We start from the raw sequence: 54804 nt of genomic DNA on the forward strand, positions 1-54804 counted from the left end.
GCCGCAGCGTCCCGAAGCCCGGGAGGCCCTGCGGGGCCGAGCGGTGCGAGGGGCGCGTCGAGGACGGAGTCCCGGTGGTCACGGCCCTGACGGGCGTGAGCGCCCGCCGTTGACGGCGGCGCGGGGGGAGGGCCTCGGCCCCGCTCGGCGGTCGGAGGCCGCCGCAGCGTCCCGAAGCCCGGGAGGCCCTGCGGGGCCGAGCGGTGCGAGGGGCGCGTCGAGGACGGAGTCCCGGTGGTCACGGCCCTGACGGGCGTTGTGAAGGTGGTCCTCCGGCTGGGTTCCTCCAGCGGGCGGGGGTGCGGGGGCGCGCCTACATTGGTGGCATGCCGGTCACCGCGCCCCCCGATGAGGAACTCGACGTCCTGCGCCGGCAGGACCCCGAGGTCGCCGATGTGCTGCTCGGTGAGGCGCGGCGGCAGGCCGACAGTCTGCAGCTGATCGCGGCCGAGAACTTCACGTCGCCCGCCGTCCTCGCCGCCCTCGGATCGCCGCTCGCCAACAAGTACGCGGAGGGGTATCCGGGCGCCCGGCACCACGGCGGCTGCGAGTACGCCGACGCCGTCGAGCGGATCGCCGTCGAGCGGGCCACCGCGCTCTTCGGAGCCGACCACGCGAACGTCCAGGCCCACTCCGGCTCCTCGGCCGTCCTGGCGGCGTACGCGGCCCTTCTCAGGCCCGGTGACACGGTTCTGGCCATGGGGCTCGGGCACGGCGGGCACCTCACGCACGGTTCGCCCGCCAATTTCTCCGGCCGCTGGTTCGACTTCGTCCCGTACGGCGTCGACGCCGAGACCGGGCTCGTCGACTACGAGCAGGTCGCCGCCCTCGCCCGCCATCACCGTCCCAAGGCGATCGTCTGCGGGTCGATCTCGTATCCCCGCCACCTCGACTACGCGATCTTCCGTGAGATCGCCGACGAGGTGGGCGCGTATCTGATCGCGGACGCGGCCCATCCCATCGGCCTCGTCGCCGGGGGAGCGGCCCCCAGCCCCGTCCCGTACGCCGACGTGGTCTGCGCGACGACGCACAAGGTGCTGCGCGGGCCGCGCGGCGGAATGATCCTGTGCGGCGAGGAGCTCGCGGGGCGGATCGACCGGGCGGTGTTCCCGTTCACCCAGGGCGGCGCCCAGATGCACACCATCGCGGCGAAGGCGGTGGCCTTCGGCGAGGCGTCCACCCCGGCGTTCACCACGTACGCCCATCAGGTGGTCGAACACGCCAGGGTCCTCGCCGCCGCGCTCGCCGCCGAGGGCTTCGCGCTGACCACGGGCGGCACGGACACGCATCTCATCACCGCCGATCCCACCCCGCTCGGTGTCGACGGCCGCACCGCCCGCGCCCGGCTGGCCGCCGCCGGCATGGTGCTCGACACCTGTGCCCTGCCCTACGGGGAGGTGCGCGGGATCCGGCTCGGCACCGCCGCCGTCACCACGCAGGGCATGGGCGCCCCGGAGATGGCGAGAATTGCCGCACTGTTCACCGTCGCGTTGCGGGACGACGCCGCGGAAACGGCTCGGGTACGTGCGGAAGTACGGGAGCTGACCTCCCGATTTCCCCCGTATGGGCCCTGACGGGAGACCGAGCGCAACCGTTCGGGAGGCACGTGTGTCTCCAAGCACATGGACGGCACGGCTAGGGTGTGGGGCTGAGATGGCCAGCGATTCCTGTGGGGCAGCCCGTGCGTGATTACCTGCTGACGCTCTGTGTCACGGCCGCGGTGACCTATCTGCTCACCGGTCCGGTGCGGAAGTTCGCCATCGCGACCGGCGCGATGCCGGAGATCCGCGCCCGCGACGTGCACCGAGAACCGACTCCGCGGCTCGGTGGCATCGCCATGTTCTTCGGGCTGTGCGCGGGACTCCTCGTCGCCGACCACCTGCAGAACCTGAGCAGTGTCTTCGAGCTGTCCAACGAGCCCCGCGCACTGCTCTCCGGCGCCGCGCTGATCTGGCTGATCGGTGTCCTCGACGACAAGTTCGAGCTGGACGCGCTCATCAAGCTGGGTGCGCAGATGATCTCGGCGGGCGTGATGGTCGCGCAGGGTCTGACGATCCTGTGGCTGCCGATCCCCGGTGTCGGCACGGTCGCGCTCACCCCCTGGCAGGGCACGCTCCTCACGGTCGCCCTGGTGGTCCTCACCATCAACGCCGTGAACTTCGTCGACGGCCTCGACGGTCTCGCCGCCGGCATGGTCTGCATCGCCGCCGCCGCCTTCTTCCTGTACGCGTACCGCCTCTGGTACGGCTACACGATCGAGGCTGCCGCCCCCGCGACGCTCTTCGCCGCCATCCTCATGGGCATGTGCCTGGGCTTCCTGCCGCACAACATGCACCCGGCGCGGATCTTCATGGGCGACTCGGGCTCGATGCTGATCGGCCTGGTCCTGGCGGCCTCCGCCATCTCGATCACCGGCCAGGTCGACCCGGACGTGCTGAAGCTCTTCGAGGGCTCCACCCGGCAGGCCACGCACGCCGCCCTGCCCGTCTTCATCCCGCTCGTGCTGCCGCTCACGATCATCGCGATCCCGATGGCGGACCTGATCCTCGCGATCGTGCGCCGCACCTGGAAGGGCCAGTCGCCCTTCGCGGCCGACCGCGGCCATCTGCACCACCGGCTCCTGGAGATCGGGCACTCGCACAGCCGCGCGGTGCTGATCATGTACTTCTGGTCGGCGCTCATCGCCTTCGGCACGCTGGCCTACTCGGTCCACTCGACGTCGATGTGGATCGTCCTCGGGGTCGTCGCGCTGAGCGCGATCGGCCTGGTGCTGCTCCTGCTGCCGCGCTTCACGCCGCGCGCCCCCCGCTGGGCCCAGTCCGTCGTGCCGCCCCGCTACCGCCGCCGCAAGCCGGCCGTCGTGCCGGCCGGGGCGCACGGGGCCGCGGAGGCCGCCGGGGCCGTCGAGACGGTCGAGGAGGAGCGGGAGCCGGTGCCCGCCGGGGTCAACGGGGCGACCGCCATCGGTCACCGTTCGCGCTTCTCCGACAGAAGTAAGGCCGGGGCGCGCGGTTGACGAAAGCCCCATTCGGGGCCAATAGCAGACAAGGTGCCCCCCTGTCGCGCACACACGCGCAGGGTCACTCTCATGTGTGACCGTTGGCACACCTTATGGGTAAAGACCTATTCAAATAGTTTGTGATACGGTTCACGAGACCCGGCGACAGTGCCGAAAGACCGTAGTGCGACGGTCTGTTGGCCCCGAGACCCACCTCGGACCGGGCTTACGCTCGTCCATGACGACACCATCGCCCCCTCCAAGAGCAAGCGGAGACACCGCCATGCCGTCGAACGACGCACGCATCCTTCTGCACACCGCCGTACCCACCGCAGCCGTCGGCGCCGTCGCCACGGTCATCAGCGGGGTGGTCGCCGGTGGCAAGGGTGCGCTCGGTGCCGTCGTCGGCACCCTGGTGGTCCTCCTCTTCATGGGGATCGGGCAGCTGGTTCTCCAGCGGACGGCGAAGTCGCTTCCGCACCTCTTCCAGGCCATGGGGCTGATGCTCTACACGGCCCAGCTGCTGGTGCTCTTCATCTTCCTGGCCTTGCTGAAGAACACGACGCTGTTCGACTTCAAGGCCTTCGCCTTCACGCTGCTCGCGACGACCGTGGTGTGGGTCGCCGCACAGGCCCGGGCCTACATGAAGGCCAAGATCACGTACATCGACCCCGGAAACACGGGGTCCAAGTCGTGAAGGGTAGGGCCGGGATAAAGCCGCGTTCGGCTTCCTGCTATCGTCCGGTGCCAACTGCGGCACTGCGGACGCGGGCATCCGAAACGGCGCCTGTCCCAGCGAGAGGCTCGATGCCGAACCGCCGCCCCCTTATTCGTAAGACCAGTCCAGTGCCGACCCGCGGCTGCGCGCCGCGCCGACACAACGAGGTTGCCGTACCTATGCGCCACGCTGAAGGAGCCCGCGGTGAGTGCTGACCAGACGCTTGCCTTCGACCCGGATTGCCACATCTTCTCTGGATGTGGCTTCCCGGCGCCGGGCCTGCACACGTTCATGTACGAGCCCATCGCCACGGTGGCCGGCATCGAGATCACCAAGCCGATGCTGCTCGCCGTTCTCGGCTCCATCGTGGTCGTCGGGTTCTTCTGGGCCGCCTTCAACAAGCCCAAGCTGATCCCCGGCAAGATGCAGATGGTCGGCGAGGCCGGTTACGACTTCGTGCGCCGCGGCATCGTCTACGAGATCATCGGCAAGAAGGACGGCGAGAAGTACGTCCCCTTCATGGTGTCGCTGTTCTTCTTCGTCTGGATCATGAACCTCTGGTCGATCATTCCGCTCGCCCAGTTCCCGGTCACCTCGCTGATCGCCTTCCCGGCCGGTCTCGCGCTGATCGTGTACTTCATGTGGATCTCGCTCACCTTCAAGAAGCACGGCTTCGTGGGCGGCTGGAAGAACATCGTCGGCTACGACAAGTCCCTCGGTGCCATCCTCCCGATGGTCGTCGTCCTCGAGTTCTTCTCGAACCTCCTCATCCGGCCCTTCACGCACGCGGTGCGACTGTTCGCGAACATGTTCGCCGGTCACCTGCTGATCGTGATGTTCTCGCTGGCCACCTGGTACCTCATGAACGGCCTGGGCTTCGTCTACGCCGGCGCCTCGTTCGTGATGGTCCTCGTGATGACCGCCTTCGAGCTCTTCATCCAGGCCGTCCAGGCGTACGTCTTCGTCCTCCTGGCCTGCAGCTACGTCCAGGGCGCGCTCTCCGAGCACCACTGAGCCTCCCGGCCCCGTAGCTCCACCCCCGAAACCATCAGTCGTCCGGTGGCCAACCCCCATCGGGTCATTGAACAGAGAAGGAAGTAACGGCATGTCCGCTGCTCTCGACATGATCAACCTTGCCGCCGAAGGTGGCAGCGCCAAGACCAACGTCGTCGGCAACGTCGCGTCGATCGGTTACGGCCTCGCCGCGATCGGCCCCGGCGTCGGCGTCGGCATCATCTTCGGTAACGGTACGCAGGCGCTCGCCCGCCAGCCCGAGGCCGCCGGTCTCATCCGTACCAACCAGATCATGGGCTTCGCCTTCTGTGAGGCGCTCGCCCTCATCGGCATCGTCATGGGCTTCGTCTACCAGTAAGCCGGACCGACTGCCCGATTCTTTTTACGGAAGGCACTGATGTGAACGCTCTGCTTCTTGCGGCAGCGGAGGAGCCTCAGCCTCCTCTGATCCCGCATCTCGACGAGCTCGTCATCGGCCTGATCGCCTTCGTCATCGTCTTCGGCTTCCTCGCCAAGAAGCTCCTCCCGAACATCAACAAGGTTCTGGACGAGCGCCGTGAGGCCATCGAGGGTGGCATCGAGAAGGCCGAGTCGGCCCAGATCGAGGCTCAGAGTGTGCTGGAGCAGTACAAGGCCCAGCTCGCCGAGGCCCGCCACGAGGCCGCGCGTCTTCGCCAGGAGGCGACGGAGCAGGGCACCGCGATCATCCAGGAGATGAAGGCGGAAGGCCAGCGCCAGCGCGAGGAGATCATCGCGGCCGGCCACACGCAGATCGAGGCCGACCGCAAGGCCGCCTCTGCGTCGCTGCGTCAGGACGTGGGCAAGCTCGCCACCGACCTGGCCGGCAAGCTGGTCGGCGAGTCCCTCGAGGACGCCGCCCGCCAGAGCCGCACCATCGACCGCTTCCTCGACGAGCTCGAGGAGAAGGCCGAGGCTGTCCGATGAACGGAGCGAGCCGCGAGGCACTGTCCGCCGCCCGTGAGTCCCTCGACGCGCTGACCGACAACACGCCGGTCGACGCGACGAAGCTCGCGGACGAGCTGGCCGCAGTCACCGTGCTGCTCGACCGCGAGGTGTCGCTGCGCCGGGTCCTGACCGACCCCGCGCAGTCGGGTGAGGCCAAGGCCGAGCTCGCGCAGCGACTCCTGCGCGGACAGGTGGGCGGCGAGACCGTCGACCTGGTCTCGGGCATGGTCCGCTCCCGCTGGTCGCGCTCGCGTGACCTGGTCGACGCGACCGAGGAACTGGCGAACACCGCCGACCTCACCGCGGCGCAGAAGGCGGGCGCCCTGGACAACGTCGAGGACGAGCTGTTCCGGTTCGGCCGGATCGTGTCCTCCAGCACCGAGCTCCGCTCGGCGCTGACGGACAAGGCCGCCACGGCCACCGCGAAGGGCGCGCTGCTGCGTGACCTGCTCGGCGGCAAGGCCCACGCGACCACCGAGCGTCTGGTCGTCCGTCTGGTGACCCAGCCCCGGGGACGTAGCCTGGAAGCGGGACTCGAGTCCCTGTCCAAGCTCGCCGCGGCGCGTCGGGACCGGATGGTCGCCGTCGTCACCTCGGCGGTGCCGCTGTCGGACCGGCAGAAGCAGCGCCTCGGTGCCGTACTGGCGAAGCTGTACGGCCGCGAGATGCACCTGAACCTGGACGTGGACCCCGCGGTCCTCGGCGGGATCACGGTGCGGGTCGGCGACGAGGTCATCGACGGTTCCATCGCGGAGCGCCTCGGCGAGGCGACCCGTCGACTGGCCGGCTGACGGCAGCGACCACAGCAGCACCAGCAGTACAGCAACACAGCATCACCAGCGGCCCGGTTGGGCCGTGCAGAGATTGCAGAAGATTCCTGGGGGTCGGCCCCCAGACCCCTTAAGAAACTTCGGGCCCAACAAGGAGAGCAGGGAACCCAGATGGCGGAGCTCACGATCCGGCCGGAGGAGATCCGGGACGCACTGGAGAACTTCGTCCAGTCGTACCAGCCGGACGCGGCCTCGCGCGAGGAGGTCGGCACGGTCAGCCTGGCCGGTGACGGCATCGCGAAGGTCGAGGGTCTTCCCTCGGCCATGGCGAACGAGCTGCTGAAGTTCGAGGACGGGACCCTCGGTCTCGCGCTGAACCTCGAAGAGCGCGAGATCGGTGCGATCGTCCTCGGCGAGTTCAGCGGCATCGAGGAGGGTCAGTCGGTGCAGCGCACCGGCGAGGTCCTCTCCGTAGGTGTCGGTGAGGGCTACCTGGGTCGCGTCGTCGACCCGCTCGGTAACCCGATCGACGGTCTCGGCGAGATCGCGACCGAGGGCCGCCGCGCCCTCGAGCTGCAGGCCCCGGGCGTTATGGCCCGTAAGTCGGTGCACGAGCCGATGGAGACCGGCTACAAGGCCGTCGACGCCATGACGCCGGTCGGCCGTGGTCAGCGTCAGCTGATCATCGGTGACCGTCAGACCGGCAAGACCGCGCTGTGCGTCGACACGATCATCAACCAGCGCGACAACTGGCGCTCGGGCGACGTGAACAAGCAGGTTCGCTGCATCTACGTCGCCGTCGGCCAGAAGGGCTCGACCATCGCGTCCGTTCGCGGCGCCCTGGAAGAGGCCGGCGCGCTCGAGTACACGACGATCGTCGCCGCCCCGGCGTCCGACCCGGCCGGCTTCAAGTACCTGGCGCCGTACACCGGTTCCGCCATCGGTCAGCACTGGATGTACCAGGGCAAGCACGTCCTGATCGTCTTCGACGACCTGTCGAAGCAGGCCGACGCCTACCGCGCCGTGTCCCTGCTGCTGCGCCGCCCGCCGGGCCGTGAGGCCTACCCGGGTGACGTCTTCTACCTGCACTCCCGTCTCCTCGAGCGCTGCGCGAAGCTCTCGGACGAGCTGGGTGCCGGTTCGATGACCGGTCTGCCGATCGTCGAGACGAAGGCCAACGACGTCTCCGCGTTCATCCCGACCAACGTCATCTCCATCACCGACGGCCAGTGCTTCCTGGAGTCCGACCTGTTCAACGCCGGCCAGCGTCCGGCCCTGAACGTCGGTATCTCGGTCTCCCGAGTCGGTGGCTCCGCCCAGCACCCGGCCATGAAGCAGATCGCCGGCCGCCTCCGCGTGGACCTGGCCCAGTTCCGTGAGCTGGAGGCCTTCGCGGCCTTCGGTTCCGACCTGGACTCGGCCTCGAAGGCGCAGCTGGAGCGTGGTCAGCGCATGGTCGAGCTGCTCAAGCAGGCTCAGTACCAGCCGATGCCCACGGAGAACCAGGTCGTCTCGGTCTGGGCCGGCACCACCGGCAAGATGGACGACGTCCCGGTCGCCGACATCCGTCGCTTCGAGGCCGAGCTCCTGGCGTACCTGCGCCAGAACCACTCCGGTCTCATGACCTCCATCCGTGAGGGCAAGAAGATGTCGAACGACACGCTGACCGCCGTCGCCGACGCCATCGCGGAGTTCAAGCAGCAGTTCGAGACCTCTGACGGCAAGCTGCTCGGCGCGGACGCTCCCGCCGTCAACGTCTCGAAGTGACGACGGAAGGGACCTGACTCATGGGAGCGCAGCTCCGGGTCTACAAGCGTCGCATCAAATCCGTCACCGCGACGAAGAAGATCACCAAGGCGATGGAGATGATCGCCGCCTCGCGTGTCGTCAAGGCGCAGCGCAAGGTGCAGGCGTCGACTCCGTACGCGACCGAGCTCACGCGCGCGGTCACGGCGGTGGCCACGGGTGCGAACGACAAGCACCCGCTGACCACCGAGGCGGAGAACCCGAGCCGTGCCGCGGTCCTGCTCCTCGCGAGCGACCGCGGTCTGGCCGGCGCCTTCAACTCCAACGCCATCAAGGCGGCGGAACTGCTCATCAAGAAGCTGGAGGGTGAGGGCCGCGCTGTCGACATCTACGTCGTCGGTCGCCGCGGTGTCTCGCACTTCAACTTCCGTGAGCGGGCGATGGCCGACACGTGGGTGGGCTTCACGGACGAGCCCAGCTACGCGGACGCCAAGAAGATCGCGGCCCCGCTGATCGAGGCGATCGAGAAGGACACGGCCGAGGGTGGTGTGGACGAGCTCCACATCGTCTACACCGAGTTCGTCTCGATGATGACCCAGACGGCGGTCGAGGCCCGGCTGCTGCCTCTCAGCCTCGACGAGGTGGCGAAGGAGGCCGGCGAGCCGGACACCCTCCGCCCGCTGTACGACTTCGAGCCGTCGGCGGAGGACGTCCTCGACGCCCTCCTGCCGCGCTACGTCGAGAGCCGGATCTACAACGCGCTGCTCCAGTCGGCTGCCTCCAAGCACGCCGCCACGCGCCGCGCGATGAAGTCGGCCACCGACAACGCGGGAGACTTGATCAACAACCTCTCCCGACTTGCCAACGCGGCCCGACAGGCCGAAATCACCCAGGAAATCAGCGAGATCGTCGGTGGCACCGCAGCCCTGGCCGACGCGACCGCGGGGAGTGACAAGTAATGACGACCTCTGTTGAGACGGCCGCCGCCACGGGCCGCGTCGCCCGGGTCATCGGCCCGGTCGTCGACGTGGAGTTCCCCGTCGACGCGATGCCGGAGATCTACAACGCCCTCCACGTCCAGGTCGCCGACCCGGCCGAGGACGGCGCGCTGAAGACGCTGACCCTCGAGGTCGCGCAGCACCTCGGTGACGGCATCGTCCGCACCATCTCGATGCAGCCCACCGACGGTCTGGTCCGCCAGGCCCCCGTGGTCGACACCGGCGACGGCATCACGGTGCCCGTCGGTGACGTCACCAAGGGTCGCGTGTTCAACACGCTGGGCCAGATCCTGAACGAGCCCGAGGCCGAGTCGGAGGTCAGCGAGCGCTGGTCCATCCACCGCAAGGCCCCGGCGTTCGCGGACCTCGAGTCGAAGACCGAGATGTTCGAGACCGGCCTGAAGGTCGTCGACCTTCTCACCCCGTACGTCAAGGGTGGAAAGATCGGTCTGTTCGGTGGTGCCGGTGTCGGCAAGACCGTTCTGATCCAGGAAATGATCATGCGTGTGGCCAAGCTGCACGAGGGCGTTTCCGTCTTCGCCGGCGTCGGCGAGCGCACCCGTGAGGGCAACGACCTCATCGCGGAAATGGAAGAGTCCGGTGTTCTGGACAAGACCGCGCTGGTCTTCGGCCAGATGGACGAGCCCCCGGGCACCCGTCTCCGTGTGGCCCTCGCCGGTCTGACCATGGCGGAGTACTTCCGCGATGTGCAGAAGCAGGACGTGCTGTTCTTCATCGACAACATCTTCCGCTTCACGCAGGCCGGTTCCGAGGTCTCGACCCTGCTCGGCCGTATGCCCTCCGCGGTGGGTTACCAGCCGAACCTGGCCGACGAGATGGGTCTCCTCCAGGAGCGCATCACCTCGACCCGTGGTCACTCGATCACCTCGATGCAGGCGATCTACGTCCCCGCCGACGACCTCACGGACCCGGCGCCGGCGACCACCTTCGCCCACCTCGACGCGACGACGGTTCTCTCCCGTCCGATCTCCGAGAAGGGCATCTACCCGGCCGTGGACCCGCTGGACTCCACGTCCCGGATCCTGGACCCGCGCTACATCGCGCAGGACCACTACGACGCCGCCACGCGCGTCAAGGGAATCCTGCAGAAGTACAAGGACCTCCAGGACATCATCGCGATCCTCGGTATCGACGAGCTGAGCGAGGAGGACAAGCTCGTTGTCCACCGCGCCCGCCGTGTCGAGCGCTTCCTGTCCCAGAACACCCACGCGGCGAAGCAGTTCACCGGTGTGGACGGTTCGGACGTTCCGCTCGACGAGTCGATCGCCGCGTTCAACGCGATCTGCGACGGTGAGTTCGACCACTTCCCGGAGCAGGCGTTCTTCATGTGCGGTGGCCTTGAGGACCTCAAGAACAACGCCAAGGAGCTCGGCGTCTCCTGAGCCCCGTGCTCGCCCGAGGGGGACGGGATCCGTCTCGTCCCCCTCTCCACGCCCCCTAGAATTGACCCCAACACCCGGCACGACCGCCGGGTGGTGACCCGAGGAGCCACCCTTGGCTGCTGAGCTGCACGTCGAGCTGGTCGCCGCGGACCGGAGTGTCTGGTCCGGCGAGGCCACCCTGGTCATCGCGCGTACCACCTCCGGCGACATCGGCGTCATGCCCGGCCACCAGCCGCTGCTCGGTGTGCTGGAGTCGGGCCCGGTGACCATCCGTACGAGCGAGGGCGCGACCGTCGTCGCCGCCGTCCACGGCGGATTCATCTCGTTCGCCGACGACAAGCTGTCTCTGCTCGCGGAGATCTGCGAGCTGGCGGACGAGATCGACGCCCAGCGCGCCGAGCGCGCGCTGGAGCGTGCGAAGACGGAGTCGGACGCCGCCGCCGAGCGGCGCGCCGAGGTCCGGCTGCGCGCGGTATCGGTCCGCTAGCGGACCGCGCCGAGCAGGAGTGCCCTCAGCCGCGGCACGATCCGGAATTTTCCGGACCGTGTCGCGGCTGAGGCGATGCAGATGCAGGTTGTATTCGGTTCTGCCGGCGGTGCCGGCTACGGGACGCAGCGAGGAGGTCGGTGAAGATGTTCCTCGCTCTGCTCGTGTGCGGCCTGGTCGTCGCACTGGTGGTGATCGGGCTCTTCGTCTTCGGCTTGCGCCGGAGACTGATCCAGCGCGCCGGCGGCACCTTCGACTGTTCGCTGCGCTGGAACATCCCCGACGAGCCGGATCCGACCGGCAAGGGCTGGGTGTACGGCGTCGCCCGCTACAGCGGTGACGAGATCGCCTGGTTCCGTGTCTTCTCGTACGCGCCCCGCCCGCGCCGGGTGCTGGAGCGCTCGTCCATCGTGGCCCTGGAGCGCCGGATGCCGGAGGGCGAGGAGGAGCTCGCGCTGCTCTCCGACGCCGTGATCCAGCCCTGTATGTACGAGGGCGTCCGCCTGGAGCTCGCGATGAGCGAGGACGCCCGGACGGGTTTCATGGCCTGGCTGGAGGCGGCGCCTCCGGGGCAGAGGGTCAATGTCGCGTAGGGCATGAGGAAGCGGGGACGGCGTGCTGCGCCGTCCCCGCTTCTTCGTTGTGCGCTAGTTCAGGCCGGTGTTGATGGCGCCGACCAGCTCGCCGTTGCTGGTGTCACCGCTGAACTCCCAGAAGAACGCTCCGCCGAGGCCCTGGTTCTTGGCCCAGCTCATCTTCGAGTTGACGGTGGCGGGGGTGTCGTAGCTCCACCAGTTGGTGCCGCAGTGGGCGTACGCGGTGCCCGCGACGGTGCCGTTGGCCGGGCAGGAGTTCTTGAGGACCTTGTAGTCCTCGATGCCCTGCTCGTACGTGCCCTGCGCGGGGCCCGTCGCCGTGCCGCCGGGGGCCGACTGGGTGACGCCGGTCCAGCCGCGTCCGTAGAAGCCGATGCCGAGCAGCAGCTTGTTGGCGGGGACGCCCTTCGCCTTGAACTTGGCGATCGCCTCGGCGGAGTTGAAGCCCTGCTGCGGGATGCCGGCGTACGAGGTGAGCGGGGAGTGCGGGGCCGTCGGGCCCTGCGCCGCCCAGGCGCCGAAGAAGTCGTACGTCATGACGTTGAACCAGTTCATGTACTGCGCGGCGCCCGCGTAGTCGGCGGCGTCGATCTTGCCGCCGGTGGAGGCGTCGGCCGTGACGGCCGCGGTGACCAGGGCGTTCGCACCGAACTTGGCGCGCATGGCCTGCATCATGTTCTTGAAGGAGGCCGCGCCGCTGGTGTCGCAGGACAGACCGCAGGCGTTGGGGTACTCCCAGTCCAGGTCGATGCCGTCGAAGACGTCGGCCCAGCGCGGGTCCTCGACCAGGTCGTAGCAGGACTGGGCGAAGGCGGCCGGGTTCTGCACGGCCTGGCCGAAGCCGCCGGACCAGGTCCAGCCGCCGAAGGACCAGAGGATCTTGATGTTCGGGTAGGCCTTCTTCAGCTTGCGGAGCTGGTTGAAGTTGCCGCGCAGCGGCTGGTCCCAGGTGTCGGCGACACCGTCCACGGACTGGTCGGCGGTGTAGGCCTTGTCGTAGTCGGCGTAGGAGTCGCCGATGGTGCACTTGCCGCCGGTGACGTTGCCGAAGGCGTAGTTGATGTGGGTGATCTTGGACGCGGAGCCCGAGGTCACGATGTTCTTCACGTGGTAGTTGCGGCCGTAGACGCCCCAGTTGGTGAAGTAGCCCATCTTCACGGCGTTCGGGAGGGGCTGGCCGCCGCCTCCGCCGGTGGTGTGGACGGCGACCGGGCCGGCGGCGGGGCCGGTCTGGTCGATCGTGTCGCGGGCGACGACGGTGTACGCGTAGTCGGTGCCGGCGGTGAGACCGCTGTCGGTGAAGGTGAGGCCGGTGGTGGTGGTCACCTTGGTGCCGTCGCGCAGGACGTCGTAGTTCTTGACGCCCTTGTCGTCGGTGGCCGCGGTCCAGGTGAGCTTCGCCGAGGTGTCGGTGATGTTCGAGGCGACCGGGGTGCCGGGGGCGGAGGGCGGGTTGTCGCCCGGCTGGGTGGTGCCGTCGCAGGGAGCGCCGTTGATCTTACAGCCGCTGGGCGCGCCCGGGCCCGCGCCGTTGTAGCCGAAGGAGACGGAGGCGCCGGGGGCGAGGGTGCCGTTCCAGCCGACGTTCTTGGCGGTCCAGTGGGTGCCGGAGCTGGTGACGGTGGCGTCCCAGGCGGAGGTGACCGAGGTGCCGGAGGGGTAGTCCCACTCGACGGTCCAGGAGTTGATGGTGGTGGTGCCGGTGTTCTTGATGGTCCAGTTGGCGCCGAAGCCGGTGCCCCAGTCCTGGGTCTTGGTGTAGGTCGCGGTGGCCGAGGTGGCGGCTTCGGCGGGGGAGGCGAGGCCGACCATGGCGGCCAGCGGCAGGATCAGGGCGGTCAGTCCGGCGGCGGTCCGGTGTCTGAACCCTGCTCTGCGCGTCGGTGCTTGAGTGCTCAACGGTGCTCCTCAAGTTGCGGACGGACAAGGTGGGGGTGGTCCGTGGAGATGCGCGCGCCCCGCGAGCGTAGGAAGGTCTGGACCAATCGTCAAGAGGTCCAGACCAGCGTCGGCAAAGTTCTTCTAAACCCCCAACTCCTGTGCCAGCACGGCCGCTTGGACCCGGCTGCGCAGCTCCAGCTTGCCGAGCACCTTGCTGACGTGTGTCTTCGCCGTCGCCTCCGCCATGTCCAGACGGACCGCGATCTCGGCGTTCGACAGACCCCGGCCGAGCGCCGAGAGCACCTCCCGCTCCCGGGGTGTCAGTACGTCCAGTACGGCGGAGTCAGCCACCGGACCGCTCGGGGCCGCGAACTCCGCGATCAGCCGCCGCGTCACCGCAGGGGCGATCAGGCCCTCGCCGCGCCCGACCGTCCGCACCGCCGTGATCAGGTCCTTCGCGTCCGTGTCCTTCAGCAGGAAGCCCGAGGCCCCGGCGCGCAGCGCCCCGAAGACGTACTCGTCCAGGTCGAAGGTCGTCAGGACGAGCACGTCGGCGAGACCCTCCGACACCACCAGTCGGGTCGCCGTCACCCCGTCCATCCGGGGCATCTGCACATCCATCAGGACCAGGTCCGGGCGCAGTTCGCGCGCCAGCTCCACCGCCCGCTCGCCGTCCGCGGCCTCGCCGACCACCTCGATGTCGGGCGCGCTGCCCAGGATCAGCACGAGCCCCGCCCGTACCGCCGACTGGTCCTCGGCCACGACCACCCGGATCGTCATGCGTTCCCCGCCTTCTCCTCGGCGGGCAGTACGGCCCGCACCTGCCAGACCGCTCCCGCGGCCGCCGCCCGGAACTCCCCGCCGAGCAGCTCCGCCCGCTCCCGCATGCCCACCAGACCCGAACCCGTCCCCGGCGCCGACGGCCCCGGCCGTCTGCCGTACGGCGAGTCGACGGCCACGGTCAGGACCCCGTCGCCGCGGCCGACCCGCACCGTGACCGTACCGGGCGAGGCGTGCTTCACCGCGTTGGTCAGCGACTCCTGCACGATCCGGTACGCGGCCAGCTCCACCGGCGCCGGCAGGGCGGCGCCGTCCGCGGGCCGGGTGTCCTCCAGGACGAACTCCAGAGCGCCGGACGAGCTGTTCGTGCGGGCGCGGTCGAGCAGACCGTCCAGTGCGTCGAGGCTCGGCACCGCCCCCGGCTCCGCGTCCCCGCCGCTGTCCCGCAGCAGTCCGATGAGCCGCCGCATCTCGGTGAGACCCGCCACGCTGTTCTCCCGGATCACCGTCAGCGCCTGCCGGGTGGTGGCCGGTTCGTCGAGGGAGAGCGCGGCCGTGGAGTGGATCGCGATCGCCGAGAGGTGGTTCGCCACCATGTCGTGCAGCTCGCGCGCCATCCGGGCCCGCTCCGCCACCACCGCCTGCGCCCGGTCCATCTCGGCGAGCAGCGCGGTCTGTTCGGCGCGCAGCCGGGCGGCGTCCGCCGCCTCGCGGTGGTTGCGGACGATCGCGCCCGTGATCGCGGGGAGGAAGGAGATCATGCCGGTGATGACCCCGACGAGCAGCGCGTACGCGTTCTGCCACCAGACGAGGAAGCCGATCGTCACCCCGACCGTCACGAGACCGGTGGAGTAGGGGACGCGGCGGGCGTGGGCGGTCGGCCCGTACACGACGGCCGCGTAGACGACGTCCGTGAACATCAGGACGGTCGCCAGGCTTCCGTACGTGAACTGGTCCGCGACGATCGCGAGCGTGCCGACCGTCAGCGCCGCCCTGGGCGCCGTCCGGCGCATCGCCTCGCACCCGGCCATCACCACGAGCGGCACGAGCGTCGCCCAGCGCTGGGTGAACAGCCGGTCCACCTGGGTGTGCAGACCGAACGACCAGAGGAGCAGGCCGCCGAGGAGACCGGTGGCGGCGATGAGCAGGTCGACGCGGTGCGGGCGGGGGAGTGTCACGTACTCATCCAACATGCCGCACCGGGCCGGAACCTCCTCGCCCGGGCCGATCCGTCCCTCCGCCGAAGGATGTAGAAGCGGTTCCTCACCGGCGACGACGAACCGGGCCCGGCCCCACGGGACGCTGAAGGGGCACCGAAAGGGGAACCGCCGTGATCGTCACGCTGATCGTGCTCTGCGAGGTCGGCTTCTGGGTCCTGCTGGCCGCCGGCCTCGCCACCCGCTACCTCCTGAGGATGCCCCGCACGGGTATGGCGCTGCTGCTGTGCGAGCCGGCCCTGGAGGTCGTCCTCCTCGTCGTCACTGCGATCGACCTCAAGAACGGTGCCGACCCCAGCTGGGAGCACGGCCTCGCCGCGCTCTACATCGGCTACACCGTCGGCCACGGCCACCGCACCGTGAAGTGGCTCGACGGTCATGCCGCCCACCGCCTCGGCGGCGCGCCGCCGCCCCCGAAGCCCCCGAGGTACGGCATGGCGCGCGCCCGCCACGAGGGCAGGATCTGGCTGGGCTCCCTGGCCGGCGGCGCCGTCGCCACCGTCCTGCTGCTGCTCGCCGTGTGGTACGTCGGCGACGACGGGAACACCGACAGCCTGTGGAGCTGGATGTTCGCCGCGTGGCGGGCCGTGGGCATCCACGGCCTGATCGCGCTCAGCTACCTCGTCTGGCGGAAGAAGGACCCGGACGAGGGTTCAGCGGTCCCCGCCCGGGACCCAGAGCACGTCCCCGACCTCCTTGTTCGCCGTCCTGGCAAGGATGAAGAGCAGGTCCGATAGCCGGTTGAGGTACGTGGCGGTCAGGGCGTTCATCGTCTCGCCGTGCACTTCGAGGGCCGCCCAGGTGGAGCGCTCCGCCCGCCGGACCACCGTGCACGCCTGGTGCAGCAGGGCCGCACCGGGCGTGCCGCCCGGCAGGATGAAGGAGCGCAGCTTGTCGAGCTGCTCCAGGAAGCGGTCGCAGTCGGCCTCCAGCTTGTCGACGTAGCCCTGCTCCACGCGCAGCGGCGGGTACTCGGGGTTCTCCACCACCGGCGTGCACAGGTCGGCGCCCACGTCGAAGAGGTCGTTCTGGATCCGGACGAGGACCTTCACGAGCTCCTCGTCGAGCCGGCCGAGGGCGATGGCCGTCCCGATGGCGGCGTTGGCCTCGTTGGCGTCGGCGTAGGCCGAGATCCGCAGATCCGTCTTGGCGGTCCGGCTCATGTCGCCGAGCGCCGTGGTGCCCTTGTCGCCGGTACGGGTGTAGATGCGCGTCAGATTGACCATGGGTCCAGCGTAGTTACGCCCCGGCGCTCCGGAACGTGCGTGTGCCGACCGTCACGGCGAGCGCCGTCAGTCCGAGGGCGACGAGCACCCCGTACAGCATGGTCGGCGTCGTGTAGTGGCCGATGTACGCCTCCCGCACCGCGTCCACCAGATAGCGGAACGGCATGAGGTGCGAGACCACGTCGAGCCAGCCGGGGGCGAGGGCCATCGGCAGCATCAGGCCCGAGAGCAGCATCGCCGGCATCGCGAGCGTGTTGATCGCGGGTCCGAACTCCTGCGGGGTGCGCAGCTTCAGGGCCAGCGCGTACGAGAGCGAGGCGAGGGCGGCGGAGAGCAGGGCGACGAAACCGAAGCCGGCGAGGATCCCGGCGACCGGTGCCCGCAGGCCCATGGGGATCGCCACCAGGACGAGCAGGACCGCCTGGAAGACGAAGAGCGCGGCGTCCCGCAGGACCCGGCCGAGGAGCAGGGCGAGGCGGCTCACCGGGGTGACCCGCATCCGGTCGAACACGCCCCAGTTCTTCTCCATGATGATCGAGAAGCCGGCGAACGAGGCGCCGAAGAGGCCGAGCTGGAGCAGCAGTCCGGGGACGAGGATCTGCCAGGAGTCGCCCTCGCGGCCCAGCGGGAGGCCGGTGAGCAGCGGTCCGAAGAAGAGGAGGTAGAGCAGCGGCATCAGGGCGCCGAAGAAGATCTGGAACGGGGAGCGCAGGGTCTGGCGGGCGTAGCGCCCGAAGAGCAGCGCGGTGTCGCGGAGCAGCATCACGGGTCTCCTAGACCGCTACGGGGGTGGTGTCGACGGGGGCGGGGCCGCGGCCGGTGACGGCGAGGAAGGCCTCCTGGAGGGTGGTCACGCCGTGCGCGGCCTTGAGGCCCGCGGGGCTGTCCTCGGCGACGACCGTGCCCTTGTCCACGACGACGAGCCGGTCGGCGAGCGCGTCGGCCTCGTCGAGGTAGTGCGTGGTGAGGACGACGGTGGTGCCGTGCTCGTCGCGCAGCCGCCGCACGAGCGCCCACAGGTCGGCACGGCTGCCGGGGTCGAGGCCGGTCGTCGGCTCGTCGAGGAAGAGGACCTCGGGGCGGTGGGTGAGCCCCATCGCGAGGTCGAGCCGGCGGCGCTGGCCGCCGGAGAGCGCCGGGGTCCCGCGGTCGAGGAGCTCGGTGAGGCCGAGGTCGGCGGCGAGCTCCTGGGCGCGGGCCGCCGCGGTCGTCCGGTCCAGGCCGTAGAGCCTGCCCTGCATGACGAGCTCGGAGCGGACGGTCTCCTGGGGGTCGAGGCCGCCGGACTGGGCGACGTACCCGATGCGCCGGCGTACGGCGGCGGGATCGCGGACGAGGTCGTGGCCCGCGACGGTGGCGGCGCCGCCGGTGGGCGGGAGGAGCGTGGTGAGCATCCGGAGGGTGGTGGTCTTGCCGGCGCCGTTGGGGCCGAGGAGTCCGAGGATCTCGCCGGGCCGGACGGTGAGGTCGATCCCCCGGACGGCCTCCACGGGGCCGTTCTTGGTCGAGAAGGTCCGGGCGAGCCCGGACGTGCTGATGATGGGCATGGCGACCACAAAAACAGAGTCACTGAAATTTTGCAACGCCACCAAAAATTCAGAGGCACCGAAATTTCAGGGAGCCTACGATTGCCTACGATGGGGTCATGGCCGAGGGACTCAGGGAACGCAAGAAGCGCGAGACGAAGCAGCGGATCTCGGACATCGCGACCGGGCTCTTCCTGGAGCACGGCTTCGTCACCGTGACCGTCGCGGACGTCGCCGAGGCGGCGGACGTCTCCGTCAACACCGTGTACAACTACTTCCCGGCGAAGGAGGACCTCTTCCTCGACCGGATGGACGGCGTCACCCAGCGCCTCGCCCGGATGATCCGCGGCCGCGACCGCGGCGAGTCCGCCGCCCAGGCGGTCCTGCGGGAGCTCCGCCAGGACATCGGGGCCGTCTCCCCGGCGTACGGACTCATGGACGGCTTCGACCGCTTCATGCACGTCATCGAGCACGCGCCCACCCTCAAGGCCCGCCTCTTCCGGCTGCGGGACCAGGTCCAGGAGGCCGTCGTGACCACCCTGCGCGAGGAGACCGGCGCGGCCGACGACGACCCGCTGCCGCTGCTCGTCGGCGGCCAGCTCGCCTGGATCGAGGCCACCGTCGTCGGCTACATCACCGGTGAGATGACCGCGGGACGCAAGGCGACGACCGTCTCCCGCGAAGCCCTCGTCCTCCTCGACGAGATCGAGGAACTGCTGAGCGAGAAGGTCCTGACGTACGCGGTGCGCGAGGGCTGAGACCTCCGCCGTGCGTGCGCCGCGTACGTCAGGAGCCGGGTGTCAGGCGGCCGCGCCGACCGGCGGGCCCGACACCCCGGCCGCGAGCGCGCGGGCCGCGCGGACCGCGTCCTCCTCCGTGGTGAAGCGGCCGAAGCCCACCCGGATGCTGCCCCGGATCCGCTCCGGCGCCAGACCCGCCGCCGTCAGGACGTGCGAGGGCTCCTGCGCCGAGCTGTTGCACGCCGAACCCGTCGACACGGCGATGTCCGTGACCTCCAGGAGCAGCTGCTGGGCGTCCGTGCCCTCGAAGGACAGGTTCACCGCGTGCGGCAGGAACCCCGGGCCCGTACCGCTGTTCAGCCGGTACGGCACGAGCTCCGCGAGCGTCGCGAGGAACCGCTCCCGCAGCCCGGCGAGCCGGACCGACTCCTCCTCCCGGCCCGCCGCGAGGACGCCGACGGCCGCGCCCAGACCGATGACGGCGGCCGTGTTCACCGTGCCCGCCCGCAGCCCGCGCTCCTGGCCGCCGCCGTGCAGGAGCGGCGCGAGCGGGGCCCGGTCCGACAGGCCGTTGGACACGTACAGCACGCCGACGCCCTTCGGGCCGTAGATCTTGTGCCCGGAGAAGGTGAGCAGGTCCACCCCGAGCGCCCGGACGTCGACGGGCATCGAGCCCACGCCCTGGGTGGCGTCGCAGTGCAGCGGCACTCCGGCGGCGCGCGTGACCGCGCCGATCTCCGCCACCGGCTGGATGGTGGAGAGTTCGTTGTTCGCCAGCATCACCGAGACCAGCGCGGTGTCCGGCCGCAGCGCCGTCGCGACCTGGTCCGCCGAGACGCGGCCCTCGCCGTCGACGGGCAGCACGGTCACCTCGTGCCCCGCCGCCCGCAGGGAACGGCAGCTGTCCAGTACGGACTTGTGCTCCACCGCCGTCGTCACCACATGGCGGCGCTCGCCGGGCGTCACGACCCCCTTGATCGCGAGGTTGTTGCCCTCGGTCGCGCCGGACGTGAAGTAGATCTCGCTGCGGGCCGCCCCGATCAGCCGGGCGACCGCCCCGCGCGCCCGCTCCACCTCGCGGAAGGCGCGGATGCCGGCCGCGTGCGGGCTGGAGGGATTGGCGAAGCAGTGGGTGGCGGCGAAGCTCATCGCCTCGACGACCGCCGGGTCCGCCGGGGTGGTCGCCTGGTGGTCGAGATAGATCGTGGCCATATCTGTACTCCCCTCGAATCCGTACTCCTCTCGAAGCCCGTCAGAAGTCGTACGCGGTGTAGGGCAGGGCGATCGGATCGGCGCAGGCCGCGTCGGCGAAGACGAGGACGATCTCCTCGGCGGGGTCCGCCTGGGTGCGGAGGTAGATCTCGGCGCCCTTGGTGACCTTGTCGCGGTCGGCGAGCGAGTTGATGTCGACGACGTGGCGGCGGGCGCAGTCGGGGAAGGCGGCCCGCAGCCGGGTGAAGTAGCGGGCGAAGTACTCGGCGACGATCAGCGGGCAGCGGGGGACGACGTGGTCGTCCTTGACGGTCCCGGCGAGCACCTTCGCGTACTGGCGGGAGCGGAAGAGGATCTCGTCGCCCTCCAGGACGAACAGCGGATGCTCCGCGGGTTCGCGCAGCCGGCGCTTCATGGCGCGGGCGGCCCGATTGCGCAGCGTCCGCTCGCGGGTGACGGTGAAGGAGGTCCCGGCGCCGGCCGCGACGGCGGTGAGCGGGGAGACGTCGGCCGGCGCGGACGGGGCGGCCGGCAGCGTACAGACCTCGTCGGAACAGGACATGCCGAGGTCGTTGACGATGACGTCGTAGACCACCTTGTTGCCGCGGTGCAGACGGCGGGCGGCGGCGCCGGTCTCCTGGGCCAGGGCGAAGGAGCTCAGCGAGAACTCCCCGATGCCGGCGGCCGTCTCGAAGTAGCCGCCCGCGACCAGTAACGCCGAGCGGACCGTGCGGTCGACGGTCTCCAGGAGGGGTTCGACGCGGGGCGGGACGGTGCGGGTCCGGGGGGTGGCGAGGGTGTTCAACTGTGCACTCCGTTCTTCCGGGACGGGGATCGATCGGATGGTGCCGGGGGCGTGTCGGGCGGCGCGGTGGACGCGGGCACCGCCGTGCCGACGGCCGCCGCCACCACACCGAGCACGGCGGCCCACTGGGCGGGGGAGAGGTGCTCGCCCAGCAGGACGAGGCCCACCAGGGCCGCGATGACCGGCTCCACCGTGGACAGCACGGCGAAGACCCGGGGCGGCATCCGGCGCAGCGCCGCGAACTCCAGCGAGAAGGGGACGACGGTCGTCAGGACCGCGACCGCGAGCGCGGCCCCGAGCACCCCCGGCCGCAGGAGGACCTCGGGGGAGGGCAGGCCGAGCGCCGGCGCGGTGGGCAGGGCGAGGACGGCGGCGACGGTCAGGCCGAGGGCGAGGCCGGAGCCGCCGGGGACCGCGCGGCCCACGCGGGCGCCGAGCAGGATGTATCCGGTGAGCGCGGCGCCGGTGAGCAGGCTCGCGGCGAGGCCGACCGGATCGTCCATGCCCCGCGTCCCGCCGAGCACCAGCAGGCCGGCGGCCGCGAGCGCGACCCAGAGCCGGTCAAGGGCGCGGCGCGAGGTGAGCGCGGCGAGCAGCAGCGGCCCGCTGAACTCCAGGGTCACCACGACGCCGAGGGGCAGCCGGGAGGTGGCCTCGTAGAAGGCGAACTGCATGACGGTGAGGACCGCCCCGTAGGGGAGCAGCAGCCGCCAGTGGGTGCGCAGGAGCCGTGGCGCGGGCCGGGACATGAGACAGAGCAGGGCGGCGGCGACGAGCAGGCGGAGCAGGGTCGCGCCGGCCGGTCCGGTCTCCTCGAACAGTCGTTTGGCGAAGGCGGATCCGAACTGCAGGCTGACCATGCCGGTGAGGAGCAGCAGTGGGGCGGGCGCGGCTCCCAGGGCGTACGGACGCATGACGACACCTCCTCTCCAGGCGTCGACCGCCTGACGGATGCCGAAGTCTATACCCCCTAGGGGTATGTCGCGACCGTACGGGGGCGTCAGGGGGCGTTCAGGGGGTGTCGTGAGTGTGACGTCCGTCAAAGAGGGCGTGACGCGCATTACTTCGCGGTCACATGGCGCCCCGCGACCGCTAATCTCCGCCGGAGAGCAGAAGTGAACAGCTGTGGAGGGGTGGAAGATCGTGGCCAGGAAGCTCGCCGTCATCGGGGCCGGACTCATGGGATCCGGCATCGCACAGGTCTCCGCACAGGCGGGCTGGGACGTCGTCCTGCGTGACGTCACCGACGCAGCCCTGACCCGCGGCACCGACGGCATCAAGGCGTCGTACGAGAAGTTCGTCGCCAAGGGCAGGCTCGGCGCCGAGGACGCCGCGGCCGCGCTCGGCCGCATCGCCGCCACCACCGACCTCGACGCCGTCGCCGACGCGGACGTCGTCGTCGAGGCCGTCTTCGAGAACCTCGACGTCAAGCACGAGATCTTCCGCTCGCTCGACAAGATCGCCAAGGACGGCGCCGTCCTCGCCTCCAACACCTCCGCGATCCCGATCACCAAGATCGCCGCGGTGACCGAGCGTCCCGAGGCCGTCGTCGGCGTCCACTTCTTCTCGCCCGTGCCGATGATGCAGCTCGTCGAGCTGGTCCGCGGCTACAAGACGAGCGACGAGACCCTCGCCACCGCCCGCGCGTTCGCCGAGTCCGTCGGCAAGACCTGCATCGTCGTCAACCGCGACGTCGCCGGCTTCGTCACCACCCGCCTCATCTCGGCCCTCGTCGTCGAGGCCGCCAAGCTCCACGAGTCGGGCGTCGCCACCGCCGAGGACATCGACATCGCCTGCAAGCTCGGCTTCGGCCACGCCATGGGCCCGCTCGCCACCGCCGACCTCACCGGCATCGACATCCTGGTGAACGCCGCCAACAACATCTACACCGAGTCCCAGGACGAGAAGTTCGCGCCGCCGGAGCTGATGCGCCGGATGGTGGACGCGGGTGACATCGGCCGCAAGAGCGGGCAGGGCTTCTACAAGTACTGAGCCGCACCCGCCACCCCGCCTCACTCCGTGGGGTGAATTTCGGTATCGGTTCGCTGACAAGGCGCAACGTATCTGCCGGTGCGGCAGTCAGTTGTTGCGAAGACGGAGCACTCTCGGGGAGCGCATATGCACATCAGGGGCGACCACGTCGAGCTGGTCGTCGGGGGCCGCCTCGACGTCCGCAGCGCGGCGGACGCCCGTACGGTCCTGCACTCGGCCGTCGACGACGGAGTCGGCGACCTGGTGCTCGACCTGACCGGCCTCGACTCCTGGGACGCCACCGGACTCGGCGTCATCATGGGCGCCCACCGCAGGGCCGGCCGCTGCGGCCGGCGCCTCGTCCTGCGCGGGGTGCCGCCCCAGATGCAGCGGCTCCTCGTCGCCACCCGGCTGCACCGCATCCTCGCCATCGAGGGCGGCCTCGCCCTGGAGTCCCTGCCCCGCGTATGACCCCCGGGGGCGCCCGTCACGTGTGAAGCAGCTGTGAGAAACAGGCGTCACACCCAATCCTCACAAGACCGTGACGTCTTGGTCTCGGGAGCACCCCGCCTGTTCCCGACCGTCTGACCACGGTCTAGGGTTCGGTCGCCTGCACATTGACGGAACCACCCGGCGGGCACCGGACACCGCTTCTTGGGGGCTTGGACCATGGACCCGATCAACCCTGGGTCGGAGGAGTACGGTCACGACGCCGAGGGCGAGGAGGCCCGCCAGGGCCGTGGCGTGCCCGCGGCGACGCCCGCGCGCGCCCGCGTCGTCCGGCTCGTCTCCGGTGAGCTCCTCCTCACCGTCAACCCCGTCGACGGCAGCGAGATCGAACCCTGCCCGCCCGGGCAGGAACCGGAGACCCCCCGCGCCCGCACCCCCGAGGAGCGAGCCGAGGCCGCCCGCGCCGTCGCCCCGCCCGTCCCGTCGGGCCCCGCGGCACCCGAGCTGCCCCTCCTCGAACGCCACGAGGAGCGCGAGCGGCTCACCGGCATCCTCCGCCAGGGCCGCTGCGCCCGCGTCCTCGGCGCCCCCGGATCCGGCCGCACCGCCCTCCTCGACGCCGTCGCCGCCGACTGCGCCGACCTCGCCCCCGACGGCGTCGTCCGCCTCTCCGGCCACCACCGCACCCCCACCGAACTGCTTCACGAGCTGTTCACCGCCGTCCGGTACGCCCCCGGGCAGCGCCCCGACCGGGCCGGCCTCCTCGACCGGATCCGCGACATCGGCGCCGTGGTCGTCGTCGACGACCTGGAATTCGGCGGCGCCGCCCTCGACGAACTCCTCGCCGCCGCCCCCGAGTGCGCCTTCCTCCTCGCCGCCGGCCCCGACACCCCCGCCCCCTCCGCCGACGCCCCCGTCGAGGAGGTCCTCCTCGCCGGCCTCGGCCGCGCCGCCGCCCTGGACCTCCTGGAGAGCGCCGTCGGCCGCACCCTCACCGAGGAGGAGGCCAACTGGGCCGGCGACCTGTGGTTCGAGTCCGAAGGACTCCCGCTCCGCTTCGTCCAGGCCGGCGCCCTCCTCCGCCAGCGCGACCGGCTGCGCGTCACCCCCGCCGAGTTCGACGCCTTCGGCGCCCTCGAAGAGGCCTTCGGCCCCGCCGACCCCACCGCGGCGGCCACCGCCGCGGCCGCCGCCTTCGACGGCATCGACGACCCCGACATCGAACTGCGCGACATACCGCTGCCCAGCCTCGGCGAAGGCGCCGCCCCGGCGGCCCTCCTCGCCTCCCGCCTCAGCCGCTCCGCCCAGACCGCCCTGCGCTTCGCCGTCGCCCTCGGCGGCGAGGTCCCGCACCAGGCCCACCTCCCGGCCCTCGTCGGCGACACCCACGCCGACGCCGCCCTCGGCGAACTCATGGCCTGCGGACTGCTCACCCCGGTCGGCCCCCGCTACCGGCTCGCCACCGGCGTCCTCACCCAGCTCCTCGCCCACGGGTACGAGCACGAGGCCGCCGACCGCGCCCACACCGTCGCCCAGCACTACGCCTGGTGGGCCGCCCACCCCTCCGTCACCCCCGAACGCGCCGCCGTCGAGGCCGACGCCCTGCTCGCCGCCCTCACCACGCTGATCCCCGGCACCGGGGACGACGCCGCCGAGCACCGGGCGACCGCCGTCCTCCTCGCCCGCGCCGCCGCACCCGCCTTCGCCGCCGGACTGCACTGGGGCGCCTGGGAGCGCGCCCTGCGCGCCGGACAGGAAGCCGCCCGCCTCGCCGGCGAGGTCGCCGAGGAGGCCTACTTCCACCACGAGCTCGGCGTCCTCGCGATCTGCGCCGGGAACCTGGAGCGCGCCCGCGCCGAGCTGGAGGCCTCCATCGCCATGCGCGGGGTGCTCGCCGACAAGCGCGGCACCGTCGCCGGCCGCCGGGCCCTCGCCCTCGTCGCCGACCTCTCCGGAGAACACGCCGCCGCACCCCGCGCCGAGGAGCCCGTCTCCCCGCCGCGCGGCACCCCCGCCCTGCGCGGCCCGGCCGCCCGCCCCGCTCTGCCGAGACCGGAGCCCGTCACGGCCGCGCTGCCCGGCGGAACCTTCAAGACCCCCGCGGCGTCCCCGGCGTCCGCGTTCCCCGACTTCGCCGACGCGGGCCCCACGCTCGTCACCCGCACCCACACCGCCGAGAGCGGCGACCGCCGCTCCGGCCTCAAGGGCGGCATCCTCAGCGGCGCCCGCCGCAACCTCGTCGCCGTCGGCGCGGGCGCGCTCCTCGTCGCCGTCCTCGGCACCGTCGTCACCCTCGGCGCCACCTCCGGCAACGGCGACACCCCCGCCGGCGACCGTGTCACCTCCGACAGCACCGCGAGCGACAGCGGCAGCTCCGACGGCCTCGACGGCGAGGAGCCGCCCGCCGACGGCGAGGCCGGCCCGGACGAGACCGGCGAGGCCACCCGCTCGGACTCCCCGAGCCCCTCCGGCTCCGGCACCGCGTCGCCGTCCGCCTCGACGGACCCGTCCGCGTCCGGTTCCCCGTCGCCCTCGGACAGCCCGACGGCGACGACGTCGCCCACGACGAAGGCACCCACGAAGGCCCCGACGACCACCCGGCCGCCGGCCATGACCACCGCGCCGCCGAGGCCGACGACCACGCCGCCGCCGACGACGGTCCCGCCGACCACGACACCCCCGCCGACCACCACGGCCCCGCCGACGACGACCGCCCCTCCGGCGACCGGCGAGACCACGACCCTCGGTGCCCCCTCCTCCGGCAGCCCCGCCGGCTCGGAGTCGCCGGCCTGACCCCCGTACGCACGCGAAGACGGCCCCGGGCGCGCTCAGCGCACCCGGGGCCGTCGCCCGACGTCAGGTCTCAGAACAGCCGCAGCTTGTCGTCCTCGATGCCGCGCAGCGCGTCGTAGTCGAGGACCACGCAGCCGATCCCGCGGTCCGTCGCGAGGACCCGCGCCTGCGGCTTGATCTCCTGGGCCGCGAAGACGCCCTTCACCGGCGCCAGGTGCGGATCGCGGTTGAGCAGCTCCAGGTAGCGGGTCAGCTGCTCGACACCGTCGATCTCGCCGCGCCGCTTGATCTCCACCGCCACCGTCGCGCCGTCGGCGTCCCGGCACAGGATGTCCACCGGGCCGATCGCGGTCGGGTACTCGCGGCGGATCAGCGTGTAGCCCTCGCCGAGGGTCTCGATGCGGTCGGCGAGCAGCTCCTGGAGGTGCGCCTCGACGCCGTCCTTGATGAGACCCGGGTCCACACCCAGCTCGTGCGAGGAGTCGTGGAGGATCTCCTCCATCGTGATGATCAGTTTCTCGCCCGCTTTGTTGATCACGGTCCAGATGCCCGCCTCACCGTCTGCTCCTTCGGTGCCTTCCTTCAGGGTGCACGGCGGCGACATCCAGTTGAGCGGTTTGTACGCCCGGTCGTCCGCGTGGATGGAGACGCTGCCGTCTGCCTTGACCAGGATCAGACGGGGCGCGGAGGGCAGGTGGGCCGTGAGTCGACCCGCGTAGTCCACGGAGCAACGGGCAATGACGAGACGCATGGTCGCCAACGCTACAAGACGGGCGCTCTTCCGCGCGATTCGGGCATCGGCCGGGCACGCGACGGGGGTGGTCGTTGGCCGAACACCCGTCGGTTATCAGCCGGTTGTGTGCCCATTCTTCTGGTGTCGCCCGGACCGCGCGCTTACCGTGGAAGCTGGAGGTCGTCGTCCGTGCACGCTGCGTGGCGCACGGCCCGGCCTTCGTCCCTGCCCGCAAGACCCCGTCCGCGGGGTCGCGAGAGGAGAACCCATGTCGCTCGACGTCTCACCGGCACTGTTGGAACAGGCCGAGCGAGGCGAGGTCGACGAAGCCGACTTCGTCGACTGCGTCCGGACCTCCCTGCCCTACGCATGGGAGATGATCAGTTCTCTGGTGGCACAGCTGAAGGTCGACGGCGGAGAGTTCGCCGACAACCAGACGCCGCCGCCGAATGAGCAGGCACGTGGTCAGCTGCTGCGCGCGCTCGCGAGCGATGCCATTCGTGGCGCGCTGCAGCGGCACTTCGGGGTGCGTCTCGCCTTCCAGAACTGCCACCGCGTGGCGGTCTTCCCGCTGGACCCGGCGGTGGACGAGCGGCTCGCCCGTTTCACGTCCGTACGGGGACAGCTGCTGAACCAGTCGCCGGAACTGCGCGACTGCTGAGACATGGTGCTGCCGCTCCGCATCGCGGGAGAAGGCGATCGATGCGAGCCGACGCGCGTCGCCGCCGACAGATGCAGGAGCGGCAGCACAGTCCCGGACAGGATTCCCGTGACGGTGCTCACACCAGGAGCGGCAGGACCTCCGCGCCCAGGCGCCGGACGTTCTCCTCGGTCGCCGCGAGGTCGCCCGAGCCCTCGGCGAGCAGGGCGAAGCGCGTGATGCCCGTACGCTCCGCGGTCGCCGCGAGCCGGTCCGCCGCCTGCCGGGGCGTGCCCACCGGGTGCAGCCCGCACAGCAGCTCCGTGTACGCGACGGGGTCCCGCATCGCCCGGTGCCGGCCGTCCACCGTCACATGCGCGTCGAGCCCCTGCCTCAGCCAGCCCGGCATCGCCTTCACCAGCGCCTCCGCCGCGTCCACCCCCCGGTCCGCGAGCTGCGCCACCCCCGCCGAGACATGGCCGGTGCCGATCCGCGCGATCTCGTCCGGGTCCCGCCCGGCCTCCCGTGCGCACCGGGCCCAGGCCGCGACCATCTCGGCCTTGTCCTCGTCGCCGCAGTGCATGCCGAGCAGCATCGGCAGCCCGCGCTCCGCCGCGAGCCGCACGCTCTTCGGCGAGGTGCAGGCCACCACCACCTCGGGCGAGGGCGCGCCGCCGATCAGCTCGTCGGGCCGGGGCACCACGGGCACCTCACGGAAAGCGAATCGTTCCCCCTCGGCGCCGACGCGCGGCTCGCTGAGCCAGCGCAGCAGCAGGTCGAGCGATTCGGAGAACCCCTTCTCGTACGCCTCCAGACCCGCGCCGAACACCTCCAGGTCGACCCAGGGCCCGCCCCGGCCCACCCCGAGGGTGAACCTGCCGCCCGAGGTCAGGTGGAGCAGCGCCGCCTGCTCGCCCAGGGCGACCGGGTGGACGGCCGGCAGCACGCTCACCGCCGTGCCGACCCGGAGCCGCCGGGTGCGGCCCAGGAGCAGCGCGGCCAGTGTCACGGCCGAGGGGCAGACCCCGTACGGCACGAAGTGGTGCTCGGCGAGCCAGACGGAGTCGAGCCCCGCCTCCTCGGCGACCTCGGCGGTCCGCACCGCCCGGTGCAGTGCCTCCCCCTGGCCCTGGCCCGGGAACTGGGCTGCCAGAACGAACGTACCCACGCGCATCGCCTTCTGCCTCCTTGCGGCCGACGCGTATCTCCCCTCGCACTGGCACCAACGTCTGACACGTGCCAAAGGCAACGGCCGTTCATGAAGTTCTTGCGATTTTCGGCTAAGCCGTCCCGGACGGGGCCGGGGGCACCGGGTGGCGGCCCGTAGGCTGGAGGGAACGGTCCGTGTTCCCAGACCCCGTGAGGTGTGCCCGTGTCCCCGCGTCACAACCGCTCCCGAGGCGGCGGTAAGCCCGAGCAGCAGGGCGACCACGGCGACCGGTACGGCGGTGCGCAGCGCACCGAGACCTGGCAGGGCGAGGAGTGGTACGTCCGGCTCGTCGCCGGAGCGAGCGCCCCCGGCAAGCGCTACCGCTGCCCGGGCTGCGACCAGGAGATCCCGTCCGGCGCCCCGCACGTGGTGGCCTGGCCGGAGTGGGGCGGGGTGGACGACCGCCGGCACTGGCACAAGGCCTGCTGGAACGCGAAGGACCGCCGCACCAGCAGGGTGCAGCGGTCCCGCAACGCGCCGAGATACTAGGGCCTACACGTCCCGGCTGTTCAGCAGGGCGTACGCGCCGCCGAGTGCGGCCGCCGCGATCGCCGCCATGATCAGCAGCGCCTCCCAGCCCGCCGGGCCCGAGTCGCCGAGCGACGGGGTGTTGCTGTAGAGCGCGATCATCTGCGAGGGGATCGCGTAGGTGAACAGGAAGTCCCGCACCGGCTGCAGCGCCTCGGTGAACATGAACATGCCCGCGACGAGCGGCAGCAGCAGGAGACCGATCATCACCGTGATCGCGCCCGCCGAGTGCCGGATGAGCGTCCCCACCGCGAGCGACAGCAGCCCGAGCAGGGCCAGGTAGGCGCCCGCGCCGACCGTCGCCCGCAGCCACTCGTCCCCGGTCGGTGTCGCCGCCGTGTCCACGAGGGCGACCTGCACCACCGCCACCAGGGTCGCCATCAGCGTGGTGACCGAGAAGACCAGCAGGAAGAAGACGATCGCCTTCGCCGTCAGCACCCGCGCCCGGCTCGGGCAGGCCGTCAGGGTCGTGCGGATCATGCCCGTGCCGTACTCGGAGGCGATCGTCAGGACGCCGAGCGTGATCACGCAGATCGACGCCGGCAGCATCCCGAAGAAGCCGAAGGTGAGCGCGGACTCCTCGCCGAGCGGGGCGGGGGAGGCCGCGGCGATGGCCGCGATGCCCAGACCGATGGCGAGCATCAGCAGGATCATCACCCCAAGCGTCCACAACGTCGAACGCACCGAGCGGATCTTCGTCCACTCGGAGGCGAGCGCGTCACCGAGGTGCGCGGCACGGACCGGGATGGGGGAGACGTAGGCGTGCGGCGCCGGGGCGTGGTGGGGAGCGGGGGCGGTCATCGGGCGTCCTTCGGGGTGTCGCTCGGCTGCAGGCTGTTCGGCTGAGGGGCGCCCGGCTGCGAAGCGGCCGGAGGGGCGTACGGACCGGGCGCCTGCGGGGCCGGGGCCTGCGGGGCTCCGGCGTACGGGCCCGGCGCGGCGGCGTAGGGGCCCTGCGGGGCCGCGCCGTACGGGTTCTGTCCGGGCGGCGGCGGGGCGTACCAGCCCTGCTGCGGCACGTCCTGGACCGGCGGCTGCGGCGGCATCCCGTACCCGGGGTGCCCGGGCTGGACGGGCGGCTGGAGGTGGGCGAGACGGTCGTCGCTGGAGCGGTAGTCCACGGCGCCCTGCGTCAGCCGCATGTACGCCTCCTCCAGCGAGGCCTGGTGCGGGGACAGCTCCCAGAGCCGTACGTCCGCACCGTGCGCCAGGTCGCTGATCCGGGGCAGCGGCAGGCCCGTGACGCGCAGCGCGCCGTCCGGCTCGGACAGCACCTGGCCGCCGGCCTCGATGAGGACCGAGCTCAGCTTCTCCCGCTGGGCCGGCTCGGTGCCCGGGGTCCGCACCCGGGCGAAGTCGGCGGAGTTCGCCGAGATGAAGTCCGTGACGCTCATGTCCGCGAGCAGCTGCCCCCGGCCGATCACGATCAGGTGGTCGGCCGTCAGCGCCATCTCGCTCATGAGGTGGCTGGAGACGAAGACCGTGCGGCCCTCGGCCGCCAGCTTCTTCATCAGGTTCCGCACCCAGAGGATGCCCTCGGGGTCCAGGCCGTTGACGGGCTCGTCGAAGAGCAGCACCTGAGGGTCGCCGAGGAGGGCCGCCGCGATGCCGAGCCGCTGGCCCATGCCGAGCGAGAAGCCCTTCGAGCGCCGCTTGGCGACGTCCTGGAGGCCGACCACGCCGAGCACCTCGTCGACGCGCTGCGCCGGGATGCCGGCCAGCTGCGCGAGCGACAGCAGATGGCTGCGGGCGCTCCGGCCGCCGTGCACGGCCTTGGCGTCGAGGAGCGCGCCGACCTGCCGGGGGGCGTTCGGCAGCTGCCGGAAGGGGTGGCCGCCGATCGTGACATGGCCCGCGGTGGGCCGGTCGAGGCCCAGGATCATGCGCATCGTCGTCGACTTGCCGGAGCCGTTGGGCCCCAGGAATCCGGTGACGACACCGGGCCTCACCTGGAAGGAAAGGTTGTACACGGCCGTCTTGGCGCCGTAGCGCTTCGTCAGGCCGACTGCCTCGATCATTCTCCAGCCCCATCGACAGGTCGGTCGCATCCATGTCGGGGCGTGGCGGCCGTCGGCCGGAGCCCCCCGTATGAGCTAGGAGCTTATCCAGCCGTTGACGGTTCCGCCGAAGCGGAACCGTGATTCTCCCGTGCGGCGTCGCGGGTCAGGCGTCGCGCTTCTTGATCACCAGGTAGCCGCCGAGCAGCGCGGCCACCACCCAGAGCAGCATGATCCCGAGCCCGCCCCAGGGGCCGTACGGGGCCTTCTCCGAGCCCATCGCGTCCGGCACCACCTGCATGATCTTGGAGCCGGCCTGGTCGGGGAAGTACTTGGCGACCTCCTTGGCCTTCGGGACCGCCGAGAGGATCTGCGAGATCAGGAAGAAGAACGGCACCAGGATGCCGAGCGACAGCATCGAGGAGCGCAGCATCGTCGCCACACCCATCGAGAAGATCGCGATGAGCCCCATGTAGAGACCGCCGCCGACCACCGCGCGCAGCACGTTGTCCGCGCCGAGGGTGGTGCGGTGACCGCCGAGCAGCGCCTGGCCGAGGAAGAAGGAGAGGAAGCTGGTCGCCAGGCCCACGACCAGGGCGAGCCCCCCGGCCACCGCGATCTTCGAGAAGAGGAAGGTCGCGCGCTGCGGCACGGCGGCCAGCGAGGTGCGGATCATGCCCGAGGAGTACTCGGTCCCCACCACCAGGACGCCGAAGACCACCATCGCCAGCTGGCCGAGGATCATCCCGGAGAAGCTGGCGAACGTCGGGTCGAAGGTGGCCCGCTCGACGTCGCTGAGATCGTCGAAGGTCGACTTGAACAGGGCGCACAGCGCCGCGCTCATCGCCACCGTGACGAGAAGGGCGCTCGCCAGCGTCCAGACGGTCGACGACACCGTCCGGATCTTGGTCCACTCGGACTGCAGGACCGCGGATGCCGCTGCCATCGTTCAGGCTCCCTCGGAGGTCGTGCCCCACTGGGGGCCGGGCGCCGAGGCGCCGCTGTGTACGTCGGTGCCGTGCGCGTGGTACTCCACCGCGCCGGCCGTCATCTGCATGAACGCTTCTTCGAGGGAGGCGCGCTGGGCGCTCAGCTCGTGCAGCACGAGCCCGTTCTCCGCCGCCAGCTCGCCCAGCTTCTCGGTCGTCGACCCGTCCACCTCAAGGGTCCCGTTTCCCGCCTCGACCGCGACAAGACCGTTGGCGTGGAGCACGTCCCGCAGGCGTTCCTGCTGCGGGGAGCGCATCCGCACATAACTCCGGGAATTCTGCTGGATGAAATCCGCCATCGACGTGTCGGCCAGCAGTTTTCCCTGCCCGATCACGATCAGATGATCGGCCGTCAGCGCCATTTCACTCATCAGATGGCTGGAAACGAAGATCGTCCGGCCCTCGGCCGCCAACGCCTTCATCAGATTGCGGATCCAGTGAATTCCCTCGGGGTCCAGACCATTGACGGGTTCGTCGAACATCAGGATCTCGGGATCACCGAGCAGCGCGGACGCGATCCCGAGCCGCTGTCCCATGCCGAGGGAGAATCCCTTCGACTTCTTCTTCGCGACCGGCGTCAGACCCACCAGGTCGAGCACCTCGCCCACCCGGCTCGCCGGGATGCGGTTGGACTGCGCCAGACACAGCAGGTTGTTGTACGCGGAGCGGCCGCCGTGCATCGCCTTGGCGTCGAGCAGCGCCCCGATGTACTTCAGCGGCTCGGCCAGGTCCCGGTAGTGCTTGCCGTCGATCCGGACCGTCCCGCTCGTCGGGTTGTCCAGGTCGAGCATCATCCGCATCGTCGTCGACTTGCCCGCCCCGTTCGGCCCGAGGAAGCCGGTGACCACGCCGGGGCGGACCTGGAAGGAGAGACGGTCGACCGCGGTCTTCGTCCCGTACCTCTTCGTCAGGCCCTCAAGCTCGATCATGCGCACCAACCTACGGGCACGCAAAACCCCCCGCCACCGGAATGACGGGGGGAGCGTCGTACTTGTTACCGGGACTGCTGGGCCGGGACGCCGGCCGTGCGCTCGTCGTCGATCGGGGAGCCGGCCGCCGCCACCGCGGCACCGGTCAGCGTCGCCAGCATCTCGCGGACGTTGGTCAGCTGCGCGTTGATGGAGTCGCGGCGGTTCGTCAGCGCCGCGAGCTCGCGCTCCGATTCCGAACGGATCCGGTCGGCCTTGGCGTTCGCGTCGGCCACGATGTCCTCGGCCTGGCGCTGCGCGGTCTCCACCGTCTGACGGGCCCGGCGCTCCGCGTCCGTCCGCAGCTTCTCGGCCTCCAGGCGGAGCTGCTCGGCGCGGTGCTCGATCTCCGCGAGGCGCTTCTCGGCCTTCGCCTGGCGCGAGGCCAGGTCCCGCTCCGACTGCTCGCGGCGCTTCGCCAGGTTCGTCTCGAAGTCCGCGGCGGCCTGGGCGGCCTTGGCGCGGGTCTCCTCGAAGAGGGCGTCCGCCTCCTCACGCTTCGACTGCGCGTCCTTCTGCGCCTCGGCACGCAGCGAGTTGGCCTCGCCCTGCGCCTTCTCGACGATCCGGACGCCCTCGTCCTCGGCCTTCGCCTTGCGCTCGGCCGCGAAGGACTCCGCGTCGTTGCGCACCTGCTGGGCGGCCGACTCGGCCAGCTCGCGGTGCTGCTCGGCGGCGCGACGGGCCTCCTCACGCAGGTCCTTCGCCTCCTCCTCGGCGAGCCGGAGGATCTTCTCGACCCGGGCGCCGAGCCCCGCGTACGACGGCTCGGCGTCGGTGACCTGCGCCTGGGCGTTCTGCGTCTCGAGGTGGAGCTCCTCGATGCGCTTCTCCAGCGAGGTGATACGGGACAGGGCACTGTCGCGGTCGGCCACGAGCTTGGTAATGCGGTCGTCCACCTGACCGCGGTCGTAACCGCGCCGCACGAGCTCGAAGCCGAAGGGGGAGGAAGTGTCGCTCATGGGGTTCCTGTCGAATGAGACCGGTGAGGTGTTAGAGGGAATCCTAGGGGCCGAAGCGGCGTGTCATCGAGCGTATGCCCGTTTGATCTGGAGAATGTCCAGCCTTTTGAGTGGCTAGCCGTCCTGGGACTTGCCACCCGTACGAGTGGACCCCGCCGACGCACCCGCCTTGACCCCGTCCTTTCCGGCGGACGGCGTCTCGAAAGACTCCAACGCCTCCAGCACGTCCTGGACACGGGAGATCTCGGCATTGATGTCCTTGCGACGCCGCGTCAGGGTCTCCAGCTCGCGCTGTCCCTCCGCGACCGTCTTCTCGGCCTCGGCCGCGGCCTCCGCACGGATCCGCTCGGCCTCCGCCTTGAGTGCCTCGGCCTCCGCGATGATCGAGGCCTTCTTCTGCGCGGCCTCCTTCAGGAGCGCGTCCGCCTTGCGGACCGCCGCGATCCGGACCTTGCTCGCCTCCGAACTCGCCTCGGAGACCAGCTCCTTCGCCTTCTCGTCCGCCTCGGCGCGCTGCTCCTCGGCCGCCTTCACCAGCTTGTCGACACGCTCGCCGGCCGTCTTCATCTGCTCGGCCGACTCGCGCCGCGCCCGCTCGTGCAGCTCCTCGATCTCGCCCTCGACGCGGCCCCGCAGCTCCTCGGCCCGCTCCCTTATGGCCGTCGCGTCGCTGCGCGCCCCGACCAGGAGCTCGTCCGCGTCCGTGCGGGCCTGCTCCACCAGCGAGTTGCCCTCCACGGTCGCCTCGGCGACGATCCGCTCGGCCTCCTTGCGGGCCGCGCCGACCATGGTGTCCGCCTGCGACTCGGCCTCCGTGGTGGCGCGCAGCGCCTCCTCCTGGGCCTTGGCGACGAGCTGGTCGGCCTGCTCGGCCGCGTCCGAACGCTTCCTGGCGCCGGCCTCCCGGGCCTCGTCGAGCGTCCGGTCCGCCTCCTCGCGGGCCTCCGCCCGCATCTGCTCGCCCGCCTCGGCGGCGTCGGACTTCACCCGCTCCGACTCGGTACGGATCCGCTCGGCGTCCCGCAGGGCCTCGGCGATCGCCTCGGCGCCCTCGGCCCGCAGCCGCTCGGCCTCCTCCGAGGCAGCGGCGACGGTACGGCCGGCCTCGGCGCGGGCGTCCGCGCCGACCGAATCGGCCAGCTCGGCCGCCTCGTTCACGATCCGCTCGGCCTCGGCGGTCGCCTCGCCGACGAGGGTGTCGGCCTGCTCGGCGGCGTCCGTACGGCGCTTGTCGGCGGCCTTGCGGGCCTCGTCCAGGATCTGGTCGGCGTCGGCGAGCGCGGCGTTGCGCAGGGCCTGCGCGTGTGCCTCGCCGTCGGCCTTGACCTGCTCGGCCTCGGTCCGGAGGCGCGCGGCGTCCTGCTCGGTCGTCTCCATGAGCTCGACCGCCTCGGCGGTGAGCCGCTCGGCCTCGGCGGTCGCCTCGCCGATGAGGGTGTCGGCCTGCTCGGCGGCGTCCGTACGGCGCTTGTCGGCGGCCTTGCGGGCCTCGTCGAGGACCTGCTCGCCCTCGGCGCGGGCCTCCGCCCGCAGGGCCTCCGCCTGCGCCTCGCCGTCGGCCTTGACCTGCTCGGCCTCGGTCCGGAGGCGCGCGGCGTCCTGCTCGGCCGTCTCCATGAGCTCGACCGCCTCGGCGGTGAGCCGCTCGGCCGCGGCGGTCGCCTCGCCGATGAGGGTGTCGGCCTGCTCGGCGGCGTCCGCGCGGCGCTTGTCGGCGGCCTTGCGGGCCTCGTCGAGGACCTGCTCGCCCTCGGCGCGGGCCTCCGCCCGCAGCGCCTCGGCCTGGGCCACGCCGTCCGCCCGGGCCTGCTCCGCCTCCGCGTGCAGCCGGGCGGCCTCGGCGCCGATCCGCTCGGCCTCGGCGGTCGCCTCGCCGATGAGGGTGTCGGCCTGCTCGGCCGCGTCCGCGCGCCGCTTGTCCGCGGCCTGCCGGGCCTCGTCCAGGACCTGCTCGCCCTCGGCGATCGCCGCGTCGCGCAGCGCCTCGGCGTGCGCTTCGCCGTCGGTCTTGAGCTGTTCGGCCTCCGCGCGGAGCCCGGCGGCCTCGGCCCCGATCCGCTCGGCTTCGGCACGCGCCTCGCCGACCGTCGACTCGGCGCGCTCGGCGGCCTCCGAACGGATCCGGTTCGCGTCCTCCCGGGCGTCCGCCCGCGTACGGGCCGCGTCCTGCTCGGCCGAGGCCAGCGAGTCCGTCGCCTCGGTCCGTACCCGCTGCGCGTACTCGGCGGTGTCCGCCCGCAGCTTCTCCGCCTCGGCGAGCGCGTCCGTGACCGTCCGCTCCGCCAGGGCCTTCGCGGCCTCCGACTCCTCCTGGGCACGCGCCCGCGTGCGGACGGCGTCCTCGGACGCCCGCTCCCGCTCCTCGTACGCGTCGGAGCGGACCCGGTCCGCCTCCTCCTGCGCCTCGGTCCGCGTCCGCTCGGCCGCGTGCTCGGCGGCGGAACGCAGCCCGGCGATCTCCTCCTCGGCCTGCTCGCGCAGACCCGCCACCGAGTCCCGCACCTCCTGGGCGGCTCGCGAGGCCGCGGTGACCATCTCGGTCGCCCGCGCGTCCGCCTCCTCGACCAGGCGCTGTGCCTCGGCCTGCGCGTCCTCGACCCGCTTGCGGGCGGCCGCGAGGAGCTCCTCGGACTGCTCCCGGGCGTGCTCGCGCTCCCGGCCGGCCTCGGAGCGGGCCGACTCCAGGGTCTCCTCGGCCTCCCGGCGGCGCCGGACGGCCTCCTCCTGCGCGGCGGCAAGCGCCTCGGCGGCCTCGGCGGCGACCCGCTCGGCGGCGGCCGCGGCCTCCGCGCGCACCCGGTCTGCGGTCTCCTGGGCCTCCGACCTCAGCCGCTCGGCCTCCTCGGACGCCTCCGTGCGGAGCCGTACCGCCGCGGACTCGGCCTCGGTACGCGTGCTGGACGCGTCCGCCGACGCCTCGGCGCGCAGCCGCTCGGCCTCCTGCTCCGCCTGCTCCTGGAGCGTACGGATCCGCTCGGCGGCCTCGGTCCGCAGCCGCTCCGTCTCCTCGGCGGCCTCGCGCCGGATCCGCTCGCCCTCGGCCCGTGCGTCCGTGAGCTCCTCGCCGGCGGCCGCGACCCTCGCCTCGGCGTCGGTGTGCAGCCGGGTCAGCTCCTCCGCGGCCTCCGCGCGGCGCGCCTCGGCGGCCCGCTCGGCGTCCGCGCGCAGCCCGGCGGCGGCCTCCTCGGCCGCGCCCTTCACCGACTCGGCCTGCTCCTCGGCCTCGGCGCGCAGCCGCTCGGCCTCGGCGCGGGTGCGCTCCAGGGTCTCCTCGGCCTGGGTGCGGAGCGTCTGGGCGCGCTCCATCGCCTCCGACTTGACCCGCTCGCCCTCGGCACCGGCCTTGGCGCGCTGCTCCTCGGCGTCCGTACGGGCCTTGGTGAGGAGCTCCTCGGCGGTCTTCGCCGCCTCCTCGATCTGCTGGAGGGCCTCGCGCCGGGCCTCGGAGCGGATCCGCTCGCCCTCGTCGACGGCCTCGGCGCGCAGCTGCTCGGCCTCGCCGCGCAGCCGTCGGGCCTCCTCCTGGAGCTCGACCGTCTTGGCGCGGTACTCCTTGGTGTCGTCCTTCGCCGAGCCGAGCAGTTCGTCGGCCTGCTCCCCGGCCTCGGCGCGCAGCCGGTCCGCCTCGGTCTCGGCCTCGCGGCGGACCCGCTCGGCCTCCTCGGCGGCCTTGCGGGTGGTCTCCCGGGCGTCCTCGGAGGCCTTGGTGAGGATCTCCTCGGCGTTGCGGGCGGCCTTGGCGAGGGCGGCGGCGGAGTCCTCGGCGGCGGCCGTGACGGCCTTCTCGGAGGCCTCGGTGACGAGCTTCTCCGCCTGGGCGGTCGCCTCGCGGAGCTTCTCCTCGGCCTCGGCCTTGAGCGCCTCGGCCTCCTTGGTGGCCTCGCCGACGAGCCGGGCGATCTCCGTCTTGGCGGTGCGGGTGCGCTGCTCGTTGACCGACTCGGCGGAGGCCAGCTGCTTGGCGGCGCTCTCCTTGGCCTCGGTGAGGGCCTTCTCGGCCTCGGCGCGGGCGAGCCGCAGCTTCTCATCGGCCTCCTGCATGCGCTGCTCGGCGGCGCGGGAGAGCTCGGTGGCCTGGCGGCGGGCCTGGTCGGTCTCGGCGGCGGTGCTCGAGCGGAGCTGCTCGGCGTGGCTGGTGGCCTCCTGCGCCTGGCTGGAGGCGGCGGTCAGGAGCCGCTCGGCGTCCTTGCGGGCGCGCAGCAGAATCGCTTCGGCCTCGGCACGGGCGGACTCGGCCTCGGCGCCGACGCGGCGGCTGGTCTCCTCGGCGAGCCGGGTGGCCTCGGTGCGGGCGGTGGCGAGGGACTGCTCGGCCTCCGCGCGGGACTCCTCCATCAGGCGGCGGGCCTGGGACTCCGTGCGGGCGCGCAGCTGTTCCGCCCAGGCGACGTTCTCGTTGACGTGCGCCTCGACGGTCTGGCGGCGCTCGTTGAGCTCCTGGTCGAGCTGCTGGCGGCGCTGGACGGCCTCGTTGTGCAGTTCGGCCTGGAGCCGGGCCTGGTGCTCGGCGTGCTCCTGGAGGATGCGCTGGGTCTGGGCGCGGGCCTCGCGCAGCTCGCGCTCGGCGTCCTGGCGGAGCTGCTCGGCCTGCGCCTGCGCGTTCCGCAGCAACTGCTCGGCCTGGTAGCCGATGTCGGCGCTGTCGTACGCGGGCCGGGACGCGATGGTGCGGCGCGCCTCGTGGAGCTTGGCGCGCAAGACCTCGACCTGGTAGCCGAGGTCCTCGGCATGCTGGACGGCCTTCTCGCGTTCGGTCTTCAGCCGGTCCATCTCGGCTTCGAACCTGGCGAGATGGTCGTCTTCAGCTCGGTGGCTCTCCTGGCGTTCGTAGCCCCGCACTGCGCGGTCCCATCCTTCCCCGAGCTCTTCGAGCAGGGGATACCCCAACCCTGGTCGCACCTCCTGCGAGCACGCCCTCTCGGCCGAGGACGGGCCCCCGGGGAATCGTGGCAGATCGGACGACCCCGACATCCCGACTTCGGTGCCGCACGAAGCGGCCCCGACCTGCCCCGGCCCGGAGTCGCCCACTCTACCGGGCCAGGAATCCGGGGGTCAGTGCTCCGCTGAGGAGTGGTCAGCGGACGGCTTGGCCGAGGTGACCAGTTCCGTGAGGACGCCGTGGCAGTCCTTGGGGTGGAGGAAGGTGATCCGGGAGCCCATGGAGCCGATCCGCGGCTCGTCGTAGAGGACCCGGACGCCCTTGCCGCGGATGGCCTCGGCGTCGCCGTCGACGTCCGCGGTGCCGAAGGCGATGTGGTGCACGCCCTCGCCGTTCTTGGCGAGCCACTTGCCCACCGCGGAGTCCTCCCGGGTGGGCTCCAGGAGCTGGAGGTAGGAGGCCCCGCCGTCGTCGGTGGCGTTGATCTTGAGCATGGCCTCGCGGACGCCCTGCTCCTCGTTGACCTCGGAGTGGAAGACCTCGAAACCGTACGTGGCACGGTAGAACTCGACGGTCTTGTCCAGGTCGAAACAGGCGATCCCGATGTGGTCGATACGCGTCAGCATGGATCCAGTGCACCGCTGGAAAGGTGGTTACGCAACGTGCGCGCGATCACACCATCGGGCCGATGACCCGGCGCCGCACCGCTCAGTACATTGGCGGTAAACCCTCGTTCACTCCTCATCCCAAGGGGCCGTGCCTCATGTCTGGAACGACCGGTACCACCTCAGTGATCGTCGCGGGCGCCCGCACGCCCATGGGTCGCCTGCTCGGCTCGCTCAAGTCCTTCTCGGGCGCCGACCTCGGTGGCTTCGCCATCAAGGCGGCCCTGGACCGGGCCGGCATCGGCGGCGACCAGGTGCAGTACGTGATCATGGGCCAGGTGCTCCAGGCGGGCGCCGGGCAGATCCCCGCCCGTCAGGCCGCCGTCAAGGCCGGCATCCCGATGAACGTCCCCGCGCTCACCATCAACAAGGTGTGTCTGTCGGGTCTCGACGCCATCGCCCTCGCCGACCAGCTGATCCGCGCCGGCGAGTTCGACGTGGTCGTCGCCGGCGGCCAGGAGTCCATGACCAACGCCCCGCACCTGCTGCCGAAGTCCCGCGAGGGCTTCAAGTACGGCGCCATCGAGATGCTCGACGCCATGGCGTACGACGGTCTCACCGACTCCTTCGAGGGCATCGCCATGGGCGAGTCCACGGAGAAGCACAACACCCGGCTGGGCATCGGCCGCGAGGTGCAGGACGAGCTCGCCGCCCTCTCGCACCAGCGCGCGGCCGCCGCCCAGAAGAACGGCATCTTCGAGGCCGAGATCACCCCGGTCGAGATCCCGCAGCGCAAGGGCGAGCCGGTCGTCTTCTCCAAGGACGAGGGCATCCGCGCGGAGACCACCGCCGAGTCCCTCGGCAAGCTCCGCCCGGCCTTCACCAAGGACGGCACCATCACCGCCGGCACCGCCTCGCAGATCTCCGACGGCGCCGCCGCCGTGGTCGTGATGAGCAAGGCCAAGGCGGAGGAGCTGGGCCTGGAGTGGATCGCCGAGATCGGCGCCCACGGCAACGTGGCCGGCCCGGACAACTCCCTCCAGTCGCAGCCGTCCAACGCGATCCTGCACGCCCTCAAGAAGGAGGGCCTGGACGTCTCCGACCTCGACCTGATCGAGATCAACGAGGCCTTCGCCGCCGTCTCGCACCAGTCCATGAAGGACCTCGGCGTCACCCCCGAAAAGGTGAACGTCAACGGTGGCGCCATCGCGCTCGGCCACCCGATCGGCATGTCCGGCGCCCGCCTGGTGCTGCACCTGGCCCTGGAGCTCAAGCGGCGCGGCGGCGGCGTCGGCGCGGCGGCCCTGTGCGGCGGCGGCGGCCAGGGCGACGCGCTGATCGTCCGTGTTCCCGGCGTTTCCGGCACCGCCAAGTAGTCCCGTCCTTAAGGAGCAGCGCAGATGGTGGACGTCCCCGAACTCGTCGCCCAGGCACGGGAGGGCAGGCCGCGGGCCGTGGCCCGGCTGATCTCGCTCGTGGAGGGGGCGTCCCCGCAGCTGCGCGAGGTGATGGCGGCGCTCGCGCCGCTCACCGGCGGCGCGTACGTGGTGGGTCTGACCGGCTCGCCGGGTGTGGGCAAGTCCACGTCGACGTCCGCGCTGGTCTCCGCGTACCGCCGGGCGGGCAAGCGGGTCGGCGTCCTCGCCGTCGACCCGTCCTCGCCGTTCAGCGGGGGAGCGCTCCTGGGCGACCGGGTCCGGATGTCGGAGCACGCCTCCGACCCGGGGGTCTACATCCGCTCCATGGCCACGCGCGGCCACCTGGGCGGGCTCGCCTGGTCCGCGCCGCAGGCCATCCGCGTCCTGGACGCGGCCGGCTGCGAGGTGATCCTCGTGGAGACCGTCGGCGTCGGGCAGTCGGAGGTCGAGATCGCCTCCCAGGCCGACACCTCGGTCGTGCTCCTGGCGCCGGGCATGGGCGACGGGATCCAGGCCGCGAAGGCGGGCATCCTGGAGATCGGCGACGTGTACGTGGTGAACAAGGCCGACCGGGACGGCGCCGACGCGACCGCCCGGGAGCTCAACCACATGCTGGGTCTGGGCGAGGCGCGGGCCGCGGGCGACTGGCGGCCGCCGATCGTGAAGACGGTCGCGGCGCGCGGCGAGGGCATCGACGAGGTCGTGGAGGCGCTGGAGAAGCACCGCGCCTGGATGGAGGAGCACGGGGTCCTGGCGGAGCGCCGCCGGGCCCGTGCCGCGCGCGAGGTGGAGACCATCGCGGTCACCGCGCTGCGCGAGCGCATCGGCGATCTGCACGGCGACCGGCGCCTGGACGCCCTCGCCGAGCGGATCGTGGCGGGCGCCCTCGACCCGTACGCGGCCTCGGACGAGCTGGTCGCGAGCCTGACCGGAAACTGATCCCCCGGACGTACGAGAAGGGCCCCTCCGGTCGCCGGAGGGGCCCTTCCGTTCTCTGTCAGGTCACGGCTTGCCGCGGCGGCCGCGGAGCTGTTCGGCGACCGGCTTCAGGGACTCGTGGAGGTCGCCGAGGGCCTCGCCGCTGAGCTGGTCGATGAAGTGCCTGCGCACCGACTCGACGTGGTGCGGGGCGACCTTGCGCATGGTCTCCATGCCGTCGTCGGTCAGGACGGCGTAGAGCCCGCGCCGGTCGGACTCGCAGTTCTCGCGGCGGACGAGCCCGGCGTTCTCCATGCGGGTGATCTGGTGGGAGAGCCGGCTCTTCGACTGGAGGGTGGCCGCGGCGAGGTCGCTCATGCGCAGCCGCCGCTCCGCCGACTCCGAGAGGTTCACCAGGATCTCGTAGTCGTTCATCGTCAGGCCGAAGGGCTGGAGGTCCCGCTCCAGCTGGTACGTCAGCATTCTCTGGACGTCCAGGAACGTGCGCCAGGCGCACTGCTCGCCGTCGGTGAGCCAGGGGGTGGCCGTCTCGGTCTCCATATATGGATTCTACCTAAGAAGTTGAATACTTGACGAAGTTTCGGAGTGTGACGCCGCGCACCGCGTCAGGTGTCCGGGCCTCCAGGCACCGGGGCAGACGTTCGAGGACGTCACACTCCGCAGACTACCGGCTACAGGCCGAAGCGACGCTGGAGGTCGCCCAGCTGGCCGGGAAGGCGCGGTACCGAGCCCAGCGGCCCCTGGCCGGAACCAGGCACCCCGTGCTGGCCCGGGACACCGGCCTGCGCCGGGGTCCCGCCGATCGCCCGCTCCGGCATCAGCAGCTCCGTCGACTGGAGCAGTACCGTCCCCGCGCCGACGAACTCGAACTGGTGCTCCTCGCCCGAGGTGCCGCCGATCCCCGTCAGCGCCCGCACGCCGCCCATCACGCCCGTCATGTAGCCGTGGTCGTAGTGGTGACAGGGCGAGGGGCAGTCCGCCCAGCCGACGAGCGCCTGCGGGTCCACCCGCATCGGCGGCTCCATGAACACCACCGGACCGTTCGACGCCGCCACGAACTTGCCCGTGCCGATCAACGTCACGAAGCCCGGCACGATCGACTGCTTCAGCGCCAGCGTCGGCTGGTAGGCCAGCAGGTTCCCCGAGCGGATCGTCAGATTGCCCTCGTCCAGGTCGTACGAGTTCACGTCGAAGGCCCGGTCCGCGAGCAGCATCTTCCCGCTGCCCTCCGCGACCACCCAGTCGCTCGCGTGCAGCGGCGAGTGGAAGGACGTCCGCACCAGCCGGTCGAGCCGGCCGTGCCCGATGCCGTTGAACTCGATCCGCCCGTAGTAGGCGATCATCTTCCCCTTCTGCAGAAACCACTGCGAGCCCTTGAGCTCGACGCAGAAGGTGTACGGATTGACGTTGTCGTCCGACGGCAGGGAGTGCGGGTCGTGGATGACAGGGGTGCTCACAGCTTCTCCTCCGAGGCCTGGACGTACACCGCGCCGCTGCCGCTCAGCTCCAGCTGGAACGCCTCGCCCGAGCCGCGCCCCACCATGTCGCGCCAGCCGAGCGCCGTGGAGAGCTTGTTCCGCACGTCGCCGTGGTGCGCCACGTACGCCTGCGGGTCCACGTGCACCGGGCGGCCCGGGGAGATCGGCAGCTCGATGACGCCGCCGTGCGCCATGACGGCCACCGAGCCGTGGCCCTTCAGGGTCGTGGTGAAGAGGCCCTGGCCGGTCACCTGGCCGCGGACCATGCCCATGACCCCGCCCTGCGAGCCCATGAACATCGTGCCCTGCTCCAGCGTCCCGTCGAAGGCGAGCAGCCGGTCGGCCTCCACGTACAGGGTGTCGCCCGTCAGTGCGATCACCTGGATGTGGTGGCCGCCGTGCCCGAACATCACCGTGCCGTTGCCCTCGACGGTCATCAGCGGGGTCGCCTCGCCGGCCACCCGGCGGCCGATCATCGACATCAGGCCGCCCTGACCGCCCGCCATGTTCGGCGTGAAACTGACGTCGCCGCGGTACGCGAGCATCGCGCCGCGCTGGCTGAACATCCGCTGCCCGGGGACGACGGTCGCCTCGACCATCTTCGAGTTGATCTCGCGGAACGGCATCAGATGTCACCCCCGATCGTGTTGCGCTCGCTCGGCTGGACGTAGACGAGGCCGTCGCCCTCGAAGCGGATCTGGAAGGCCTCGCCGCCGCCCTCGCCCATGAGGGTGCGGAAGGTCACGCCGGACTGGAAGTGCTGCTGGAGGTTGCCCTGGTGGGCGATGTACGCGCCGGGGTCGACCTGGAGCGGGTACTGCGGGGTCACCCGCAGCAACACCGCCGGACCGTCCGACATGATCGCCGCCTGGCCGGTGCCCTCGACGGTCGTGGTGAAGAGGCCGTTGCCGGTGGCGCCGCCGCGCAGCCCCGTGAACGTGGTGCCGGTGCGCAGCCCCGCGTCGGTGCAGAGCAGATTGCTCGCCTCGACCCAGAGCTTGTCGCCGTGCAGGGAGACGAGGTTGATCTCGGAGGCCCGGTCGGCGAACCAGCAGGTCCCCTGGCCCCGTACCTCCATCACCTCCATCTGCTCACCCGTGAGCCGGCGGGTCACCATGCCGCGCAGGCCCTCACCGCCGCCGCTCATCTTCTTGAACGCCATCTGGCCGTCGTAGGCGACCATCGAGCCGTTCTTCGCCTTGACGGCGTCGCCGGTCATGGAGACGGCGAGCACTTTGCTGCCTTGGAGTCGGAACGTTGCCACCCGAGGAAGGTACTGGGCCCCCGGCTAAAGAGACAGCAAAGTCCCCGTGCACAGTGACTCCACCCGCCGCTGCGGCGGCGGGCTTCCTGCGTGGAGGCTATGCCTCCACGCAGAGGACCAGCCCGGCCCTGCCGAGTACGTTCAGCGCGCCGACGTGGTCGACGTTCGCGAGGAAGCCGCACTCCGTGCACTGGAACGTCGCTTGGGTGACGCGGTTCTCCCTGGCGGCGTGCCCACAGCGTGGGCAGGTACGGGAGGTGTTGCGGGCGTCCACCGCGATCACGCGGCGAGCGGCACTTTCAGCCTTCTGCGCCAGGATCGACAGGAACTGTCCCCAACCCGCGTCGAGGATGCTGCGGTTCAAGCCCGCTTTCGCGGCGGCGCCGTTCGGCAAGAACGCGCCGGGCTGATCGGGACCGGGCTTGGCCTTTGGAGCGCGGGTCATACCCGCGACGTTCAGCCGCTCGTGGGCGATCACGTCGTGGTTGCGGATCAGCCGGTTCGCGGTCTTGTGATGATGGTCACGTCGCTGACGCCGGATTCTGCCGTGCATCTCGGCGACTTTGCGGACTGCGGTCCGGTGCCTCTCGGGCCTCGGCCTGGTGCGCTTGGGGAACGCCGAAAGGTGTTGCTGCGCGGCGGTCAACGCTTCAGCGGATGCACCGGCCGGTGCTGGTGCGTCCGCACGTGCCCGACGCCTTGCAGGCGCACGCGGGTCTGCATGCCACCTGGCGCAGCGTTGCCTGCTGCGAGCTGAACGACCAGCGGCCCTGACGATCCGGGTCGAACGCCCGGATCTCCTTGAGCCGGGCGGACTGGTCGACGTATTTGACGTTCGTTTTCGAGGCATGCCGGTAGGCGTCCCGACGCTCCTGTAACGCGCCGTTGTAGAGCGAGCAGTGGTCCCGCAGCATCTCGACCAGGGCCCGGGCCTGCCGGGCGGTGGGGCGAAGGCGGAACTTGTAGACACGTATCGATCCCCCGCCTCCTCGGTCTTCTGTGGGGAGCGCTTCCGCTGGGTGTCCAGGTGAACCCCACCCCTCCAGCGCTGGTTGTTCCCTGGCTGGGTCATGATGGACGGGCCCTTGTGTATCCGTTCACAAGATCGAACGAAGGTGACCCCTGTCGTGGACATCAAGACTGCATCCTCCCTGCACCGGCTTCGGCTCGTCTCCGCGCCGGAGGCGGTGTCGTTCCTGCTGCTGCTCGTCTGCTCGGTACTCAAGCGGACGACGGACTTCAACGCGGTGCCGGTGATGGGTGCGATCCACGGCATCCTGTTCGTCCTGTACGTCCTCTTCTGGCTGGACGCGTGGAACCGAACCAAGTGGAGCTTCGGGACCGCCGCCCTCTACTTCGTCCTCTCGGTGCTGCCCCTGGGCGGCTTCTACGCCGAGCGGAAGCTGAAGCGCGAGGCCGAGGACGCGGTCATCGCCTCCCGTGCGCGGGCCGAGGCGGCCCAGGGTGCGGTGAAGGCATGATCGTCGCGTTCTCCGTGACCCCGCTCGGCGTCGGGGAGGAGGTCGGCGAGTACGTCGCCGACGCGGTCCGGGTGGTCCGCGAGTCCGGACTTCCGAACCGGACCGATGCCATGTTCACGTCGATCGAGGGCGAGTGGGACGAAGTGATGGATGTCGTGAAGCGCGCCGTCGCTGCCGTGGAGGCGCGCGCCCCGCGCGTCTCGGTCGTCCTGAAGGCGGACATCCGTCCTGGTGTGACGGGCGGTCTGACCAAGAAGGTCGAGACGGTGGAGCGCCACCTCGGCGCCTGACGCCGCCACTCCGTCGTCCACGGGAAGCCCCCGGTCCTGATCCAGGACCGGGGGCTTCCGTATTTCCCGCGGTTGAGCGAGTGCTCAAAATCGGCTACCTTCCCTCCCGAGGCAGTTTTGAGCACTTGCTCAAAATGCCGGAAGAGCTGGGGGAACACCCATGGGCCTCTACATCGAGACACGCGTGCGCGTGGATCTGGAGACGCTCTGGGAGCGCACGCAGGAACCCGACCGCCACCAGCGGTGGGACCTGCGCTTCACGGAGATCTCGTATCTCCCGCGCGCCGAGGGCGAGCCCCAGCACTTCCGCTACGCGACCCGCGTCCTGCCCTTCCTGGCCGTCGCCGGCACCGGTGTCTCCGCGGGGGAGCGCCACCGGGCCGGCGGCGACCGGGTCTCCGCCCTCCGGTTCTCCTCGCCGCACCCGCTCTCACTCCTCGCCGAGGGCAGCGGGTACTGGAGGTACGTGCCCACCCCGGACGGCATCCGCTTCCTCACCGGCTACGACTACCGGCCCCGCTGGGGCCGCCCCGGCCGCATCGCCGACCGGCTCCTCTTCCGGCCCCTCATGGGCTGGGCCACCGCCTGGTCCTTCGACCGGCTGCGGCTCTGGTGCGAGCGGGGCATCACCCCCGAGCGCTCCCGCGACCGCTGGCTCCTCGAACTCGCCGCCCGGATCCTGCTCGTGGCCGTCCCGTGGACCGCGACCGCCCTCCCGCTGGGCCTCGTGTCGCTCGCCGCCGTCCCGCTCACCGTCCTCGGGCTCGCCCTCGCCGTCCTCGTACCGCCCTCGTCGCGCACCCCCGCCGCCCGGCGCTGTCTGCGCACCCCGCCCGCCCGCCACCGGGAGCCGCGGCTCCTCGCCACCCTGGAGCAGCCGTGACCTCGATCTTCCGCACCGCCATGGGCGACGCCCAGTTCGAGCGGCTCCACCCCGAGCTCCAGCGGCGCTTCTCGGTCGGGCTCACGAGCGGCGAGCTCTGCGTCGGCCGGGGCGTCATGGACCACATCTGGCACGGCCGGGCCTTCGTGAAGCCCTTCCTCGCGCTCGGCGGGCTGCGGAACATCCTGCTGCCCCGCACCGGCCGCGACGTCCCCTTCACCATCGAGAACGTCCCCTACACCGACTCGTACGGGCGGGAGACCGTCACCTTCGTCCGCACCTTCGCCCTGCCCGGCGGCCCCCGCCGCTTCGACGCCACCATGGTCCACAGCCCCGAGCGGGACTGCGTCCTCGACTACCTCGGCACCCACCAGCACCTCGCCAGCGACCTGCACCCGACCGCCCGGCCCGACGGCTCGCTCCTCATCACCTCCGGCGAACACCGCTTCCGCGAGGGCCCGCTCGACGTCCGCGTCCCCGAACTCGTGGGCGGCCGGGCCGAGGTCCGCGAGTCCTTCGACGAGCGCACCGGCCGCTTCCGCATCGACGTCCGGGTGGTCAACCGCCACTTCGGGCCGCTCTTCGGCTACCGGGGGTCCTTCGCCGCCACCTACGCCGACGTACGCTCCCGGGGGGTGCGCGCGGGGCTGCGCCCGGTGCGCGAGGAGGTACGGGCATGAGCGGGCGGACCGCGGACGGCGTGCGGGCCACGAAGGCCACGAAGGCCGCGGGGCAGGACGCCAGGAGCCAGGAGACCCGCGAGAAGCTCCTCGACGGCGCCCTGCGCACCCTCGTCGAGCAGGGCATCGCCAAGGCCTCCGCGCGCGCGATCGCGACCACCGCCGGGGTCAACCAGGCCCTCGTCTTCTACCACTTCGGCTCCGTCGACGAGCTGCTCTCCGCCGCCTGCCGGCACGGCGCCGAGCTGCGGGTCGCCCGCCACCGCGAGCGGCTGCGCGCCGTCTCCAGCCTCTCCGAACTGCTCGCCTTCGGGCGCGAGATGCACGCCGAGGAGCGGGACGCCGGCCATGTCGCCGTCCTCGGGCAGCTGCTCGCCGGCGCCCAGACCCACCCCCGGCTCGCCCCGGCCACCGCCGCCGGGCTCGACCTGTGGATCGCCGAGATCGAGCAGGTCCTCGTCCGCGTCCTCGCCGGGACCCCGCTCGCCGAGTTCACCGACCCCGCCGGGCTCGCCCGCGCGGTCGCCGCCTCCTTCGTCGGCCTCGAACTCTACGAAGGGGTCGACCCGGCGGGCGCCGAGGCCGCGCTCACGGCCCTGGAGCAGCTCGGCGCCCTGATGGCCGCGGTCGAGGAGCTGAACCCGGTGGCGCGGAAGGCCGTCACGTACACACTGCGGCGCCGTCTCGAACCCTGAGGCCCACACCGGTCGACCCCTGAGGCTCACACCGGGTCGGGCTGCGACAGCGCGATGCCCAGCGGAGTCCGCTCGTACAGCACCTGGTGGCCGTAGCGCCGCGAGGTCAGCAGCCCCGCCTCCCGCAGCACCGTCAGGTGCGAGGAGACCGACGAGGGCGCCCGGCCGAGGAGATGGGCCAGCGCGGTCGTCCCCATCGGCTCCGCCAGGGCGCACAGCACGTTCGCCCGCACCGGCCCGAGCAGCCGGGCCAGCGCCTCCGGGGTGCGGTCCCCGGCCTCCGACCACAGCCCGCCGATCCCGCGTGCCGGATAGACCACCGTCGGCTGCCACGGCGGATCGAAACCGCTCACCACGTCCGGCCAGGTGAAGACCGAGGGCATCAGGACGAGCCCCTGCCCCTCCAGCGGGCGGATGTGCTCACCGTGGTACGCGACGGTGAGCGTCGCGCTCCCCGCGTCCCAAGCGAAGGCCGGGTGCAGCTCGCCCAGGAGCCGTTCGAGCCCGCCCTCCGCGAGGCGCCGCGAGTGGTACGCCACGTCCGCCTCCAGGAGCGCGCGGAGCCGGGGCCAGTCCGGGGCGATCAGCGCCTCCCACGCCGCCTGGAGCAGGTCGGCGAGCCGCCCCACCGCGCCCGCCGGATCCGCGAGCAGCCGCCGCCCCTCGGCCGTGCCGGCCGCCCCCGGGGTGTCCGCGAGCGCCCGCACGAAGTCGTCCAGGACCAGCGACGGATCCGTCTCCCGTACGGCGGCGATCTCGTCCTCGAAGGCGGCGGCGGGACCCAGCGGCGGCGGATAGAGGAAGTCCGGACTGTGGCCGTGGAGCGGCATCAGCAGATGCAGCGGCCCGAGGTCGAGCTCCCGCGCGGCGTCCGCGATCCGCCGCATCCACGGCAGGTGGTACCCCTGCTTGTTCGGCCGCGCGAGCACGCGCACGGCCGAGTGCGTCTCCCAGAGCGGGGAGATCGCGAAGCGGATCCGCAGGGGGTCGGCCTCGCCGAAATGCAGGTGGTACGGCACGGGGCCCCCTGGAACGACCGGAACATTCGGCTGGAGCCGAAAGTCTAGGGCCCGGCCCCCGCCCCGGGCACGCTGCGTCCATGCCCACGAACGACACCCGAACGCCGGAGGCGGCGTCCCCCGAGCCTGCCCTCGCACCGTCCGCACCCGCACCCGCACCCTCCGCCCCCAGCCCCGGCTACCGTGCCGTCTTCGCCGTGCGGGAGTTCCGGTTCGTGTTCGCGGCGCACCTGTTCTCGCTGCTCGGGGTCGTCGTCAGCGAGCTCGCGCTCACCGTGCTCGTGTACGACATGACACGGTCGCCGCTGCTCTCCTCGCTCACCTTCGCGCTCGGCTTCCTGCCGTACCTCCTCGGCGGCACCCTCCTCGCCGGGCTCACCGACCGGCTCCCGCCCCGCCGGATCCTCGTCGTCTGCGACCTCGTCTGCGCCGGCTGCGTCGCGGTCATGGTCGTGCCCGCCACCCCCGTCGCCGTCCTGCTCGCCCTGCGCTGCGCCATCGCCGTCGTCTCGCCCGTCTTCAACGGCACCCGCATGGCGACCCTCGCCGACATCCTCGGCGAGGGCGAGCTCTTCGTCCTCGGGCGCTCGCTGCTGCGGATCGTGTCGCAGAGCGCCCTGCTCACCGGCTTCGCCGTCGGCGGCGTCCTCCTCACCGTCGTCCCGCCCCGCGGCGCCCTCGCCGTCACCACCGCCACCTTCCTCGCCTCCGCGCTCCTGCTGAGGCTCGGCACCGTCCGCCGGCCGGCCAGGGCGGGCGGCGGGCCGAGCGGGCTCTCCGGGACCTGGGCCGTGCTGCGGAACCGGCGGGTGCGGGCCCTGATGCTGATGTTCTGGGTGCCGCCGCTCTTCGCCGTCGTCCCCGAGGCCCTCGCCGCCCCCTACGCGGACGAGATCGGCGTCTCCACCGCCGCCCTCGGCCTCCTGATGTGCGCCCTGCCCGTCGGGACGATCGCGGGCGAGCTCCTCGCCGGATCGTTCCTCTCCGCCGCGACCCGCTCCCGGATCGTGCTGCCGCTCGCCGTCACCGGCGTCCTGCCGTACCTCTTGTACGGCCCCCGGCCCGGCGTCGCCCTCGCGGCCGTCGCCCTCTTCCTGGCCGGCGCCACCGGCGCGTACACCCTCGGTCTCGACGCCTGGTTCGTCGCCGCCGTCCCCGAGGAGCAGCGGGGGAGGGCCATGACCCTGATGACCGCGGGCATGATGACCGTCCAGGGCGTCGGCATGGCCGGGGCCGGGATCGCCGCCGAGTTCGCCCCCGTGCACACGGTCGTGGCCTGGACCGGCGTCCTCGGCACGCTCTGCCTCCTCGCCGCCGCCGCCGAGCTGCGGGCGACCGAAAGGCGAGACGGGGCTGACCGGCATATGACCAGTCGGTAAGGTCGACGGCGTGCCGAAGCCGCTCAGTCTCCCGTTCGACCCCATCGCCCGAGCCGACGAACTCTGGCAGAAGCGCTGGGGCCCGGTCCCCTCGATGGCCGCGATCACCTCGATCATGCGCGCCCACCAGATCCTCCTCGCGGAGGTCGACGCCGTGGTCAAGCCTTACGGGCTGACGTTCGCGCGGTACGAGGCGCTGGTCCTGCTCACCTTCTCCAAGGCCGGTGAGCTGCCGATGTCCAAGATCGGCGAGCGGCTGATGGTCCACCCCACGTCCGTGACGAACACGGTGGACCGGCTCGTGAAGTCCGGTCTCGTCGACAAGCGCCCCAACCCCAACGACGGGCGCGGGACCCTCGCCTCCATCACCGAGAAGGGCCGCGAGGTCGTCGAGGCCGCGACCCGCGACCTGATGGAGATGGACTTCGGCCTCGGGGCGTACGACGCCGAGGAGTGCGCCGAGATCTTCGCCCTCCTGCGCCCCCTGCGGGTCGCGGCCCACGACTTCGACGAGGGCTGACCCCCCGCGAAGATCGCCCGGAACGTGCCGTTACGCTCGACGGCATGAAATCCAGCGTGCTGACCCGCTACCGCGTCATGGCGTACGTGACCGCGGTCATGCTCCTCATCCTGTGCGCGTGCATGGTCGCCAAGTACGGCTTCGGCGTCGGCGAGGACCTGACCTTCGCGGTCTCCCAGCTCCACGGCGTCCTCTACATCATCTACCTCGTCTTCGCCTTCGACCTGGGCTCCAAGGCGAAGTGGCCGTTCGGCAAGCTCCTGTGGGTGCTGGTCTCCGGCACCATCCCGACCGCCGCGTTCTTCGTCGAGCGCAAGGTCGTCGCCGAGACGCTTCCGCTGGTCAGCGGCGCGCAGACGGCTCCGGCGAACGCCTGATCAAGGTTCGGCACACCCCCTCCGCACGTATGTGCGGAGGTTTGCCATCGACATTTACTAGGACGTCCTAGTAAATTTGAAGCATGGACGCTGACGCCATCGAGGAAGGCCGCCGTCGCTGGCAGGCCCGTTACGACAAGGCCCGCAAGCGGGACGCCGACTTCACCACGCTCTCCGGCGACGCCGTCGAGCCGGTCTACGGGCCCCGGCCCGGCGACACCTACGAGGGGTTCGAGCGCATCGGCTGGCCCGGCGAGTACCCCTTCACCCGGGGACTCCACCCGACCGGCTACCGGGGCCGGACCTGGACCATCCGCCAGTTCGCCGGCTTCGGCAACGCCGAGCAGACCAACGAGCGCTACAAGATGATCCTGGCCGCCGGCGGCGGCGGCCTCTCCGTCGCCTTCGACATGCCCACCCTCATGGGCCGCGACTCCGACGACCCCCGCTCCCTCGGCGAGGTCGGCCACTGCGGTGTCGCCATCGACTCCGCCGCCGACATGGAGGTCCTCTTCAAGGACATCCCGCTCGGGGACGTCACGACGTCCATGACGATCTCGGGGCCCGCCGTCCCGGTCTTCTGCATGTACCTGGTCGCCGCCGAGCGCCAGGGCGTCGACCCGGGCGTCCTCAACGGCACGCTCCAGACCGACATCTTCAAGGAGTACATCGCGCAGAAGGAGTGGCTCTTCGAACCCGAGCCCCATCTGCGCCTCATCGGCGACCTGATGGAGCACTGCGCGGCGAGCATCCCCGCGTACAAGCCGCTCTCCGTCTCCGGCTACCACATCCGCGAGGCCGGAGCGACGGCCGCGCAGGAGCTCGCGTACACCCTCGCCGACGGCTTCGGCTACGTGGAGCTCGGCCTCTCCCGCGGCCTCGACGTCGACGTCTTCGCCCCCGGCCTCTCCTTCTTCTTCGACGCGCACCTCGACTTCTTCGAGGAGATCGCCAAGTTCCGCGCCGCCCGCCGGATCTGGGCCCGCTGGATGAAGGAGGTCTACGGAGCCAAGACCGACAAGGCGCAGTGGCTCCGCTTCCACACCCAGACCGCCGGTGTCTCCCTCACCGCCCAGCAGCCGTACAACAACGTCGTACGGACCGCGGTCGAGGCCCTCTCCGCCGTCCTCGGCGGCACCAACTCCCTCCACACCAACGCCCTCGACGAGACCCTCGCGCTCCCCAGCGAGCAGGCCGCCGAGATCGCGCTCCGCACCCAGCAGGTGCTGATGGAGGAGACCGGCGTCGCCAACGTCGCCGACCCGCTGGGCGGTTCCTGGTACGTCGAGCAGCTCACCGACCGCATCGAGGCCGACGCCGAGAAGATCTTCGACCAGATCAAGGAGCGCGGCCGCCGCGCCCACCCGGACGGGCAGCACCCCATCGGCCCGATCACCTCCGGCATCCTGCGCGGCATCGAGGACGGCTGGTTCACCGGCGAGATCGCCGAGTCCGCCTTCCAGTACCAGCGGTCCCTGGAGAAGGGCGACAAGCGGGTCGTCGGCGTCAACGTCCACCACGGTTCCGTCACCGGCGACCTGGAGATCCTGCGCGTCAGCCACGAGGTCGAGTGGGAGCAGGTCCGCGTCCTCGGCGAGCGCAAGGGGCGCCGTGACGACGCCAAGGTCCGCGCCTCGATCGACGCGATGCTGGCCGCCGCCCGCGACGGCTCGAACATGATCGTCCCGATGCTGGAGGCCGTCCGCGCCGAGGCCACCCTCGGGGAGATCTGCGACGCCCTGCGCGACGAGTGGGGCGTCTACACGGAGCCCCCGGGCTTCTGATCCGCCGGAACACGACAGGGGCGGTACGGGACTCCCGTACCGCCCCTCACGCGTCCTCCGGCTCAGCCGGCCGCCGCCGCGGCGCCCAGGCCGCCCATCAGCAGCGCCGAGAGGCGGCCCGCCCAGGGGCCGTCGACCGGCTCGGCGCTGACCAGCGCCCGGTGCACGACCGCGCCCGCGACGACGTCGAAGATCAGGTCGTCGGTGGCGTCCACCGCGACGGGGTCGAGGTGGTGCGGCAGTTCGCCGCGCTGCTGCGCCCGCTCGCGGCCCGCCAGGACCAGCCTCTTCTGCCGGTCGACTATGGAGGCGCGGATGCGCTCGCGCAGCGGCTCGTCCCGGGTCGACTCGGCCACCACGGCCATCAGGGCCGTCTTCGTCTCGGGCCGTTCGAGGAGCGCCGCGAACTGCAGCACCACATGCTCGATGTCGGCCTGGAGGGAGCCGAGGTCGGGCAGTTCGAGTTCGTCGAAGAGAACGGCGACGGCGTCCACGACGAGCTCGTTCTTGTTGGCCCAGCGGCGGTAGAGCGTCGTCTTCGCAACCCCGGCGCGGCCGGCCACGTCCCCCATCGTGAGCTTGGACCACCCCAGCTCGACCAGGGCCGCGCGGGTCGCCTCCAGGATGGCCGTGTCGGCCTCGGTGGAGCGGGGGCGCCCGGTACGGCCGTTGCGGGGGTTGGTGCGGTTACACATGGAAAGCGACCATACCCGCCGGTAGGTATACCGCCAGGGGTCGGTGATGTGAGGCAGTTCACCGTGCGGATCCCGCTCGCGCCCTCCCGCGGGA

General features: G+C 71.4%; 54 protein-coding genes and 1 pseudogene. 30 read left to right on the forward strand and 25 right to left on the reverse strand.

All coding sequences use genetic code 11. From position 1 onward, the window contains the following. Positions 1-326 precede the first annotated feature (326 nt). The 12 genes from glyA to ACF07V_RS22590 all read left to right on the forward strand — a co-directional run bounded on the left by glyA (position 327) and on the right by ACF07V_RS22590 (position 11693). Positions 327-1574: a serine hydroxymethyltransferase gene (glyA, locus tag ACF07V_RS22535; protein WP_392156597.1), complete on the forward strand. Its 1248-nt coding sequence runs from the start codon at positions 327-329 to the stop codon at positions 1572-1574. A 107-nt stretch (positions 1575-1681) separates the two neighbouring features. Beyond that, positions 1682-3016, forward strand: a complete 1335-nt coding sequence (locus ACF07V_RS22540; RefSeq protein ID WP_392156598.1) for an MraY family glycosyltransferase — start codon at positions 1682-1684, stop codon at positions 3014-3016. A 265-nt stretch (positions 3017-3281) separates the two neighbouring features. Continuing rightward, positions 3282-3695 carry a hypothetical protein gene (locus ACF07V_RS22545; RefSeq protein ID WP_329851533.1) on the forward strand — a complete coding sequence of 138 codons (414 nt, stop codon included), beginning with the start codon at positions 3282-3284 and terminating at the stop codon, positions 3693-3695. A gap of 225 nt (positions 3696-3920) precedes the next feature. Continuing rightward, positions 3921-4730, forward strand: coding sequence for a F0F1 ATP synthase subunit A (atpB, locus tag ACF07V_RS22550; RefSeq protein WP_392156599.1), 810 nt, complete (start codon positions 3921-3923; stop codon positions 4728-4730). Between the two features lie 91 nt (positions 4731-4821). Continuing rightward, positions 4822-5088: an ATP synthase F0 subunit C gene (gene atpE, locus ACF07V_RS22555; RefSeq protein WP_024761915.1), complete on the forward strand. Its 267-nt coding sequence runs from the start codon at positions 4822-4824 to the stop codon at positions 5086-5088. 41 nt (positions 5089-5129) lie between these two features. Next, positions 5130-5675 carry a F0F1 ATP synthase subunit B gene (locus ACF07V_RS22560; protein WP_030688900.1) on the forward strand — a complete coding sequence of 182 codons (546 nt, stop codon included), beginning with the start codon at positions 5130-5132 and terminating at the stop codon, positions 5673-5675. Beyond that, positions 5672-6487, forward strand: a complete 816-nt coding sequence (locus ACF07V_RS22565) for a F0F1 ATP synthase subunit delta (RefSeq protein WP_392156600.1) — start codon at positions 5672-5674, stop codon at positions 6485-6487. Before ACF07V_RS22560 ends, ACF07V_RS22565 begins: the two co-directional genes overlap by 4 nt. A gap of 150 nt (positions 6488-6637) precedes the next feature. Next, positions 6638-8233 (forward strand): F0F1 ATP synthase subunit alpha, encoded by a 1596-nt coding sequence (atpA, locus tag ACF07V_RS22570; protein ID WP_392156602.1) that lies wholly within the window; start codon positions 6638-6640, stop codon positions 8231-8233. A 20-nt stretch (positions 8234-8253) separates the two neighbouring features. Further along, the gene (locus ACF07V_RS22575) at positions 8254-9171 is read left to right on the forward strand and encodes a F0F1 ATP synthase subunit gamma (RefSeq protein ID WP_392156603.1); all 918 of its coding nucleotides are present in this window, start codon (positions 8254-8256) and stop codon (positions 9169-9171) included. Next, positions 9171-10613 carry a F0F1 ATP synthase subunit beta gene (gene atpD, locus ACF07V_RS22580; RefSeq protein ID WP_392156604.1) on the forward strand — a complete coding sequence of 481 codons (1443 nt, stop codon included), beginning with the start codon at positions 9171-9173 and terminating at the stop codon, positions 10611-10613. Before ACF07V_RS22575 ends, atpD begins: the two co-directional genes overlap by 1 nt. Positions 10614-10725: 112 nt before the next feature. Beyond that, entirely contained in the window at positions 10726-11100 is a 375-nt protein-coding gene (locus ACF07V_RS22585; protein ID WP_392156606.1) for a F0F1 ATP synthase subunit epsilon, read from the forward strand. 146 nt (positions 11101-11246) lie between these two features. Further along, a complete protein-coding gene (locus ACF07V_RS22590; RefSeq protein WP_369146544.1) occupies positions 11247-11693 on the forward strand; it encodes a DUF2550 domain-containing protein in 447 nt (148 codons plus the stop codon). Positions 11694-11747: 54 nt separating this feature from the next. Here the strand turns inward: ACF07V_RS22590 and ACF07V_RS22595 are convergent, their stop codons facing one another. From ACF07V_RS22595 to ACF07V_RS22605, 3 genes are all read right to left on the reverse strand, one after another. After that, the gene (locus ACF07V_RS22595) at positions 11748-13508 is read right to left on the reverse strand and encodes a glycosyl hydrolase family 18 protein (protein ID WP_392157051.1); all 1761 of its coding nucleotides are present in this window, start codon (positions 13506-13508) and stop codon (positions 11748-11750) included. A gap of 210 nt (positions 13509-13718) precedes the next feature. Then, a complete protein-coding gene (locus tag ACF07V_RS22600) occupies positions 13719-14357 on the reverse strand; it encodes a response regulator (protein WP_392156608.1) in 639 nt (212 codons plus the stop codon). Further along, positions 14354-15550, reverse strand: a complete 1197-nt coding sequence (locus ACF07V_RS22605) for a sensor histidine kinase (protein ID WP_392156609.1) — start codon at positions 15548-15550, stop codon at positions 14354-14356. Before ACF07V_RS22605 ends, ACF07V_RS22600 begins: the two co-directional genes overlap by 4 nt. A 137-nt stretch (positions 15551-15687) precedes the next feature. Between ACF07V_RS22605 and ACF07V_RS22610 the strand changes: the two genes are divergently transcribed. Continuing rightward, the gene (locus ACF07V_RS22610; protein ID WP_392156610.1) at positions 15688-16311 is read left to right on the forward strand and encodes a hypothetical protein; all 624 of its coding nucleotides are present in this window, start codon (positions 15688-15690) and stop codon (positions 16309-16311) included. On the opposite strand, the gene ACF07V_RS22615 is transcribed toward ACF07V_RS22610, so the two are convergent. Genes ACF07V_RS22615 through ACF07V_RS22625 form a run of 3 tightly spaced genes read right to left on the reverse strand, consistent with a single transcriptional unit; the run spans position 16228 to position 18347 of the window. Further along, positions 16228-16800, reverse strand: coding sequence for a cob(I)yrinic acid a,c-diamide adenosyltransferase (locus tag ACF07V_RS22615; protein WP_392156612.1), 573 nt, complete (start codon positions 16798-16800; stop codon positions 16228-16230). The genes ACF07V_RS22610 and ACF07V_RS22615 overlap by 84 nt on opposite strands. Positions 16801-16813: 13 nt before the next feature. Continuing rightward, positions 16814-17563 carry an ABC transporter permease gene (locus ACF07V_RS22620; protein ID WP_392156613.1) on the reverse strand — a complete coding sequence of 250 codons (750 nt, stop codon included), beginning with the start codon at positions 17561-17563 and terminating at the stop codon, positions 16814-16816. A gap of 10 nt (positions 17564-17573) precedes the next feature. Further along, positions 17574-18347: an ABC transporter ATP-binding protein gene (locus ACF07V_RS22625; protein WP_392156615.1), complete on the reverse strand. Its 774-nt coding sequence runs from the start codon at positions 18345-18347 to the stop codon at positions 17574-17576. 98 nt (positions 18348-18445) lie between these two features. On the opposite strand from ACF07V_RS22625, the gene ACF07V_RS22630 reads away from it, so the two are divergent. Further along, positions 18446-19084 carry a TetR/AcrR family transcriptional regulator gene (locus ACF07V_RS22630; RefSeq protein WP_392156616.1) on the forward strand — a complete coding sequence of 213 codons (639 nt, stop codon included), beginning with the start codon at positions 18446-18448 and terminating at the stop codon, positions 19082-19084. Between the two features lie 42 nt (positions 19085-19126). Here the strand turns inward: ACF07V_RS22630 and ACF07V_RS22635 are convergent, their stop codons facing one another. The 3 genes from ACF07V_RS22635 to ACF07V_RS22645 are packed head-to-tail and all read right to left on the reverse strand — an operon-like array spanning position 19127 to position 21997. Beyond that, entirely contained in the window at positions 19127-20278 is a 1152-nt protein-coding gene (locus tag ACF07V_RS22635) for a cysteine desulfurase family protein (protein WP_392156618.1), read from the reverse strand. A 40-nt stretch (positions 20279-20318) separates the two neighbouring features. Further along, on the reverse strand, positions 20319-21083 hold the full coding sequence (locus ACF07V_RS22640; RefSeq protein ID WP_392156619.1) for a hypothetical protein: 765 nt from the start codon (positions 21081-21083) through the stop codon (positions 20319-20321). After that, complete coding sequence (locus ACF07V_RS22645) at positions 21080-21997, reverse strand: DMT family transporter (protein WP_392156620.1); 918 nt, start codon at positions 21995-21997, stop codon at positions 21080-21082. Before ACF07V_RS22645 ends, ACF07V_RS22640 begins: the two co-directional genes overlap by 4 nt. A gap of 229 nt (positions 21998-22226) precedes the next feature. Between ACF07V_RS22645 and ACF07V_RS22650 the strand changes: the two genes are divergently transcribed. The 3 genes from ACF07V_RS22650 to ACF07V_RS22660 all read left to right on the forward strand — a co-directional run bounded on the left by ACF07V_RS22650 (position 22227) and on the right by ACF07V_RS22660 (position 26297). Then, positions 22227-23075, forward strand: a complete 849-nt coding sequence (locus ACF07V_RS22650) for a 3-hydroxyacyl-CoA dehydrogenase family protein (protein WP_392156621.1) — start codon at positions 22227-22229, stop codon at positions 23073-23075. Between the two features lie 126 nt (positions 23076-23201). Further along, positions 23202-23525: an STAS domain-containing protein gene (locus ACF07V_RS22655; protein ID WP_030210572.1), complete on the forward strand. Its 324-nt coding sequence runs from the start codon at positions 23202-23204 to the stop codon at positions 23523-23525. A gap of 198 nt (positions 23526-23723) precedes the next feature. Next, positions 23724-26297, forward strand: coding sequence for an ATP-binding protein (locus tag ACF07V_RS22660; RefSeq protein WP_392156623.1), 2574 nt, complete (start codon positions 23724-23726; stop codon positions 26295-26297). A 70-nt stretch (positions 26298-26367) separates the two neighbouring features. Here the strand turns inward: ACF07V_RS22660 and nucS are convergent, their stop codons facing one another. Next, entirely contained in the window at positions 26368-27048 is a 681-nt protein-coding gene (gene nucS, locus ACF07V_RS22665) for an endonuclease NucS (RefSeq protein ID WP_392156625.1), read from the reverse strand. A gap of 250 nt (positions 27049-27298) precedes the next feature. On the opposite strand from nucS, the gene ACF07V_RS22670 reads away from it, so the two are divergent. Continuing rightward, positions 27299-27691 (forward strand): SCO5389 family protein, encoded by a 393-nt coding sequence (locus ACF07V_RS22670; RefSeq protein WP_017236120.1) that lies wholly within the window; start codon positions 27299-27301, stop codon positions 27689-27691. Positions 27692-27809: 118 nt separating this feature from the next. On the opposite strand, the gene ACF07V_RS22675 is transcribed toward ACF07V_RS22670, so the two are convergent. Continuing rightward, entirely contained in the window at positions 27810-28844 is a 1035-nt protein-coding gene (locus tag ACF07V_RS22675) for an LLM class flavin-dependent oxidoreductase (RefSeq protein ID WP_392156626.1), read from the reverse strand. Positions 28845-29042: 198 nt separating this feature from the next. Between ACF07V_RS22675 and ACF07V_RS22680 the strand changes: the two genes are divergently transcribed. Then, a complete protein-coding gene (locus tag ACF07V_RS22680; RefSeq protein WP_392156628.1) occupies positions 29043-29369 on the forward strand; it encodes an ATP/GTP-binding protein in 327 nt (108 codons plus the stop codon). A 3-nt stretch (positions 29370-29372) separates the two neighbouring features. On the opposite strand, the gene ACF07V_RS22685 is transcribed toward ACF07V_RS22680, so the two are convergent. The 7 genes from ACF07V_RS22685 to mce form a co-directional block, all read right to left on the reverse strand. Continuing rightward, positions 29373-30209: an ABC transporter permease subunit gene (locus tag ACF07V_RS22685; RefSeq protein ID WP_392156629.1), complete on the reverse strand. Its 837-nt coding sequence runs from the start codon at positions 30207-30209 to the stop codon at positions 29373-29375. Continuing rightward, positions 30206-31426, reverse strand: a complete 1221-nt coding sequence (locus ACF07V_RS22690; RefSeq protein WP_392156630.1) for an ABC transporter ATP-binding protein — start codon at positions 31424-31426, stop codon at positions 30206-30208. The genes ACF07V_RS22685 and ACF07V_RS22690 overlap by 4 nt, the downstream gene beginning before the upstream one ends. Before the next feature lie 145 nt (positions 31427-31571). After that, positions 31572-32351, reverse strand: a complete 780-nt coding sequence (locus ACF07V_RS22695; RefSeq protein ID WP_392156632.1) for an ABC transporter permease — start codon at positions 32349-32351, stop codon at positions 31572-31574. Between the two features lie 3 nt (positions 32352-32354). Further along, positions 32355-33323, reverse strand: a complete 969-nt coding sequence (locus ACF07V_RS22700) for an ABC transporter ATP-binding protein (RefSeq protein ID WP_392156633.1) — start codon at positions 33321-33323, stop codon at positions 32355-32357. Between the two features lie 65 nt (positions 33324-33388). Then, on the reverse strand, positions 33389-34324 hold the full coding sequence (locus ACF07V_RS22705) for a cellulose-binding protein (RefSeq protein ID WP_116158785.1): 936 nt from the start codon (positions 34322-34324) through the stop codon (positions 33389-33391). 114 nt (positions 34325-34438) lie between these two features. Continuing rightward, positions 34439-39163: a polarized growth protein Scy gene (gene scy, locus ACF07V_RS22710; protein ID WP_392156635.1), complete on the reverse strand. Its 4725-nt coding sequence runs from the start codon at positions 39161-39163 to the stop codon at positions 34439-34441. 213 nt (positions 39164-39376) lie between these two features. Continuing rightward, complete coding sequence (gene mce, locus ACF07V_RS22715) at positions 39377-39829, reverse strand: methylmalonyl-CoA epimerase (protein WP_123455436.1); 453 nt, start codon at positions 39827-39829, stop codon at positions 39377-39379. Positions 39830-39966: 137 nt separating this feature from the next. On the opposite strand from mce, the gene ACF07V_RS22720 reads away from it, so the two are divergent. Together ACF07V_RS22720 and meaB are read left to right on the forward strand one after the other, a co-directional pair. Further along, positions 39967-41184, forward strand: a complete 1218-nt coding sequence (locus ACF07V_RS22720; protein WP_392156638.1) for an acetyl-CoA C-acetyltransferase — start codon at positions 39967-39969, stop codon at positions 41182-41184. A 24-nt stretch (positions 41185-41208) separates the two neighbouring features. Beyond that, positions 41209-42165: a methylmalonyl Co-A mutase-associated GTPase MeaB gene (gene meaB, locus ACF07V_RS22725; protein ID WP_388845250.1), complete on the forward strand. Its 957-nt coding sequence runs from the start codon at positions 41209-41211 to the stop codon at positions 42163-42165. 63 nt (positions 42166-42228) lie between these two features. On the opposite strand, the gene ACF07V_RS22730 is transcribed toward meaB, so the two are convergent. The 5 genes and pseudogenes from ACF07V_RS22730 to ACF07V_RS22750 all read right to left on the reverse strand — a co-directional run bounded on the left by ACF07V_RS22730 (position 42229) and on the right by ACF07V_RS22750 (position 45881). Then, positions 42229-42705: a MarR family winged helix-turn-helix transcriptional regulator gene (locus tag ACF07V_RS22730; RefSeq protein ID WP_392156639.1), complete on the reverse strand. Its 477-nt coding sequence runs from the start codon at positions 42703-42705 to the stop codon at positions 42229-42231. A gap of 131 nt (positions 42706-42836) precedes the next feature. Beyond that, positions 42837-43622, reverse strand: a complete 786-nt coding sequence (locus ACF07V_RS22735; protein WP_392156641.1) for an AIM24 family protein — start codon at positions 43620-43622, stop codon at positions 42837-42839. After that, on the reverse strand, positions 43619-44269 hold the full coding sequence (locus ACF07V_RS22740) for an AIM24 family protein (RefSeq protein ID WP_392156642.1): 651 nt from the start codon (positions 44267-44269) through the stop codon (positions 43619-43621). The genes ACF07V_RS22735 and ACF07V_RS22740 overlap by 4 nt, the downstream gene beginning before the upstream one ends. Beyond that, positions 44269-44907 carry an AIM24 family protein gene (locus tag ACF07V_RS22745; protein WP_392156644.1) on the reverse strand — a complete coding sequence of 213 codons (639 nt, stop codon included), beginning with the start codon at positions 44905-44907 and terminating at the stop codon, positions 44269-44271. The genes ACF07V_RS22740 and ACF07V_RS22745 overlap by 1 nt, the downstream gene beginning before the upstream one ends. Before the next feature lie 97 nt (positions 44908-45004). Further along, positions 45005-45881, reverse strand: a pseudogene (locus tag ACF07V_RS22750) (RNA-guided endonuclease InsQ/TnpB family protein). Positions 45882-46034: 153 nt separating this feature from the next. Here ACF07V_RS22750 and ACF07V_RS22755 point away from each other — a divergent pair. The 5 genes from ACF07V_RS22755 (at position 46035) to ACF07V_RS22775 (ending at position 48936) form a co-directional block, all read left to right on the forward strand. Then, a complete protein-coding gene (locus ACF07V_RS22755) occupies positions 46035-46388 on the forward strand; it encodes a DUF3817 domain-containing protein (RefSeq protein WP_392156646.1) in 354 nt (117 codons plus the stop codon). Next, the gene (locus ACF07V_RS22760) at positions 46385-46678 is read left to right on the forward strand and encodes an MTH1187 family thiamine-binding protein (RefSeq protein ID WP_392156647.1); all 294 of its coding nucleotides are present in this window, start codon (positions 46385-46387) and stop codon (positions 46676-46678) included. The genes ACF07V_RS22755 and ACF07V_RS22760 overlap by 4 nt, the downstream gene beginning before the upstream one ends. Positions 46679-46838: 160 nt before the next feature. Next, complete coding sequence (locus ACF07V_RS22765; protein WP_392156649.1) at positions 46839-47561, forward strand: hypothetical protein; 723 nt, start codon at positions 46839-46841, stop codon at positions 47559-47561. Continuing rightward, positions 47558-48241, forward strand: coding sequence for a DUF4166 domain-containing protein (locus tag ACF07V_RS22770; protein ID WP_392156650.1), 684 nt, complete (start codon positions 47558-47560; stop codon positions 48239-48241). Before ACF07V_RS22765 ends, ACF07V_RS22770 begins: the two co-directional genes overlap by 4 nt. Further along, positions 48238-48936: a TetR/AcrR family transcriptional regulator gene (locus ACF07V_RS22775; RefSeq protein ID WP_392156651.1), complete on the forward strand. Its 699-nt coding sequence runs from the start codon at positions 48238-48240 to the stop codon at positions 48934-48936. The genes ACF07V_RS22770 and ACF07V_RS22775 overlap by 4 nt, the downstream gene beginning before the upstream one ends. A 26-nt stretch (positions 48937-48962) precedes the next feature. Here the strand turns inward: ACF07V_RS22775 and ACF07V_RS22780 are convergent, their stop codons facing one another. Then, positions 48963-49955 carry a DUF5937 family protein gene (locus tag ACF07V_RS22780; protein ID WP_392156653.1) on the reverse strand — a complete coding sequence of 331 codons (993 nt, stop codon included), beginning with the start codon at positions 49953-49955 and terminating at the stop codon, positions 48963-48965. A gap of 80 nt (positions 49956-50035) precedes the next feature. Between ACF07V_RS22780 and ACF07V_RS22785 the strand changes: the two genes are divergently transcribed. The 4 genes from ACF07V_RS22785 (at position 50036) to ACF07V_RS22800 (ending at position 54015) form a co-directional block, all read left to right on the forward strand. Then, the gene (locus ACF07V_RS22785; protein ID WP_392156655.1) at positions 50036-51334 is read left to right on the forward strand and encodes an MFS transporter; all 1299 of its coding nucleotides are present in this window, start codon (positions 50036-50038) and stop codon (positions 51332-51334) included. A gap of 10 nt (positions 51335-51344) precedes the next feature. Then, positions 51345-51854: a MarR family winged helix-turn-helix transcriptional regulator gene (locus ACF07V_RS22790; protein ID WP_392156656.1), complete on the forward strand. Its 510-nt coding sequence runs from the start codon at positions 51345-51347 to the stop codon at positions 51852-51854. Positions 51855-51898: 44 nt separating this feature from the next. Further along, the gene (locus ACF07V_RS22795) at positions 51899-52231 is read left to right on the forward strand and encodes a DUF3817 domain-containing protein (protein WP_392156657.1); all 333 of its coding nucleotides are present in this window, start codon (positions 51899-51901) and stop codon (positions 52229-52231) included. Between the two features lie 83 nt (positions 52232-52314). Beyond that, a complete protein-coding gene (locus ACF07V_RS22800; RefSeq protein WP_392156658.1) occupies positions 52315-54015 on the forward strand; it encodes a methylmalonyl-CoA mutase in 1701 nt (566 codons plus the stop codon). A gap of 62 nt (positions 54016-54077) precedes the next feature. Here ACF07V_RS22800 and ACF07V_RS22805 read toward each other — a convergent pair whose 3' ends face one another. Then, positions 54078-54710, reverse strand: coding sequence for a TetR/AcrR family transcriptional regulator (locus ACF07V_RS22805; RefSeq protein ID WP_392156659.1), 633 nt, complete (start codon positions 54708-54710; stop codon positions 54078-54080). Positions 54711-54804: the final 94 nt, after the last annotated feature.

Source organism: Streptomyces sp. NPDC015661 (assembly GCF_043077765.1).
GTDB lineage: Bacteria > Actinomycetota > Actinomycetes > Streptomycetales > Streptomycetaceae > Streptomyces.

Excerpts from the sequence above, each read along its gene's own strand:
- glyA (WP_392156597.1), top strand. The coding sequence starts at position 327 with ATGCCGGTCACCGCGCCCCCCGATGAGGAACTCGACGTCCTGCGCCGG.
- ACF07V_RS22740 (WP_392156642.1), bottom strand. The coding sequence starts at position 44,269 with ATGCCGTTCCGCGAGATCAACTCGAAGATGGTCGAGGCGACCGTCGTC.
- ACF07V_RS22775 (WP_392156651.1), top strand. The coding sequence starts at position 48,238 with ATGAGCGGGCGGACCGCGGACGGCGTGCGGGCCACGAAGGCCACGAAG.
- ACF07V_RS22630 (WP_392156616.1), top strand. The coding sequence starts at position 18,446 with ATGGCCGAGGGACTCAGGGAACGCAAGAAGCGCGAGACGAAGCAGCGG.
- ACF07V_RS22785 (WP_392156655.1), top strand. The coding sequence starts at position 50,036 with ATGCCCACGAACGACACCCGAACGCCGGAGGCGGCGTCCCCCGAGCCT.
- ACF07V_RS22545 (WP_329851533.1), top strand. The coding sequence starts at position 3,282 with ATGCCGTCGAACGACGCACGCATCCTTCTGCACACCGCCGTACCCACC.
- ACF07V_RS22635 (WP_392156618.1), bottom strand. The coding sequence starts at position 20,278 with ATGGCCACGATCTATCTCGACCACCAGGCGACCACCCCGGCGGACCCG.
- meaB (WP_388845250.1), top strand. The coding sequence starts at position 41,209 with ATGGTGGACGTCCCCGAACTCGTCGCCCAGGCACGGGAGGGCAGGCCG.
- nucS (WP_392156625.1), bottom strand. The coding sequence starts at position 27,048 with ATGCGTCTCGTCATTGCCCGTTGCTCCGTGGACTACGCGGGTCGACTC.
- ACF07V_RS22645 (WP_392156620.1), bottom strand. The coding sequence starts at position 21,997 with ATGCGTCCGTACGCCCTGGGAGCCGCGCCCGCCCCACTGCTGCTCCTC.
- ACF07V_RS22590 (WP_369146544.1), top strand. The coding sequence starts at position 11,247 with ATGTTCCTCGCTCTGCTCGTGTGCGGCCTGGTCGTCGCACTGGTGGTG.
- ACF07V_RS22600 (WP_392156608.1), bottom strand. The coding sequence starts at position 14,357 with ATGACGATCCGGGTGGTCGTGGCCGAGGACCAGTCGGCGGTACGGGCG.
- ACF07V_RS22615 (WP_392156612.1), bottom strand. The coding sequence starts at position 16,800 with ATGGTCAATCTGACGCGCATCTACACCCGTACCGGCGACAAGGGCACC.
- ACF07V_RS22690 (WP_392156630.1), bottom strand. The coding sequence starts at position 31,426 with ATGATCGAGGCAGTCGGCCTGACGAAGCGCTACGGCGCCAAGACGGCC.
- ACF07V_RS22685 (WP_392156629.1), bottom strand. The coding sequence starts at position 30,209 with ATGACCGCCCCCGCTCCCCACCACGCCCCGGCGCCGCACGCCTACGTC.
- ACF07V_RS22805 (WP_392156659.1), bottom strand. The coding sequence starts at position 54,710 with ATGTGTAACCGCACCAACCCCCGCAACGGCCGTACCGGGCGCCCCCGC.
- ACF07V_RS22720 (WP_392156638.1), top strand. The coding sequence starts at position 39,967 with ATGTCTGGAACGACCGGTACCACCTCAGTGATCGTCGCGGGCGCCCGC.
- ACF07V_RS22730 (WP_392156639.1), bottom strand. The coding sequence starts at position 42,705 with ATGGAGACCGAGACGGCCACCCCCTGGCTCACCGACGGCGAGCAGTGC.
- ACF07V_RS22760 (WP_392156647.1), top strand. The coding sequence starts at position 46,385 with ATGATCGTCGCGTTCTCCGTGACCCCGCTCGGCGTCGGGGAGGAGGTC.
- ACF07V_RS22595 (WP_392157051.1), bottom strand. The coding sequence starts at position 13,508 with ATGGTCGGCCTCGCCTCCCCCGCCGAAGCCGCCACCTCGGCCACCGCG.
- ACF07V_RS22700 (WP_392156633.1), bottom strand. The coding sequence starts at position 33,323 with ATGATCGAGCTTGAGGGCCTGACGAAGAGGTACGGGACGAAGACCGCG.
- ACF07V_RS22575 (WP_392156603.1), top strand. The coding sequence starts at position 8,254 with ATGGGAGCGCAGCTCCGGGTCTACAAGCGTCGCATCAAATCCGTCACC.
- ACF07V_RS22625 (WP_392156615.1), bottom strand. The coding sequence starts at position 18,347 with ATGCCCATCATCAGCACGTCCGGGCTCGCCCGGACCTTCTCGACCAAG.
- atpD (WP_392156604.1), top strand. The coding sequence starts at position 9,171 with ATGACGACCTCTGTTGAGACGGCCGCCGCCACGGGCCGCGTCGCCCGG.
- ACF07V_RS22795 (WP_392156657.1), top strand. The coding sequence starts at position 51,899 with ATGAAATCCAGCGTGCTGACCCGCTACCGCGTCATGGCGTACGTGACC.
- ACF07V_RS22675 (WP_392156626.1), bottom strand. The coding sequence starts at position 28,844 with ATGCGCGTGGGTACGTTCGTTCTGGCAGCCCAGTTCCCGGGCCAGGGC.
- ACF07V_RS22660 (WP_392156623.1), top strand. The coding sequence starts at position 23,724 with ATGGACCCGATCAACCCTGGGTCGGAGGAGTACGGTCACGACGCCGAG.
- ACF07V_RS22705 (WP_116158785.1), bottom strand. The coding sequence starts at position 34,324 with ATGAGCGACACTTCCTCCCCCTTCGGCTTCGAGCTCGTGCGGCGCGGT.
- ACF07V_RS22800 (WP_392156658.1), top strand. The coding sequence starts at position 52,315 with ATGGACGCTGACGCCATCGAGGAAGGCCGCCGTCGCTGGCAGGCCCGT.
- atpE (WP_024761915.1), top strand. The coding sequence starts at position 4,822 with ATGTCCGCTGCTCTCGACATGATCAACCTTGCCGCCGAAGGTGGCAGC.
- ACF07V_RS22565 (WP_392156600.1), top strand. The coding sequence starts at position 5,672 with ATGAACGGAGCGAGCCGCGAGGCACTGTCCGCCGCCCGTGAGTCCCTC.
- ACF07V_RS22670 (WP_017236120.1), top strand. The coding sequence starts at position 27,299 with ATGTCGCTCGACGTCTCACCGGCACTGTTGGAACAGGCCGAGCGAGGC.
- mce (WP_123455436.1), bottom strand. The coding sequence starts at position 39,829 with ATGCTGACGCGTATCGACCACATCGGGATCGCCTGTTTCGACCTGGAC.
- ACF07V_RS22765 (WP_392156649.1), top strand. The coding sequence starts at position 46,839 with ATGGGCCTCTACATCGAGACACGCGTGCGCGTGGATCTGGAGACGCTC.
- ACF07V_RS22620 (WP_392156613.1), bottom strand. The coding sequence starts at position 17,563 with ATGCTGCTCCGCGACACCGCGCTGCTCTTCGGGCGCTACGCCCGCCAG.
- ACF07V_RS22695 (WP_392156632.1), bottom strand. The coding sequence starts at position 32,351 with ATGGCAGCGGCATCCGCGGTCCTGCAGTCCGAGTGGACCAAGATCCGG.
- ACF07V_RS22605 (WP_392156609.1), bottom strand. The coding sequence starts at position 15,550 with ATGTTGGATGAGTACGTGACACTCCCCCGCCCGCACCGCGTCGACCTG.
- atpA (WP_392156602.1), top strand. The coding sequence starts at position 6,638 with ATGGCGGAGCTCACGATCCGGCCGGAGGAGATCCGGGACGCACTGGAG.
- ACF07V_RS22655 (WP_030210572.1), top strand. The coding sequence starts at position 23,202 with ATGCACATCAGGGGCGACCACGTCGAGCTGGTCGTCGGGGGCCGCCTC.